The sequence below is a fragment of the Mesorhizobium sp. WSM4828 genome, from assembly GCF_055811175.1.
Genome location: NZ_JBVVQK010000003.1, coordinates 182,451 through 238,631, shown reverse-complemented (window position 1 = coordinate 238,631; position 56,181 = coordinate 182,451). Strand labels below are relative to the sequence as shown.

Annotated in this window: 49 protein-coding genes and 2 pseudogenes (1 of these 51 cut by a window edge); 25 read left to right on the top strand and 26 right to left on the bottom strand. The window is 63.5% G+C overall.

All coding sequences use genetic code 11. The features are described 5' to 3' along the window. Positions 1 to 144 carry the start of an AGROH133_08824 family phage infection protein gene (locus AC0L2X_RS05860; RefSeq protein ID WP_473599395.1) on the bottom strand. It extends 252 nt beyond the left edge of the window, so 144 of the gene's 396 nt are visible here — the first part of the coding sequence; it begins with the start codon at positions 142 to 144; its stop codon lies off the left edge, out of view. A 214-nt stretch (positions 145 to 358) separates the two neighbouring features. On the opposite strand from AC0L2X_RS05860, the gene AC0L2X_RS05855 reads away from it, so the two are divergent. Together AC0L2X_RS05855 and AC0L2X_RS05850 are read left to right on the top strand one after the other, a co-directional pair. Next, positions 359 to 604 carry a type II toxin-antitoxin system Phd/YefM family antitoxin gene (locus tag AC0L2X_RS05855; RefSeq protein ID WP_254018681.1) on the top strand — a complete coding sequence of 82 codons (246 nt, stop codon included), beginning with the start codon at positions 359 to 361 and terminating at the stop codon, positions 602 to 604. After that, entirely contained in the window at positions 601 to 1,056 is a 456-nt protein-coding gene (locus AC0L2X_RS05850; protein ID WP_473599394.1) for a PIN domain-containing protein, read from the top strand. The genes AC0L2X_RS05855 and AC0L2X_RS05850 overlap by 4 nt, the downstream gene beginning before the upstream one ends. 9 nt (positions 1,057 to 1,065) lie before the next feature. On the opposite strand, the gene AC0L2X_RS05845 is transcribed toward AC0L2X_RS05850, so the two are convergent. Next, on the bottom strand, positions 1,066 to 3,249 hold the full coding sequence (locus AC0L2X_RS05845) for a primosomal protein N' (RefSeq protein WP_473599393.1): 2,184 nt from the start codon (positions 3,247 to 3,249) through the stop codon (positions 1,066 to 1,068). Positions 3,250 to 3,339: 90 nt separating this feature from the next. Here AC0L2X_RS05845 and fsa point away from each other — a divergent pair, with 90 nt between their 5' ends. After that, entirely contained in the window at positions 3,340 to 3,993 is a 654-nt protein-coding gene (gene fsa / locus AC0L2X_RS05840; protein WP_352465621.1) for a fructose-6-phosphate aldolase, read from the top strand. 70 nt (positions 3,994 to 4,063) lie between these two features. Here the strand turns inward: fsa and AC0L2X_RS05835 are convergent, their stop codons facing one another. Next, a complete protein-coding gene (locus AC0L2X_RS05835) occupies positions 4,064 to 4,645 on the bottom strand; it encodes an LPS assembly lipoprotein LptE (protein WP_473599392.1) in 582 nt (193 codons plus the stop codon). Next, entirely contained in the window at positions 4,632 to 7,256 is a 2,625-nt protein-coding gene (leuS, locus tag AC0L2X_RS05830) for a leucine--tRNA ligase (protein ID WP_473599391.1), read from the bottom strand. The genes AC0L2X_RS05835 and leuS overlap by 14 nt, the downstream gene beginning before the upstream one ends. A 146-nt stretch (positions 7,257 to 7,402) precedes the next feature. On the opposite strand from leuS, the gene AC0L2X_RS05825 reads away from it, so the two are divergent. Continuing rightward, positions 7,403 to 8,065 carry a YggS family pyridoxal phosphate-dependent enzyme gene (locus AC0L2X_RS05825; protein WP_473599390.1) on the top strand — a complete coding sequence of 221 codons (663 nt, stop codon included), beginning with the start codon at positions 7,403 to 7,405 and terminating at the stop codon, positions 8,063 to 8,065. A gap of 110 nt (positions 8,066 to 8,175) precedes the next feature. After that, entirely contained in the window at positions 8,176 to 9,225 is a 1,050-nt protein-coding gene (locus tag AC0L2X_RS05820; RefSeq protein ID WP_473599389.1) for an aldo/keto reductase, read from the top strand. A 59-nt stretch (positions 9,226 to 9,284) separates the two neighbouring features. Here the strand turns inward: AC0L2X_RS05820 and AC0L2X_RS05815 are convergent, their stop codons facing one another. After that, positions 9,285 to 10,193: a LysR family transcriptional regulator gene (locus AC0L2X_RS05815; RefSeq protein WP_352489172.1), complete on the bottom strand. Its 909-nt coding sequence runs from the start codon at positions 10,191 to 10,193 to the stop codon at positions 9,285 to 9,287. A gap of 136 nt (positions 10,194 to 10,329) precedes the next feature. On the opposite strand from AC0L2X_RS05815, the gene AC0L2X_RS05810 reads away from it, so the two are divergent. Beyond that, positions 10,330 to 11,511 carry an MFS transporter gene (locus AC0L2X_RS05810; RefSeq protein ID WP_352564737.1) on the top strand — a complete coding sequence of 394 codons (1,182 nt, stop codon included), beginning with the start codon at positions 10,330 to 10,332 and terminating at the stop codon, positions 11,509 to 11,511. Between the two features lie 73 nt (positions 11,512 to 11,584). After that, the gene (locus AC0L2X_RS05805) at positions 11,585 to 12,619 is read left to right on the top strand and encodes an aldo/keto reductase (protein ID WP_473599388.1); all 1,035 of its coding nucleotides are present in this window, start codon (positions 11,585 to 11,587) and stop codon (positions 12,617 to 12,619) included. A gap of 46 nt (positions 12,620 to 12,665) precedes the next feature. On the opposite strand, the gene AC0L2X_RS05800 is transcribed toward AC0L2X_RS05805, so the two are convergent. Then, positions 12,666 to 12,938: an usg protein gene (locus AC0L2X_RS05800; RefSeq protein ID WP_023719720.1), complete on the bottom strand. Its 273-nt coding sequence runs from the start codon at positions 12,936 to 12,938 to the stop codon at positions 12,666 to 12,668. Between the two features lie 306 nt (positions 12,939 to 13,244). Between AC0L2X_RS05800 and acs the strand changes: the two genes are divergently transcribed. Continuing rightward, entirely contained in the window at positions 13,245 to 15,200 is a 1,956-nt protein-coding gene (acs, locus tag AC0L2X_RS05795) for an acetate--CoA ligase (RefSeq protein ID WP_352489170.1), read from the top strand. Beyond that, entirely contained in the window at positions 15,200 to 15,943 is a 744-nt protein-coding gene (locus AC0L2X_RS05790; protein ID WP_352489169.1) for an MOSC domain-containing protein, read from the top strand. Before acs ends, AC0L2X_RS05790 begins: the two co-directional genes overlap by 1 nt. Here the strand turns inward: AC0L2X_RS05790 and AC0L2X_RS05785 are convergent, their stop codons facing one another. From AC0L2X_RS05785 to AC0L2X_RS05775, 3 genes are all read right to left on the bottom strand, one after another. Continuing rightward, positions 15,944 to 17,212 (bottom strand): cyclopropane-fatty-acyl-phospholipid synthase family protein, encoded by a 1,269-nt coding sequence (locus AC0L2X_RS05785; protein ID WP_352489168.1) that lies wholly within the window; start codon positions 17,210 to 17,212, stop codon positions 15,944 to 15,946. 388 nt (positions 17,213 to 17,600) lie between these two features. Beyond that, positions 17,601 to 18,962, bottom strand: coding sequence for a pilus assembly protein (locus AC0L2X_RS05780; protein ID WP_352489167.1), 1,362 nt, complete (start codon positions 18,960 to 18,962; stop codon positions 17,601 to 17,603). A 328-nt stretch (positions 18,963 to 19,290) separates the two neighbouring features. Further along, positions 19,291 to 20,160 carry a transglutaminase-like domain-containing protein gene (locus AC0L2X_RS05775; protein ID WP_473599387.1) on the bottom strand — a complete coding sequence of 290 codons (870 nt, stop codon included), beginning with the start codon at positions 20,158 to 20,160 and terminating at the stop codon, positions 19,291 to 19,293. Positions 20,161 to 20,339: 179 nt separating this feature from the next. On the opposite strand from AC0L2X_RS05775, the gene AC0L2X_RS05770 reads away from it, so the two are divergent. Further along, on the top strand, positions 20,340 to 21,011 hold the full coding sequence (locus AC0L2X_RS05770) for an HAD-IA family hydrolase (RefSeq protein ID WP_352564689.1): 672 nt from the start codon (positions 20,340 to 20,342) through the stop codon (positions 21,009 to 21,011). A 19-nt stretch (positions 21,012 to 21,030) separates the two neighbouring features. On the opposite strand, the gene AC0L2X_RS05765 is transcribed toward AC0L2X_RS05770, so the two are convergent. After that, positions 21,031 to 21,243, bottom strand: a complete 213-nt coding sequence (locus tag AC0L2X_RS05765) for a DUF1674 domain-containing protein (RefSeq protein WP_352489164.1) — start codon at positions 21,241 to 21,243, stop codon at positions 21,031 to 21,033. Between the two features lie 117 nt (positions 21,244 to 21,360). Between AC0L2X_RS05765 and htpX the strand changes: the two genes are divergently transcribed. From htpX to purH, 4 genes are all read left to right on the top strand, one after another. After that, a complete protein-coding gene (gene htpX, locus AC0L2X_RS05760) occupies positions 21,361 to 22,377 on the top strand; it encodes a zinc metalloprotease HtpX (RefSeq protein ID WP_352489163.1) in 1,017 nt (338 codons plus the stop codon). Then, positions 22,368 to 23,756, top strand: coding sequence for an RsmB/NOP family class I SAM-dependent RNA methyltransferase (locus AC0L2X_RS05755; protein ID WP_352489162.1), 1,389 nt, complete (start codon positions 22,368 to 22,370; stop codon positions 23,754 to 23,756). Before htpX ends, AC0L2X_RS05755 begins: the two co-directional genes overlap by 10 nt. 146 nt (positions 23,757 to 23,902) lie before the next feature. After that, a complete protein-coding gene (locus tag AC0L2X_RS05750; RefSeq protein WP_352489161.1) occupies positions 23,903 to 25,651 on the top strand; it encodes a heparinase II/III family protein in 1,749 nt (582 codons plus the stop codon). An 84-nt stretch (positions 25,652 to 25,735) separates the two neighbouring features. After that, positions 25,736 to 27,352 carry a bifunctional phosphoribosylaminoimidazolecarboxamide formyltransferase/IMP cyclohydrolase gene (purH, locus tag AC0L2X_RS05745; protein WP_473599386.1) on the top strand — a complete coding sequence of 539 codons (1,617 nt, stop codon included), beginning with the start codon at positions 25,736 to 25,738 and terminating at the stop codon, positions 27,350 to 27,352. A 39-nt stretch (positions 27,353 to 27,391) separates the two neighbouring features. On the opposite strand, the gene AC0L2X_RS05740 is transcribed toward purH, so the two are convergent. Next, on the bottom strand, positions 27,392 to 28,768 hold the full coding sequence (locus AC0L2X_RS05740; RefSeq protein ID WP_352489159.1) for an MFS transporter: 1,377 nt from the start codon (positions 28,766 to 28,768) through the stop codon (positions 27,392 to 27,394). Positions 28,769 to 28,957: 189 nt separating this feature from the next. Further along, positions 28,958 to 33,778 carry an NAD-glutamate dehydrogenase gene (locus tag AC0L2X_RS05735; protein ID WP_473599385.1) on the bottom strand — a complete coding sequence of 1,607 codons (4,821 nt, stop codon included), beginning with the start codon at positions 33,776 to 33,778 and terminating at the stop codon, positions 28,958 to 28,960. 132 nt (positions 33,779 to 33,910) lie between these two features. On the opposite strand from AC0L2X_RS05735, the pseudogene AC0L2X_RS05730 reads away from it, so the two are divergent. After that, positions 33,911 to 34,469 (top strand): annotated as a pseudogene (locus AC0L2X_RS05730) (peroxidase-related enzyme). A gap of 137 nt (positions 34,470 to 34,606) precedes the next feature. Further along, positions 34,607 to 34,930 (top strand): YciI family protein, encoded by a 324-nt coding sequence (locus AC0L2X_RS05725; protein ID WP_352489156.1) that lies wholly within the window; start codon positions 34,607 to 34,609, stop codon positions 34,928 to 34,930. A gap of 9 nt (positions 34,931 to 34,939) precedes the next feature. On the opposite strand, the gene AC0L2X_RS05720 is transcribed toward AC0L2X_RS05725, so the two are convergent. Next, positions 34,940 to 35,554, bottom strand: a complete 615-nt coding sequence (locus tag AC0L2X_RS05720; RefSeq protein ID WP_473558361.1) for a LysE family translocator — start codon at positions 35,552 to 35,554, stop codon at positions 34,940 to 34,942. 393 nt (positions 35,555 to 35,947) lie between these two features. Here AC0L2X_RS05720 and AC0L2X_RS05715 point away from each other — a divergent pair, with 393 nt between their 5' ends. Beyond that, positions 35,948 to 36,574 carry a DUF1062 domain-containing protein gene (locus AC0L2X_RS05715; RefSeq protein ID WP_473599384.1) on the top strand — a complete coding sequence of 209 codons (627 nt, stop codon included), beginning with the start codon at positions 35,948 to 35,950 and terminating at the stop codon, positions 36,572 to 36,574. Between the two features lie 57 nt (positions 36,575 to 36,631). Here the strand turns inward: AC0L2X_RS05715 and typA are convergent, their stop codons facing one another. Beyond that, a complete protein-coding gene (gene typA, locus AC0L2X_RS05710) occupies positions 36,632 to 38,461 on the bottom strand; it encodes a translational GTPase TypA (protein ID WP_473558356.1) in 1,830 nt (609 codons plus the stop codon). Positions 38,462 to 38,659: 198 nt separating this feature from the next. On the opposite strand from typA, the gene AC0L2X_RS05705 reads away from it, so the two are divergent. Next, positions 38,660 to 38,941, top strand: a complete 282-nt coding sequence (locus AC0L2X_RS05705) for a hypothetical protein (RefSeq protein WP_352489153.1) — start codon at positions 38,660 to 38,662, stop codon at positions 38,939 to 38,941. Between the two features lie 45 nt (positions 38,942 to 38,986). On the opposite strand, the gene AC0L2X_RS05700 is transcribed toward AC0L2X_RS05705, so the two are convergent. Further along, on the bottom strand, positions 38,987 to 40,561 hold the full coding sequence (locus AC0L2X_RS05700) for an alkaline phosphatase D family protein (protein WP_473599383.1): 1,575 nt from the start codon (positions 40,559 to 40,561) through the stop codon (positions 38,987 to 38,989). 281 nt (positions 40,562 to 40,842) lie between these two features. Next, a complete protein-coding gene (locus tag AC0L2X_RS05695) occupies positions 40,843 to 42,126 on the bottom strand; it encodes an MFS transporter (RefSeq protein WP_473558351.1) in 1,284 nt (427 codons plus the stop codon). Positions 42,127 to 42,208: 82 nt separating this feature from the next. Between AC0L2X_RS05695 and AC0L2X_RS05690 the strand changes: the two genes are divergently transcribed. Both AC0L2X_RS05690 and AC0L2X_RS05685 read left to right on the top strand, forming a co-directional pair. Further along, positions 42,209 to 42,814 carry a TetR/AcrR family transcriptional regulator gene (locus AC0L2X_RS05690; RefSeq protein WP_473558349.1) on the top strand — a complete coding sequence of 202 codons (606 nt, stop codon included), beginning with the start codon at positions 42,209 to 42,211 and terminating at the stop codon, positions 42,812 to 42,814. A 96-nt stretch (positions 42,815 to 42,910) separates the two neighbouring features. Then, the gene (locus tag AC0L2X_RS05685; RefSeq protein WP_473558346.1) at positions 42,911 to 43,501 is read left to right on the top strand and encodes a hypothetical protein; all 591 of its coding nucleotides are present in this window, start codon (positions 42,911 to 42,913) and stop codon (positions 43,499 to 43,501) included. Between the two features lie 17 nt (positions 43,502 to 43,518). Here AC0L2X_RS05685 and ppa read toward each other — a convergent pair whose 3' ends face one another. From ppa to AC0L2X_RS05655, 6 genes are all read right to left on the bottom strand, one after another. Continuing rightward, positions 43,519 to 44,049, bottom strand: a complete 531-nt coding sequence (gene ppa / locus AC0L2X_RS05680) for an inorganic diphosphatase (protein ID WP_023721304.1) — start codon at positions 44,047 to 44,049, stop codon at positions 43,519 to 43,521. A 116-nt stretch (positions 44,050 to 44,165) separates the two neighbouring features. After that, positions 44,166 to 44,672, bottom strand: a complete 507-nt coding sequence (locus AC0L2X_RS05675) for a GNAT family N-acetyltransferase (RefSeq protein WP_023678138.1) — start codon at positions 44,670 to 44,672, stop codon at positions 44,166 to 44,168. Between the two features lie 117 nt (positions 44,673 to 44,789). After that, positions 44,790 to 45,428, bottom strand: coding sequence for a TPM domain-containing protein (locus AC0L2X_RS05670; RefSeq protein WP_473558343.1), 639 nt, complete (start codon positions 45,426 to 45,428; stop codon positions 44,790 to 44,792). 10 nt (positions 45,429 to 45,438) lie between these two features. Further along, positions 45,439 to 46,281 (bottom strand): TPM domain-containing protein, encoded by an 843-nt coding sequence (locus tag AC0L2X_RS05665; RefSeq protein ID WP_473558468.1) that lies wholly within the window; start codon positions 46,279 to 46,281, stop codon positions 45,439 to 45,441. Positions 46,282 to 46,333: 52 nt separating this feature from the next. Beyond that, positions 46,334 to 47,143 carry a TPM domain-containing protein gene (locus AC0L2X_RS05660; protein ID WP_473558341.1) on the bottom strand — a complete coding sequence of 270 codons (810 nt, stop codon included), beginning with the start codon at positions 47,141 to 47,143 and terminating at the stop codon, positions 46,334 to 46,336. 85 nt (positions 47,144 to 47,228) lie between these two features. Continuing rightward, the gene (locus AC0L2X_RS05655; protein WP_352492209.1) at positions 47,229 to 47,873 is read right to left on the bottom strand and encodes a LemA family protein; all 645 of its coding nucleotides are present in this window, start codon (positions 47,871 to 47,873) and stop codon (positions 47,229 to 47,231) included. Between the two features lie 163 nt (positions 47,874 to 48,036). Here AC0L2X_RS05655 and AC0L2X_RS05650 point away from each other — a divergent pair, with 163 nt between their 5' ends. The 3 genes from AC0L2X_RS05650 (at position 48,037) to AC0L2X_RS05640 (ending at position 50,027) form a co-directional block, all read left to right on the top strand. Continuing rightward, complete coding sequence (locus AC0L2X_RS05650; RefSeq protein WP_473558337.1) at positions 48,037 to 48,288, top strand: hypothetical protein; 252 nt, start codon at positions 48,037 to 48,039, stop codon at positions 48,286 to 48,288. A 9-nt stretch (positions 48,289 to 48,297) separates the two neighbouring features. Then, on the top strand, positions 48,298 to 49,182 hold the full coding sequence (gene pdxY, locus AC0L2X_RS05645; protein ID WP_473558336.1) for a pyridoxal kinase PdxY: 885 nt from the start codon (positions 48,298 to 48,300) through the stop codon (positions 49,180 to 49,182). 77 nt (positions 49,183 to 49,259) lie between these two features. After that, positions 49,260 to 50,027, top strand: coding sequence for a DUF429 domain-containing protein (locus tag AC0L2X_RS05640; protein WP_473558465.1), 768 nt, complete (start codon positions 49,260 to 49,262; stop codon positions 50,025 to 50,027). Positions 50,028 to 50,038: 11 nt separating this feature from the next. Here the strand turns inward: AC0L2X_RS05640 and AC0L2X_RS05635 are convergent. Then, positions 50,039 to 51,241: pseudogene (locus AC0L2X_RS05635) on the bottom strand (aromatic ring-hydroxylating oxygenase subunit alpha). A gap of 419 nt (positions 51,242 to 51,660) precedes the next feature. Between AC0L2X_RS05635 and AC0L2X_RS05630 the strand changes: the two are divergent. After that, a complete protein-coding gene (locus AC0L2X_RS05630) occupies positions 51,661 to 52,065 on the top strand; it encodes a hypothetical protein (RefSeq protein WP_473558331.1) in 405 nt (134 codons plus the stop codon). 88 nt (positions 52,066 to 52,153) lie between these two features. Here the strand turns inward: AC0L2X_RS05630 and AC0L2X_RS05625 are convergent, their stop codons facing one another. Next, positions 52,154 to 54,241, bottom strand: a complete 2,088-nt coding sequence (locus AC0L2X_RS05625; protein ID WP_473599382.1) for a GAF domain-containing sensor histidine kinase — start codon at positions 54,239 to 54,241, stop codon at positions 52,154 to 52,156. 39 nt (positions 54,242 to 54,280) lie between these two features. Further along, positions 54,281 to 55,060, bottom strand: a complete 780-nt coding sequence (locus AC0L2X_RS05620; RefSeq protein WP_473599381.1) for a response regulator — start codon at positions 55,058 to 55,060, stop codon at positions 54,281 to 54,283. A gap of 46 nt (positions 55,061 to 55,106) precedes the next feature. On the opposite strand from AC0L2X_RS05620, the gene AC0L2X_RS05615 reads away from it, so the two are divergent. Continuing rightward, entirely contained in the window at positions 55,107 to 55,793 is a 687-nt protein-coding gene (locus tag AC0L2X_RS05615; RefSeq protein WP_352670440.1) for a response regulator transcription factor, read from the top strand. 76 nt (positions 55,794 to 55,869) lie between these two features. On the opposite strand, the gene AC0L2X_RS05610 is transcribed toward AC0L2X_RS05615, so the two are convergent. After that, positions 55,870 to 56,037, bottom strand: coding sequence for a hypothetical protein (locus tag AC0L2X_RS05610; protein WP_473599380.1), 168 nt, complete (start codon positions 56,035 to 56,037; stop codon positions 55,870 to 55,872). Positions 56,038 to 56,181 lie beyond the last annotated feature (144 nt).

Below are 56,181 nucleotides of genomic sequence, written 5' to 3'. Positions count from 1 at the left end.
GTCCGGTCTGACCTGCAGCCGCAGAATGCGAAAGGCCAGCTGTGGAGCCAGGAACAGCAACAGGCCGAGCAATAGGGTCGCGACCGCGCTCGACCATGCCAGCCACTCGCCCTGGCTCATCGGCCACGGAAACGCAAATTCCATCTTGTCCCCTCGTAAATGGATATTCAAAATTTCGGGCATTCTAGCGAAGCAACTGACATACGCCAGATGGGCCGTCGGCAATTTGCAGGGCGCGTCAGCCCAACGCGGGCGCGACCGTTGTCTCGACCGGGCTAACAAGACGTTACACAACGGGCTGTTTTTTTCTGCACAATTCCTATATTGTGACTACATGAGACCACAAGGGGTTCCGCGCATGAAGACGATGCAACTACGAGAGGCAAAGGCCAGCCTTTCCGCGCTCGTGGAGGCTGCTGAGAACGGTGAGCCCACGGTTATCACCAAGCACGGCAAGCCCGCAGTCATGGTGGTGCCAATCGGTGAGGGACGGAAACTTTATCCGCAGAACAGCCAAAAAGACTTCGTGGATTTCCTGCTTCAGTATCCAGGTGGCATCGAGCTTGAGCGAAACGAATCGCCGTCGCGGGAAGTGGAGTTTTGACCGGCTATCTGCTTGATACGTCTTTTCTCTCGGCGTTTGCACCTGGTCGGCCTCTGCTTCCGTCGCACGTGCAGAACTGGGTTGCCGAACAAGGAGAACGCGGCTCTTGGCAGCTCTCGTCGATCGTCATCTTGGAGGTGGAACGAGGAATCGCGAAACTGAAGCGGGCGGACGGGCATATGAAGGCAGAGCGCATCAACGAGTGGTTCGAAAGGTTGCTTCTAGAGTTCAACCAGCGCATCCTTCCTATCGATTTAGCAATCGCGCGAGAAGCCGGAAAACTGGAAGACGCCACTATCGCCAAAGGCGCCAATCCGGGTCTGGCGGACGTTCTGATCGCAGCTACTGCCCGTTTGCACGGCCTGTCGGTTTTGACGGCCAACACCCGGCATTTTGCGATTCTTGACGTGCCTTACTTGAACCCATTCACCGAACGCGTCTCGAAAGGGTAATTCGACACCTCACAAAAAGCTCTGCGGGTCGATGTCGACCTGGACCCGCACCGAGCCCCTTATCTTCGGCCCCTCGGCCAGCATGGTGCGGATGAACCCTTGCATGTCGGCGCGCCGTTCGCCCTGGATCAGCAGGCGAAAGCGATGGCGGCCGCCGATCAATGACAGTGGCGCCTCGGCCGGGCCGAGCACGAACAGGTCAGTGGCTTGCGGCGCGGCGCGACGCAGGCCACGGGCGTGCGCTTCGGCTTCGGCCCGTGTCGCCGCGCTGACGATGACGCCGGCGAGCCTGCCGAAGGGCGGCAGCCCCGCCCGCTCGCGCTCGGCGATCTCGCGCTCGTAGAAGGCCTCGGCATCGCCGGAGACGATCGCGCGCATCACCGGATGGTCCGGCTGGAAGGTCTGCAGCAGGCCGAGGCTCTTCTTGCCGGTGCGGCCGGCGCGGCCGGTCACCTGGCTGAGCAGTTGGAAGGTGCGCTCGGCGGCGCGCGGATCGCCATTGGCAAGGCCGAGATCGGCATCGACCACACCGACCAGGGTCATGTTGGGGAAATTATGGCCCTTGGCGACGAGCTGCGTGCCGATGACGATGTCGGCCTCGCCATTGGCGATAGCTTCAAGCTCGAGCCGCAGCCGGCGCACGCCACCCATCAGGTCCGACGACAGTACGATGGTGCGGGCGTCGGGGAAATGCTCGACGACCTCCTCGGCTATGCGCTCGACGCCCGGCCCGCAGGCGACCAGATGATCGAGCGTGCCGCATTCCGGGCAGGCTTCTGGCCGGCGTTCATTGTGCCCGCAATGATGGCAGACGAGCTGGCCGCGAAAGCGGTGCTCGACCAGCCAGGCCGAGCAGACCGGACAGCCGAAGCGGTGGCCACAGACCCGGCAGAGCGTCAGCGGCGCATAGCCGCGCCGGTTCAGGAACAGCAGCGACTGTTCCTTTCTTTCCAGCGTCTGCCGCATATGGCCGAGCAGCACCGGCGACAGGAAGCCGCCGCGTGCCGGCGGCGCGCGGCGCATGTCGACCGTCTTGAGATCGGGAAGTGCCGCCTCGGCAAAGCGCGCCGAAAGCACCGCCCTGCTGTAGCGGCCCTGGCTGGCATTGACCCGGCTTTCGACCGACGGTGTCGCCGAGGCGAGCACGACCGGAAAGCCGCCGATATGGCCGCGCACCACGGCCATGTCGCGCGCGTTGTAAAAGACGCGATCCTCCTGCTTGTAGGCGGGATCGTGCTCTTCGTCGACGACGATCAGTCCAAGCTCCCTGAACGGCAGAAACAGCGCGGAGCGCGCGCCGGCGACGACCCGCACGCCGCCTTCCGCCACCTGCCGCCAGACCTTTTCGCGCATCCTTGGCGGCAGATCCGAGTGCCACTCTGCCGGCTTGGCGCCGAACCGCTCCTGAAAGCGTTCGAGGAAAGCATGGGTCAGCGCGATCTCCGGCAGCAGGATCAGCACCTGCTTGCCGCGGTCGAGCGCGGCCGCGACCGCCTCGAAATAAACCTCCGTCTTGCCGGATCCGGTTACACCGTCGAGCAGGGTGACGCCGAATGTACCGGTCGTGACATTGGCGCGCAGCGTCTCGGCGGCATCGCTCTGGTCGGGCATCAGTGTCGGCACGGCGTAGCCGGGATCGGGTGCTGCGACCACCGGCCGCGGCGGGATCATCACCGTCTCGAATACGCCCTGCGCCCGCAGCCCGTCCACGACCGTCGACGACACGCCTGCCGCATGCGCCAGGCCGGACCGCGTCCAGGCCAGTCCGCCTTCGGCCGTTTCCAGCACGCGCGTCCTCGCCTCCGTCATCCGGTCGGGCTTGGCGAAGGTGCGCTGCAGCCCTTCGATCCACGGTTCCGGGTCGAACGCCTCCGGCGCCCTGAGCAGCATGCGCGCCACCATGCCGGGCGGCGACAGCGTGTACTGCGCCACCCAATCGACAAAACGCCGCATCGCGCGGTCGATCGGCGGGCAGTCGAAAACCTGCTCGATCGGCCGCAATTTCTTCGCGTCGACCTTTTCGACGACGCCGTCCCAGACGATGCCGGCGACCTGGCGGGGTCCAAGCGGAACGCGCACGATCGAGCCCGGCACCACGCGCATGCCAGCCGGCACGGCATAGGTGTAGGGGCGCTCGGCGGGCATCGGCACCAGCACCGGTGCGGCCGCGACAAAGGGCGAATCTTCGATCATGAGGCGTGACCTTGCCCCGACTTTGGTCTAGATCAAAGTCCGACCCCAAATGTGCATGACGCGCACATGAAAAATCTTCAGGAGACCGCCATGAAATTTTTTGTCGACACCGCCGATGTCAAGGAAATCCGCGAGCTGAACGATTTGGGGCTGCTCGACGGCGTAACCACCAATCCGTCGCTGATCCTGAAATCCGGCGGCAAGATCGCCGACGTCACAAGAGAGATCTGCGAGATCGTCAAGGGCCCAGTCTCGGCCGAAGTCGTCGCCACCGAATACAAGGACATGATGGCGGAAGCCAAGATCCTGGCCAGGATCGCCGACAATGTCTGCATTAAGGTGCCGCTGACGCTCGACGGCCTGAGAGCCTGCAAGGATATCCGGTCGGACGGCCGCATGGTCAACGTCACGCTGTGCTTCTCGGCCACCCAGGCGCTGCTCGCCGCCAAGGCCGGCGCCTCCTTCATCTCGCCCTTCGTCGGCCGCATAGACGACAGCGGCTGGGACGGCATGGAACTGATTGCCGATATCCGCACCATCTACGACAATTATGACTTCCAGACCGAAATCCTGACCGCTTCGGTGCGCACCGTGAACCATGTCAAGCAGGCGGCACTGATCGGCGCCGACGTCATCACCGCGCCGCCGGCGACGCTCAAGGCGCTGGTCAAGCACCCGCTGACCGACAAGGGCCTGGAGCTGTTCCTCGCCGACTGGGCAAAGACCGGGCAGACGATCGGCTGAAGCGACTATCCTGCGAACAAAAAAGGCCGAGCAATCGGCCTTTTTTGCAGATTGCGCACTCTGGAAAGACCTAGCTTGCTGCCGGCTTGCCGTGTTTGATCAGATCCTGGGCGATCGACAGCCGCAGCACATCCGCCAGTTCGCGCGCCGCACGGTTCTCGGCGTCGATCTGCGCCCGGTATGACGCGAATTCCTGGCGCGGCCTGTCGTATGACGACGGAATCGAGCGCTTGCCCCTCGCTATGACCGTGCCCGTCTTGGCATCGCTGAGCACATAGTTGGCGGTCAGTGTCACAGTGCCGGCGGTCGGCTCGTCCTCGTCGGTCGTGACCTGCTCGATTGCCGCCGATTCGACGAGTTCGGAGACGCCGAGATCAAGCGAATAGACCGGCGAAGCCGGCTCGCCGGCGCCCTGGCCGAGCGCGAAGATCAAATTGTTGCGGACCTGCTGGGCGTAGCGGGTCTTGACCGGCTTGACCGAGATCGATGCCAGCTCGGCAGCAGCGCCGACCTGCGAGCCGGCGACCAGCGGCGCGCTCGAATAGAGCGGCCGTACCGTGCAGGCGGAAACCAGCGCCACCGACGCGAGCAGCCCGCAAAGCATGACCCGGCGCAGCGTCAGCTCTGTCTTTCGCGGCTCAGGCAACGACATTGACGATCCTCTGCGGCACGATGATCACCTTGCGCGGCGCCTTACCTTCGAGCGCTCTCTGCACGAAGTCGAGAGCCAGAACCGCTTTTTCGACCGCACCTTGGTCCGCGTCGCGGGCAATTGTCAAATCGCCGCGCTTCTTGCCGTTGACCTGCACCGGCAGCACGATCTCGGCGTCGACGACAAGCGAGGGATCGTAGTCCGGCCAGGGCCGTTCGGCGACAAGGTCGGTGCCGCCGAGCGTCTGCCAGCACTCTTCGGCCAGATGCGGCATGACCGGCGCGATGAGGTGCACCAGGATCTCGACGGCCTCACGGCAGGCCGCTTGCAGCGCCGGACCGGCCTTGCCCTCTGCCGCCTCGTTGAGCGGCACGGTCAAGGCATTGGCGAGCTCGTAGATGCGGGCGATGGCGCGGTTGAAGGCGAGCTTTTCGATATCCTCGCCGACCGACTTCAGGATCTTGTGCGCTGCCCTGGACACTGTCCCGGCCTCGCCGTCCTTCGCCGCCTCTGGCCGGACCCCGGCGAGCGATTCGGCAGCCGTCGACACCAGGCGCCAGATGCGCTGGATGAAGCGATGCGCGCCGGCCGCACCCTCGTCGGTCCATTCGACATCGCGCTCGGGCGGCGAGTCCGACAGCATGAACCAGCGCGCCGTATCGGCGCCGTAGCCGTCGGTGATCTCTTCCGGGCTCACCGTATTCTTCTTCGACTTCGACATTTTTTCGAGCGGACCGATCACCGCCTCTTCGCCGGTGGCGATTTCGAAGGCGCGGCGCTTGCCGTCGGCGTCTTCCAGCCTGACCTCGCTGGGCGCAAGCCAGCGGCCGTTCGAGGCGCCGCCAACCCGATACGTCTCGTGCACCACCATGCCTTGCGTGAACAGGCCCCTGAACGGCTCGGCGAGATCGACATGGCCGGTCTCGCGCATGGCGCGGGTGAAAAAGCGCGAATAGAGCAAATGCAGGATCGCATGCTCGATGCCGCCAATATACTGGTCGACCGGCAGCCATTCAGTCGCGGCCTTGGGATCGGTCGGATCGTTTGCCCAGGGCGCCGTAAAGCGCGCGAAATACCACGAAGAATCGACGAACGTGTCCATCGTGTCGGTTTCGCGCCGCGCATCCTTGCCGCAGCGAGGGCATTTGACATGCCGCCATGTCGGATGGCGGTCGAGCGGATTGCCCGGCCGGTCGAACTCGATATCGTCCGGCAGCTTGACCGGCAGGTCGGCTTTCGGCACCGGCACCACGCCGCAATCCTCGCAATGGATCATCGGGATCGGGCAGCCCCAATAGCGCTGGCGCGAAATGCCCCAGTCGCGCAGGCGGAAGTTCACCTTGCGCTCGGCCATCGGCCGGTTGCCGATGGTCTTTTGTTCCAGCAGCTTCGCCACCTCGTCGAATGCCTGATCCGGCTTCATGCCGTCGAGGAAGCGCGAATTGATCATCGCGCCATCATCGACGTAAGCCTCGTCGATGACCTGGAAGCTTCCTTGATTCTCGCCTTCCGGCATCACCACCGGAATGACCGGAAGGCCGTATCTGTTGGCGAAGTCGAGGTCGCGCTGGTCATGTGCCGGGCAGCCGAAGATGGCGCCTGTGCCATAGTCCATCAGCACGAAATTGGCGACGTAGACAGGCAGCGTCCACCTCTCGTCGAACGGATGGACGACGCGAATGCCGGTATCGAAACCCTTCTTCTCGGCCGTCTCCAAGGCCGCCGCCGAAGTGCCCATATGGCGGACCTCGTCGATGAACTTTGCCAGCGCCGGATTGTCTTCGCCGGCCTTTTTGGCCAGCGGATGGTCGGCCGCAATCGCCATGAAGGAGGCGCCGAAGATGGTGTCGGGCCTGGTCGTGTAGACTTCGAGCTCATGCTCGCCGGCGACTGGCTTGGCCAGCGGCCAGCGGATCAGCAGGCCTTCCGAACGGCCGATCCAGTTCGCCTGCATCAGCTTCACTTTTTCCGGCCAGTCGTCGAGTTGATCGAGCGAATCCAGCAGATCCTGCGCGTAGTCGGTGATCTTGAAGAACCACTGCGTCAGCTCGCGCTGTTCCACCAGCGCGCCCGAGCGCCAGCCGCGTCCGTCGATGACCTGCTCGTTGGCAAGCACCGTCATGTCCTCCGGATCCCAGTTGACCTTGGAGGATTTGCGCGTCACCAGCCCCTTCTCGACGAAATCGAGGAACAGCATCTGCTGGCGGTGATAGTAGTCGACATCGCAGGTGGCGAACTCGCGCGCCCAATCGAGCGAGAGGCCCATGACCTTGAGCTGCTCGCGCATGGCGGCAATGTTCTGATAGGTCCAGTCCTTGGGATGGACCTTGTTCTGCATCGCCGCGTTTTCGGCTGGCATGCCAAAGGCATCCCAGCCCATCGGGTGCAGCACGTTGAAACCCTTGGCCCGCTTGTAGCGCGCCACCACGTCGCCCATCGTATAGTTGCGGGTATGGCCGATATGGATGCGGCCCGAAGGATAGGGGAACATCTCCAGCACGTAGTATTTCGGGCGCGGGTCGTCGTTGTCGGCTTCGAACAGCTTCTTGGCGTCCCAGGCCTTCTGCCATTTGGGCTCTGACGCGCGCGGATTGTATCGTTCGGTTGCCATCGGGTGTTTTTCACTTAAAAGCATGCACGAGCCGCCGGACAATGCCCGGGCGGCTCAGGAAATGTCGTCGCGGTGTTCACCATGGATTGCCGGACCCGTCAACTGCGGCGATCCGGCGAAAAGCCAAACACAGGCAGGATATAGGCATGGCGAGCGCCGTCGAACAGCTTTTCACGGTCAAGGCAAGGATCGCTGCCGCCGAGCGCGAGGCAGGACGCGAGGCCGGAGCGGTGACGCTGGTCGCGGTCTCGAAAACCTTCGACGCCGCCGATATCCGCCCAGTTGTCGAGGCCGGCCAGCGCGTCTTCGGCGAAAACCGCGTCCAGGAAGCACAAGCCAAATGGCCGGTGCTGAAGGAGGCGTTTCCCGACATCGAGCTGCATCTGATCGGTCCGCTGCAATCGAACAAGGCAAGGGAGGCGGTGGCGCTGTTCGACGTCATCGAAACCGTCGACCGTGAAAAGATTGCCGCAGAGCTGGCCAAGGAGATCGCCAGGCAAGGCCGGTCACCAAGGCTGTATGTCCAGGTCAACACGGGCTCGGAGCCGCAAAAGGCTGGCATCGAGCCGCGCGAGGCGGTCGCCTTCGTCGCCCGCTGCCGCGATGTCCATGGCCTCGCCGTCGAGGGGCTGATGTGCATTCCGCCGGCCGACGAGAACCCCGGTCCGCATTTCGCGCTGCTGGAAAAGCTTGGGCTTGAGGCCGGCGTCGACAAGCTCTCCATGGGCATGTCCAGCGACTACGAAACCGCGATCGCCTTCGGCGCGACCAGTGTCAGGGTTGGATCGGCGATTTTCGGCGCAAGATGAGGCGCAGCCGGCCTTAGGCCACAGACTGACATTGACTAAGCCAGCGTATAGAAACGGAACGTTTCGTTCCTATATGAGGTCGAGTTATTCTCAACCCGTCTGGAGTCACCATGCGTTACAATCAACTTGGAAATACGGGGATGTTCGTCTCCGAACTTTGCCTCGGCACGATGACGTTCGGCGCGGCCGGCGAGAATGCCCAATGGGGCCTGATCGCCAGCCTCGACCAGAAGGGCGTCGACGAGATCGTCGCCCGCTCGCTCGCCGCCGGCGTCAATTTCTTCGACACGGCGGATGTCTATTCCTTCGGCGCCTCGGAACGGCTTCTCGGCCAGTCGCTCAGGAACCTTGGCGTCAACCGGCAGGACGTGATCATCGCCACCAAGGTTCATGGCACCATGGGCGCGGGCCCGAACCAGCGCGGTTCCTCGCGCGGCCACATCATGGATTCGGTCGAGAGCAGCCTCGAGCGGCTACAGCTCGATCACATCGATCTCTACCAGCTGCACGGCACTGACACGGTGACGCCGATCGACGAAACGCTGCGGGCGCTCGACGACCTGGTTGCCGCCGGCAAGGTCCGCTATGTCGGCGTCTCTAACTGGCAGGCCTGGCGCATTGCCAAGGCGTTGGGTATTGCCGAGCGCAAGGGCTTTGCCCGCTTCGAGACCGTGCAGTCGTATTATTCGATCGCCGGCCGCGATCTGGAGCGCGAGATCGTGCCGCTGCTCAACGAGGAGAAGCTCGGGCTGATGGTCTGGTCGCCGATGGCGGGCGGCTTGCTCTCCGGCAAATACGGACCGGGTGCCCCCGGCAATGGCGAGGGCCGCCGCGCCAGCTTCAATTTCCCGCCGGTCAATGAGGACCGTGCCTGGGCAGCGGTCGCCGTCATGCGCGAGATCGCCGCCAAGCACGGCGTCAGCGTCGCCACGGTGGCGCTTGGCTATGTCCTGGCCAAGCCATTCGTGATGAGCGTCATCATCGGCGCCAGCCGCATGGAGCAGCTGGAACAGAACCTTGCAGCCACCGAGTTGCAGCTCGATGCCGATGACCTTGTTCGCCTCGACGAAGTCAGTGCCCTGCCCGCCGAATACCCCGGCTGGATGCTGGAACGTCAGGCAGCCGGCCGGCGGCCGGCGCCCTTTGTGCCGAAAACGTAACCCAATCTCACCTTCGATTCGATGCTTCGGGAGCCGGCAGGCTCCCGATTTTTTTCGGCTCAGGTCAGCCGGACGGTCTCGACCAAAAAGTCCAAAAACGCCCGCACCCGCGCCGGCAGATGCTTGCCTTGGCCGACATAGACGGCGTGGGTGAGTTCCTCGTCGCCGGGGTTGAACTCTTCCAGCAGCGGCAGCAGCCGGCCGGCCGCAATGTCGGCCTCCACATGCCAGCGTGCCAGCCGGGCGATGCCCGCCCCAGAGAGCGCCATCAGCCGCATCGCTTCGCCGTCGCTGACCAGCGTATTTCCGATGATCGACAGGGTAGTCGGCTTGCCGGCCGCGTCGATAAAAGGCCAGCCCTCGAGGTGACGTATGAAACGGAAGCCCATGCGGTTGTGACGATCGAGATCGGCGGGCGTCTTGGGCGTACCACGCGCCTCGAGATACGATGGCGCTGCAACGACGACCACCCGGCTCTGCCCGAGCTTGCGCGCCACCAGCCGTGATTCGCCGAGCGGCCCGGCGCGGATGGCGACGTCAGCGCGCTCCTCCATCAGGTCGATGACATCGTCGGTCAACACCAGATCGACCGAGATTTCGGGGTAGCGCTCTAGGAAACGCGGCAAAAGCGGGATCAGCCGATGTTGCCCGAAAGGCACGTAGCTGTTGATCCGCAGCCGGCCACGCGGCGCGGCACCCGCCGCTGCCTCGCGCTCGGCCGCTGCCATGTCGGCCAGGATGCGCACGCCGCTGTCGAAGAACGCCGCGCCCTCTGGCGTCAGTTGCAGCTTGCGCGTCGAACGGCTGACCAGCCGCGCGCCAAGCCGCGCCTCCAGCCGCGCGATCAGCTTGCTCACCGCCGACGGCGTCATCCGCAACGCACGGGCAGCGGCTGAAAAACTGCCCGCCTCGACGACACGGACGAACACTTCGATCTCGCCGGAGCGATTGATGTCGGGCCTGGCCATTGGTGAATCTATTTCACAGACGATGTGCCCGATGCAAGGCTGGTTCACAGCACACCGCGGCACGATCTTCGGCATCGGCGCGTGGGAGGACACGGCGCCGTCGTCAAAACTGGTCGTCATCGAAGTGGGAACCGCCATGCCCCTTGCTCTTTACGCTCTTGCCGCCGGTGCCTTCGGCATCGGCGTCACCGAATTCGTCATCATGGGCCTGCTGCTCGACGTCAGCACCGATCTCGGCGTCTCGATCTCGGCTGCCGGCCAGCTGATTTCCGGCTATGCGCTCGGCGTTGTCATCGGCGCGCCGCTGCTGACGATCGCAACCGGCCGTTGGCCACGCAAAACCGTGCTTCTGGCGCTGATGGCGATCTTCACGCTGGGCAACCTCGCTTGCGCGCTTGCCCCAGACTACTGGACGCTGATGGCTGCGCGCGTGCTCACCGCCTTCGCCCACGGCACCTTCTTCGGCGTCGGCTCGGTCGTGGCGACCGGGCTGGTGGCGCCCAACAAGAAAGCTTCGGCGATCGCCCTGATGTTCACCGGCCTGACCATCGCCAACATCCTCGGCGTGCCCTTCGGCACATGGCTCGGCCAGGCCTTCGGCTGGCGTGCGACCTTCTGGGCGGTGACCCTGGTCGGCATCGCCGCCTTCGCCATCATTCTCCTGCTGGTGCCGCGCAGCCGAACAGAGCCCGAGAAGAGCAATTTGCGCGCCGATCTCACCGTGCTCGGCCGCACGCCCGTCCTGCTTGGCTTTGCCACCACCGTACTTGGCTATGCCGGCGTCTTCGCCGTCTTCACCTACATCGCCCCGTTGCTGACCGAGATCACCGGTTTTGAGGAAGCAGCGGTGTCGCCTATCCTGCTGGTCTTCGGCGGCGGCCTCATCGCCGGCAACCTCGCCGGCGGCAAGTTCGCCGACCGCTGGCTGGTACCTTCCGTTCTCGGTAGTCTCGTCGTGCTGGCGCTGGTGCTCGGCACCATGACCTTCGCCCTGCACAGCCAGGTCATGGCCGTCATCTATGTCGGTCTGCTCGGCGCTGCCGCCTTCGCCACCGTCGCGCCGCTGCAGATGTGGGTACTGGAAAAGGCACAAGGCGCCGGCCAGAGCCTCGCCTCATCCTTCAACATCGCCGCCTTCAACCTCGGCAATGCGGCCGGCGCCTGGCTCGGCGGCTTGGTCATCGCCCATGGTCCCGGCCTCGGTGCCGTCACCTGGGTCGCGGCCCTGTTGCCGCTTTCAGCGCTTGCCGTGGCGGCGTTTGCGCTGCGCCTCGACCGAGACCCCGTCCTCGCCACACCGGAAATCGCGCGGTCTTAGAACGGCAAACCTCAATCAATCCAAACCTCAACCAATCTTCGAAACAGCCATCCTTCCACAAGGAGCAAAACCCATGGATTATCGAAATCTTGGCGCATCGGGCCTGAAGGTCCCGGCGCTCTCGTTCGGGGCTGGAACCTTCGGCGGTTCAGGCCCGCTGTTCGGCGCCTGGGGCAACAGCGATGCGACGGAAGCACGGCGGCTGGTCGACATTTGCCTTGAGGCCGGCGTAAACCTGTTCGACACTGCCGATGTCTATTCGAATGGCGCTTCCGAACAAGTGCTCGGCGCTGCCATCGAGGGCCGCCGCGACGCCGTGCTGATCTCGACCAAGACCTCGCTGCCGATGGGCGACGGTCCCAACGATGCCGGCTCGTCGCGTTCACGCCTGATCAAGGCAGTCGAAGACGCGCTGAGGCGTCTTGGCACCGACTACATCGACCTGCTGCAACTGCACGCTTTCGACGCCGCAACACCGATCGAGGAGGTGCTGTCGACGCTGGACAGTCTCCTGCGCGCCGGCAAGCTGCGTTATGTCGGCGTCTCCAATTTTTCCGGCTGGCAAGTGATGAAGTCGCTCGGCCTGGCGGACAGATACGGCTATCCCCGATACGTCGCCCATCAGGTCTATTACTCGCTGGTCGGGCGCGATTATGAATGGGAGTTGATGCCGCTCGGCCTCGACCAGGGTGTCGGTGCGCTGGTGTGGAGCCCGCTCGGCTGGGGCCGCCTGACCGGCAAGATCCGCCGTGGCCAGAAGCTGCCTGAGAAAAGCCGACTGCACGATACCGCAAGCTTCGGACCGCCCGTCGAGGATGAGCATCTCTATCGGGTGATCGACGCGCTTGATGTTGTCGCCGAGGAAACCGGCAAGACCATACCGCAGATCGCAATCAATTGGCTGCTGCAGCGGCCGACCGTCGCCTCCGTCATCATCGGCGCGCGCAACGAGGAGCAGTTGCGCCAGAATCTCGGCGCCGTCGGCTGGTCGTTGACAGCCGAGCAGATGAAGAAGCTCGACACGGCAAGTGAGGTCACCGCACCCTACCCGTATTTTCCCTACCGCCGGCAGGAGGGATTTGCCCGGCTGAACCCGCCCGCAGTCTGACGCTCCAAAAGCTGGGGCGGCGGCTCCCAGCCTGCCGCCCGCCCGGCTAATGCAGCACGAACTCGCCGTCGACCTTGCGCCATTCGTTCGGCGCGATCAGCTTCTGGTGCGTGTAGCTGACCGAATGCAGCGGGCCTTCGAGCTTGGCCTGCCAGAACTCGATGAAGCGGATCAGCACCGGAAATTTCGGGGCGATGTCGTAATCCTGCCAGATGAAGCTCTGCAGCAGATGCGGATGATCGGGAAAGTGATAAAGAATCTTGGCCGTGGTCAAGCCATAGCCCTTGAGCATCAGGTCCATTTCGGAATGGTCGCGCATTGCGGTCCCCTGGTTGATTCTCCTTCCTCCCAGCCTGAAATTGTGCACCCCATTTGCTTAATCGTCTATTGATATTTCTATGATCGAACCAGATTCCTCCCGCAAAAACATGCGCTTAGCAGCCGCCTCACGAGAGTGCTGACACCGCCTGGGTAAGGCACCTGCGGCATCCCGCCGCGCGAATCCAACGTCTAATGTTGCCGTCGCGGCCGAACTGTTAATAATGCGCGCGAATTCGCGGCCGCATCGCTGCGATCCTGCCGGCGGTCAAGCCGGCGGTTTGGTTTTGGGGAGGAAGGCGAAGAAATGTCCGATGTTCATGTCCATCGCGTCCAGCCGGCGTGGAAGAAGAACGCGCTGATTGACAGTGACACCTACCTGAAATGGTACGCCGACAGCGTCAAGAACCCGGACAAGTTCTGGGGCAAGCACGGCAAGCGCATCGACTGGTTCAAGCCCTACAGCAAGGTCAAGAACACGTCCTTCGACGGCAAGGTTTCGATCAAATGGTTCGAGGATGGCCAGACCAACGTTTCCTGGAACTGCATCGACCGGCATCTGAACAAGCGCGGCGAACAGACCGCCATCATCTGGGAAGGTGACAATCCCTACGACGACAGGAAGATCACCTATAACGAGCTTTACGCGCATGTCTGCCGCCTCGCCAATGTGATGAAGAAGCACGGCGTCAAGAAGGGCGACCGCGTCACCATCTACATGCCGATGATCCCGGAGGCCGCTTATGCGATGCTCGCCTGCACGCGCATTGGCGCCATCCATTCGGTCGTCTTCGGCGGCTTTTCGCCGGACGCGCTGGCCGGACGCATCGACGACTGCAAGTCGACCTTCGTCATCACCGCCGACGAAGGCCTGCGCGGCGGCAAGTCGATCCCGTTGAAGGACAACACCGACAAGGCGATCGAGATCGCCGCCAAGGCCGGAACGAAAGTCGAAAAGGTCTTGGTAGTACGCCGCACCGGCGGCAAGACCGGCTGGGCCGCCGGGCGCGACGTCTGGTACCATGACGAGGTCGCCACGGTTAAGGCCGAATGCAAGCCCGAGAAGATGAACGCCGAGGACCCGCTCTTCATCCTCTACACATCCGGCTCGACCGGCAAGCCGAAGGGCGTGCTGCACACCACGGCCGGCTATCTCGTCTATGTCTCGATGACCCACCAATATGTCTTCGACTATCATGACGGCGATATCTACTGGTGCACCGCCGATGTCGGCTGGGTGACCGGCCACAGCTACATCGTCTACGGGCCGCTCGCCAACGGCGCCACCACGCTGATGTTCGAAGGCGTGCCGAACTACCCGTCGCAGTCGCGTTTCTGGGACGTGATCGACAAGCACAAGGTCAATATCTTTTACACCGCACCGACGGCGCTGCGCGCGCTGATGGGCGCCGGCGATGCCCATGTCACCAAAACGTCGCGCAAGTCGCTGCGCGTGCTCGGCACCGTCGGCGAACCGATCAATCCGGAAGCCTGGGAGTGGTATTTCAACGTCGTCGGCAACGGCAAGGTGCCGATCGTCGACACCTGGTGGCAGACCGAGACCGGCGGCATCATGATCACGCCGGTTCCGGGCGCCACCCATCTCAAGGCGGGTTCGGCGACGCGGCCCTTCTTTGGCGTCAAGCCGCAGCTGGTCGATGCCGACGGCAAGGTGCTGGAAGGCGAAGCCAGCGGCAATCTTTGTATTGCCGACTCATGGCCGGGCCAGATGCGCACCGTCTATGGCGATCACGACCGCTTCGTGCAGACCTATTTCTCGACCTACAGGGGCAGGTACTTCACCGGCGACGGCTGCCGCCGCGATGCTGACGGCTACTACTGGATCACCGGCCGCGTCGACGACGTCATCAACGTCTCCGGCCACCGCATGGGCACCGCCGAGGTCGAATCGGCGCTGGTTTCCCATGAGAAGGTCTCGGAGGCCGCCGTCGTCGGCTACCCGCACGATATCAAGGGCCAGGGCATTTACTGCTATGTCACGCTGATGGCCGGCGAGACGCCAAGCGAGGAACTGCGCCAGGAGCTCGTCGCCCATGTCCGCAAAGAGATCGGCGCCATCGCTTCGCCTGACAAGATCCAGTTCGCGCCCGGCCTGCCGAAGACCCGTTCCGGCAAGATCATGCGGCGCATCCTGCGCAAGATCGCCGAGGACGATTTTGCCACGCTCGGCGATACCTCGACGCTGGCCGATCCGGCGGTCGTTGACGACCTGATCGCCAACCGGCAAAACAAGAAGGGCTGATGCAACCCACATTAGGCGCCGTCACCGAGCTTTGGCGCTATCCCGCGAGCTCGCTCGCCGGCGAGTTTCAGGAGACGATCTCCGTCGACTGGTACACCGTCGAAGGCGACCGCCTGTTTGGCCTTGTCGATACCTCGACCGACGAAATCGCACGGCCCGACCGCGAAGCGAAATGGCACAAGGTGCCCCGCATCCGCACCCGGCTGTCGCAGGCCGGCAGACTGGAGGTCACCGTCCCCGACGGACGCTGGCTTTCGGCACCTGGCGCGCAAAGTGATCGCGCCATTTCCGCCTATCTCGGCTTTGCGGCTTCCATCCGGCCGTTCCGCCGGGAAAATGCGGCTCCGGATTACGCCGGCCCCCTGCTGACGGAACGCTACGTCAAAGCCCCTATTCATCTGCTGACCGCCGCCTCACTGGCGCGTTTGAAAGCGCTGCACCCAAAGGGCACCGCCGACGCGCGCCGCTTCCGCCCCAACATCGTCGTCGATATGCCGGAGGTCGAGGGATCGTTCCCCGAGACGGAATGGATCGGCCGCAAGCTGGCAATCGGCGACCTGCTGCTGACCATCTCCGAACCATGCCGCCGCTGCGGCTTCACCATAATCGCCCAGGACGGCTTCGACCACGATCCGGCAATCCTGCGCAGCCTGGTCCGCCACAACGCGCATAATATGGGCGTCTACTGCACCGTCGACCGGCCAGCCCGTGTTGAAATCGGCGCGCCGATGCGGTTCGTGTAATTACCGGTACAAATCCGCGCGTGTCGGCGGCAGGCCGCTCGGCCCACGCGCGCGCCTGGTGGCGACGGTCTGGAAAACCTGCGCCGATGCACGTTCGAAGGTAATCGAGCAGCCGGTGAGATAAAGCAGCCAGAGCCGCGCCTTGGCTTCGCCGACCTCGGCGATGGCTTCGTCGAAGCGTGCGTGGAGGCGCTCGGCCCACAGCCTGCAGGTGCGCGCATAGTGCTCGCGCAAGTTTTCGACGTCGTAGACGAGGAAGCCGTGCGCCTCGAGATTGCCGAGCGTCATGCCGATCGTATCGAGCTCGCCGCCCGGAAAAATGTATTTGATCAGCGCCTTGAATTCCGGCCCCTTGCGCAGCGTCTTCTTCATGTTGCCCTTGTCGCGCCGGGTGATGGCGTGGTGCAGATAGATGCCGCCCGGTTTGAGCAGGCGATGGATCCTCGAGAAATAGGCCGCATGGTTGGCAAGCCCCAGATGCTCGAACATGCCGATCGACGAGATCTTGTCGAAGGAGCCGGACAGCTCGGCATAGGACTTGATCTCGATGGTGATGCGGTCCTCCAGCCCCTCGGCGCGGATGCGTTCGCGGGCGAGCTCGGTCTGTGCCTCCGACAGAGAAACGCCGTGGCCGACGACGCCATAATTCTTCACCGCGTGGATGAGCATCGCTCCCCAGCCGCAGCCGATGTCGAGCAATCTGTCGCCGGGCTTCAGCCGAAGCTTCCGACAGATATGGTCGAGCTTGTCTCTCTGGGCCTGATCGATATCGTTGGCGAAATCCTTGAAGTAGCCGCAGCTATAGACCATGCGCTCGTCGAGGAAGAGCCGGTAGAATGCGTTGGAAATGTCGTAGTGATGCTGGATCGCCTCCTTGCTCGAACCGCTGACGTAAGGATTGCGGCCGGAAAGATCGGTTCGCGCGGTCATCTGTTTTCGCGAAAACAGCACCGCCGGCAGGTCGCGCAGGATCGCCAGCTTCGGCAATGTCTTGAGCTTTGTCCTGAGCTTGCCGTGCGTGGGCAAGGCGTAGAAATCGAACAGCGATCCGTCTTCGACGTCGACCGCCTTGGCAATCCACATCTCGATCAGCGTCGATAAAGAAGGGCGGCGTACGATCTGCCAGACGATGTCCTGGTCGTTGATAGTCAGCACCGGGCCGGTAGCCGGGCCGATCCGCTCGCCTGTCCACAGCCTCACCGCGAAACCCGGCTTCAGCGTTTCGATGACCGTCCGAACAATCCGGGCCGCTCTCTCGGCTGCCTCCATCCCCGTCCTCCCTTACCCGGCAAAATAGTGGCCCGGAACAATAGCGGCTCGATCTTGCCTGCCCGATCGGCCGGCCGCAAGCCGCCCGGGTGCACAAGCACGCTTGTTCAGGATTTTCGAGTGCCGCGCCTTGCCATTTTCCGGATGACACCCCATCATGAAGGAGTGTTCAACAAATCGAAAGGAGGTGATCCGATGTCGAGTGATTTCGTTTTCCAGAACGTGGCCTCAGCGGATCGCACTTTCGGGAAGCAGTCTTCCCGTTAAGGCGCGAGATGCGCGGCTGGCGACCAGCGTCGCCGCCAGGAGCCGCGCCATGGACGGAAACACGGAAGGCCGCCGGCTTCGCGAGAAGCGGCGGCCTTTTCCTTTTTGGGCTGTTTGTCCTCTATTTGGTTACGGTCAACATCTCGACGTTGCGCGCTATATCCTGGAAAGCCTGGTTGAGTTCCGTTCCATTGGCCGCCTGATAAAAGTGCTTGATCTTGGCGGTGTCCGGGCTCGCGCAATCCTGGAGCGTCGCCTTGGCATTCGTTTCGTTTAGGTCAAACCCAATGGTGAAGACCTCGATGCCCTTGTCGCGCATGGCTGCGCAAAGTTTCTTGGCTGCCGTGCGGGTCGGCTCCTTGCCGGCGTCATTGTAAACGTCGCTCACCGTGCTCGCATCGAAGTAGGACAGATTGAATTCGCCGTCTGTCATCAGGATCGCGATCTTGGCAACCTTTTTTGGATCCATCTTGGCCGGCCGCTGCGAAGTCCTCATGATGCCCCCCCAGTTCTCCGACAGCATGTACCAGGTCCACTGCACGCCGATATGGCCGGCGGTCCCGCCGGAGGCGACGAAATTCTTGATGACCGTCTTGAGCGCCGTCGCATCCGCCGTCAGCGGCATCAGCGTGGCGGCCGGGCAGGCGGCGGTGCCGGTTTGCCACGCGAAGGACGACAGCAGGTAGTCGCGGTTGACCATGCTGGCGTCGGGGCCGGCGTCCGAATATTGATAGATCCCCTTGCGCTCGGTAGCGCAATTATCGGGACGGATAAAGCCCGAGACATACTGCACGGCGTCATTGGCCGGCGCCTGTTTGCGTTGACTGGCGGTGGTTTCCACATAGACGCTGCTGGCGGCAAGTGTACCGGCGTTCACCGAATTGGCATAAGGCACGATGGCAACCCGCACACGCGGCTTGGAGGGATCCTGGCCGCCCAGGAAGCTGTCGACAGCATTCGCTGCAGCCGTCCGCAGATCGATGATTTTCTGGCCGGCCATCGACCCGGTCACATCGAGCATCATCGCGACTTCGACCTGCTTGTCCGAATAGAGCGCCGTCGTCGATGCGGGGACGCGTTGCATGCCACTCGTGCCGAAAAGCGGGAAGTAGTAGCTGACATTGACATGGACGTCCGCCTGGACCGTGTTGGCGGTCCGGTCGACGGTCAATTTGTCGAGGACGATCTGGTCGTCCTGCAGGATACCCGCCGTGCTGTTGGCATCGAGAAAGGCCTGCACCGATTTGCTGGCGTCGGCCTCGCTGATAACGCCGGTTGTCAGGTCGCGGGCGGTCGAGGTGACCGCTGCATCGACGACGCCCTGCAGGCTCGACTTTACATTGTAGAGTTGGGACATGTTGACGGCAAAGCCGACACTCAGTGCCAGCACTGAGCCGATTATCCCAAACAGCACCGCGAAATTTCCGCTGCGATCCCCGGCAAAGTCGCCGATCGCCTGAACAAGCCTCCCGAAACGCCGCATTCCTACCGCCTCCATTCGCTACAGCCTGCAGCTGTCCGAACGCGCATTGCAGGAATCCGGCCGGATAGCGCCGCCAGGCGAGGGAAGGTAGGCGGCTACCGCTCAGGCCATTGTTTCCAAACGGTTTCGAGCGGTGACAAGGTAAACAGGTGGTAAACGAAAGCCGCGTCGGCGCGGCTTTGTTCACAAAGCGCTTACCAAGATTCGGGCTCGCAATTCGAGACGGCTGGACAGCGTCCCAATCCGGTACAGACGAGATGTATCGAACAGGATCAGTGCTACCGCGGTGGCGGCAGGTGGAAATCCGGACTGCGAATGTGTCCGAAGATCAGGCCAGCATCCGTGCGCTGACGGTCTTGTCGACGCCACGATAAGGCGGCTTGAACAGATTGCCTTCCTGCTCGTGCGTCCAGACCTTGAACAGGCTGAGCCGATGCGGGCCGAAACTGTGCAGCAGCGGCACGTCGGTGGCGTCGCGGCCGCGCGCTATGACGACGCGGCCGATCCTCGGCACATTGTGGCGAGGATCGAACGTGTACCATCTGCCGTCGAGGAACACTTCCACCCACGCCGAGAAATCCATCGGCGCCGGATCGGCGGGCACGCCGATATCGCCGAGATAGCCGTTGACGTAGCGGGCGGGGATATTCATGCAGCGGCAGAGCGTGATCGCCAGATGGGCAAAGTCGCGGCAGACGCCGACGCGCTCCTCATGCGCTTGCGCCGCCGTGCGGGTCGAGCGCGCATAGCCGTAGCCGAAAGACAGCCGGTTATGGACATAGTCGACGATCGCCTGCACCCGTGCCCAGCCCGGCGAAAGCTGGCCGAAAAGTTGCCAGGCCAGGTCGCCGAGATGGTCGGTCTCGCAGTAACGGCTGCCGAGCAGATAGCCGAGCACATCATCCGGCAATTCGGCGACCGGGACTTCCCTCGCCAGCGTGTTGACCTCGTCCGGCTCGCCGCTGTCCTCGACCACCGCGTCATAGAGGATGCAAAAGCTTCCGGCTGGCGCCGTGAAGCGGCGGCAGCTATTGCCGAAAAGATCGTGGTAGACCCTGGTTGGAACCGACGGCGAGGTCAGCACGCGCGTCTGCCGCTTGATGTCGGCCTGGCGATCCCTGTGGATCTCGAGCAGCGAAACAATCGGCGTGGCTGCAGCGCATTCAATGGCAATTTCATAGCCGAGTCTAATCAGCATCGCCGTCCCCCTACGATCGTCATGGAAGATAGTGCTGGTCAACGCAGGAGAGTGCGCGGCGGTTCCTTGCGAACGTCGAAAACGACGCCTCGCGGCTTCCCATACGGACGCGGCAACGTTACGGTCGATCGACACGCGTCTTTCGAAATAATCCCTCCAAGATGACCCCGGGAAAACCGATGTTCGCAGGCAGAAAATTCGCCGCCTTCCTGTTCGATATGGACGGCACGATTCTCAATTCGATTGCCGCGGCGGAAAGGGTCTGGGCAGCTTGGGCGCATCGGCAAGGTCTTGACGTCGCCGCATTCCTGCCGACCATCCACGGCGTGCGGGCGATCGAGACCATCGGCCGGCTGGCGCTCCCGGGCGTCGATCCTGCGCGCGAAGCCGATTCGCTTTTGCAGGCCGAGGCGGCCGATGTCGAGGGCATTCGCCCGATTGCTGGCGCCGCGGCGTTCCTGGCGTTGCTGCCGCCCGGAAGCTGGGCGATCGCCACCTCGGCACCGCGCGAACTCGCCCTGCTGCGGCTGCAGGCCGCCGGCATTCCGGCTCCCGCCGTGATCGTTGCGGCGGAGGACGTCTCCCGCGGCAAGCCGGCACCCGACTGCTTCCGGCTGGCGGCCGAACGGCTTGGCGTCGATGTGCGCGACTGCCTCGTCTTCGAGGACGCGCCGGCAGGCATAGCGGCTGCCGAAGCCGCGGGCGCTGCAATCATGGTGATCAGCGCCACGCACCGGCATCCGTTGGAGACGCCGCATGCCGCTATCGCCGGCTATGACGCGATCGGCATCGCTGTCGATGCCAGCGGCTGGATTGCCATCGAAGCGGAGCGGACGGCGCAGCCTGCGTAGTTTGGCGCCCCTGCCTGGGCTAAAAGTCGCTGGTCAGGCCCTTTACCTCCCAGTCGCCGTAGCGGCCGGGCTCCTTGCCGCCGCGCCCGCCGATCTCTCTCGGATGTGCGGCTTCCTTCTCGCGATATTTCTCCCGCCGGGCCTCGGCCTCGGCCAAGGCACGCCGGGCTGCTGGCCTCAGCGCCTTTTGCGGCTCGCCGTTAGCATTCGTTGTGCTGGTTTCGTCGATCATGTGATCTTCCGCTAGATTGAAACAGGCCCCCGATTGAAACGGGAACCGCTGTTTCCCATCATATAGCGATGGGCCCACAAGGATCGACCCCTTTGTTGGGCCAGAACGGAGCAGATGATGAACACCCTTCGCACCGCCATGCTTTTGGCCGCAATGACGGCCCTGTTCATGGGTGTCGGCTATCTGGTCGGCGGGTCCGGCGGCATGATGATTGCCTTGCTGATCGCCGCAGGCACCAATTTGTTCAGCTATTGGAACGCCGACAAGATGGTGCTGTCGATGCATCGTGCGATCGAGGTCGACGAAAGCAACGCGCCTGAATATTACGCCATCGTGAAGGGTCTGGCGCAACGTGCCGGCCTGCCGATGCCGAGAACCTATCTCATTGACAATCCGCAGCCCAATGCCTTCGCCACCGGCCGCAATCCGCAAAATGCCGCTGTCGCCGCCAGCACCGGCCTGCTCGAGCGGCTCTCGCATGAAGAAGTCGCGGCGGTGATGGCGCACGAGCTCGCCCATGTGCAGCACCGCGATACGCTGACCATGACGATCGTCGCCACCTTTGCCGGCGCAATTTCGATGCTCGGCAATTTCGCCTTCTTTTTCGGCGGCAACCGCGACAACAACAATTCCTTTGGCATCGTCGGCGTGCTGGTGGCGATGATCGTCGCGCCCCTGGCCGCCATGATCGTGCAGATGGCGGTGAGCCGCACCCGCGAATACGAGGCAGACCGGCGCGGTGCCGAAATTTGCGGACACCCGCTGTGGCTCGCCTCGGCACTTGACAAGATCGCGCGGGGCGCCGAACGCATCCGCAACCCCGATGCCGAGCGCAATCCGGCAACCGCCCATCTCTTCATCATCAATCCTCTTTCCGGCGAGCGCATGGACAGTTTGTTTTCCACTCACCCGAGCACAGAAAACCGCATTGCCGCATTGCAGAGGATGGCGAGCGAGATGGCCGGCGCACCCGAAGCGGCCGCGACGCCAAGGCCGGCGCCGGAAGGGACGGGGCAGCAGCCGTCGGGTCCGTGGGACAGGGCCGCGCGGCCCGAGAGGCCGGCTGAGCCGGCCAAGCCGAGGCCCAATCCCTGGGGACGCAATCCGACCGGACCCAAAGGTCCGTGGTCGTGAGTTCAGCGAAGCGCCGGCACGGAATTTCAGGCGATCGTGAACACAATTCGGGCGGCGAGGCTGTTGCCGGCCTCGCCGCGCGTAAGGCGGCCGCCCGCCTGCTTGCTGCCGTCATAGACGCAAGGACGCCGCTCGACGGGCTGACCGACCACGAAAACGGCCATCCGCAATACAAGGCGCTGGACCTGCGCGACCGCGCCCTGGTGCGCGCCATTCTGGTCACCGCCCTGCGCTACCGCATGACCATATCAGGCCTTTTGGCCCGTCGCCTGGAAAAGCCGCTGCCGCCCAACGCCACGGCGCTTTCGCACGTCTTGCATGTGGCGGCGGCACAGATCCTGTTCCTCGATGTTCCCGACAGCGCCGCTGTCGACCTCGCCGTCACCCACGCCAAGTCCGATCCGCGCACGGCGCGCTTTTCCGGCCTCGTCAACGGCGTGCTGCGCACGCTGGCGCGGGCCAAGCAGGACGAGCTCGCGGCCGCACTTGCCGCCACCGACGAGGCGCCAAAATGGTTTTCCGACCGTTTGAAAATGGTCTACGGCCTCGACAAAGCCAGGCAGATACAGCTCGCCCATCGCCATGAGGCGCCGGTCGATTTCTCGGTCAAGTCGGACCCGGCGCTGTGGGCCGAACGGCTCGGCGGCTTTGTCTTGCCGGCCGGCACGGTGCGGGTGGAAAAGCTCAGCGCTTCCGTGACCGAACTGCCCGGTTTCGCGGAAGGCGCCTGGTGGGTTCAGGACGCGGCGGCCAGCCTGCCGGCCCGGCTGTTCGGCGACATCAATGGTTTGCGAATCGCCGACCTCTGTGCCGCGCCGGGCGGCAAGACCGCCCAGCTGATCCTCGCCGGCGCCTATGTCACCGCGCTCGACATGTCCAAAACGCGGCTGGCACGGTTGACGCAGAACCTTGAACGGCTCGGTCTGGCCGCCGAGATCGTCCAGGCCGATCTGCTCAAATACGAGCGGAAGGACCTCTTCGACGCCGTCCTCCTCGACGCACCTTGCTCTTCGACCGGCACGGTGCGGCGGCATCCCGACGTCCCCTGGACGAAGACGGCGGCCGACGTCGAAAAACTGGCCGACCTGCAACGCCGGCTGCTTGCCCGCGCCGTCACCCTGGTCAAGCCTGGCGGTCGCATCGTCTTTTCCAACTGTTCGCTCGATCCGCTGGAAGGCGAAGAGCTCTATCGCGACTTTCTCGCCGGCAATGCGGAGATTGTCGACGACCCGCTTCGGCCGGGTGAGATCGCCGGCATCGACCCGTTCCTGACGCCGCAAGGCACGTTGCGCACCACGCCTGCCGATCTGGAGTTAGGCTCGCCGGGCCGCTCCGGGCTGGACGGCTTCTTTGCCGCCCGCATGCGCAGAGCCGGCTAAGGGCCGATGTTGAAGCGCCGTCCGGCTTCTTGGGGCGAGGAGGCATGGAAAACAGGCTGAACGGCCCCACTGCCGCGGAATTCGCCTTCGCACAAGTTCTTGAATCATATAAACTTGTGCTTGGGTGAGGACGATCAGGAGGGGTTTTGGCAATCGCTGCCGGTAACACGACGCGTCTGTGGACGCTTGTCGCGAGGGAGTTCTGGCGCAAGACGCGCCGGCGCTTGCGCGCCGGGCCACTCTATCGCTGGCGCTACTCCGGCCGCACGCCGGAGCGCGTCCTGATTGCCCCGCCGGACCTGCGCCTCGCCGATCCTCAGATCGCGCTCGAGATCTATTACGGCCGCTATCCGCTTTCGGGGCATCTGGTCGAGACCGGTGGCAAATCGCCCTTCCAGATCGAGGTGCCCAATCCCGGCTGGCAAAAAACGCTGCATGGCTTTCGCTGGCTGCGCCATATGCGTGCCGCGGGTACCGAGCTCGCCGCCGCCAACGCGCGGGCGTTGGTTTCCGACTGGATTGCAATCCATGGCAGCTATATTTCCGGCGTCGCCTGGGAGCCGGGCACGACGGCCAAGCGCGTCATTGCCTGGCTGCAGCATTCCTCGATCGTGTTGCAGGGCGCCGAATTTCCGTTCTACCGCGCCTTCCTGAAATCGCTCGCCGTCCAGATCCGCTACCTACGCGCCATGGTGCGCGAGATGCCGGATGGCAAGGACAGGCTGCGCGCGCGCATTGCGCTGGCCTTTGCCGCTTTGTCGCTGCCGGCGCCGGCCTCGGCGCTGCGCGGTGCCACACGCAATCTCGCCGAGGAGCTCGACCGCCAGATCCTGCCTGACGGCGGCCATATCTCGCGCAATCCGATGACCGTGCTTGAAATCCTCGCCGACCTTCTGCCGTTGCGCCAGACCTACGCCAATCAGGCCGAGACGCCGCCGGCCGCCCTGATCGGCGCCATCGACCGGATGCTGCCGGCACTGCGCTTCTTTCGCCATCAGGATGGCAGCCTTGCCCGCTTCAACGGCATGGGCGCCACTATTCACGACCGTATCGCCAGCATCCTGCATCACGACGACACCGCCGGCGCACCGTTGCTGCACGCGCCGCATTCGGGTTACGAGCGCCTGTCGATGGGTGGTGCCACGGTGATCGCCGATAGCGGCCCGCCGCCGCCCGTCGACGTATCCAATGCCGCTCACGCCGGATGCCTCGCCTTCGAATTGTCGTCGGGCCGCCAGCACTATATCGTCAACGCCGGCATAGACACTTATGGCGCCGCCGAGTTCCGGCCGCTTGCCCGCGCCACCGCCGCCCACTCGACCGCCACCATCAACGACACCTCGTCAGCGCGCTTCAACCATTCCTTGCGCGTCAACGATCTGCTCGGCACGCCATTGATCGGCGGGCCGCAGCATGTGCCCTGCAAGCGCACCGACCAGAAGGGCAGCCAGGGCTTCATCGCTCGTCACGACGGCTATGTGGCGCGCTTCGGCTTCCTGCATGAGCGCGAGCTGAAATTATCGACCGAAGGCAATGTGCTTGCCGGCAGGGACCGCTTCCTGAGGCCGGGCGGCGCGTCTATCCGCAACAATGGCCGTGATTTCGTCACGGTGCGTTTCCATGTCCATCCCGATATAAACCTGCTCCAGGATGAGCATGACCGTCTGGTGCTGGCCGCCGACCATGCCGACACCTGGGTGTTTACCTCTACCGAAGTGGCGCCCGAGGTCGAGGAATCGATCTATTTCGCCGGACTCGGCGGCCCACGCCGCAGCCGCCAGATCGTGCTTGCCTTCAAGGCCTCGGAAATTTCCGAGGTCCACTGGCAATTGACGCGCACCATCATCGCCGGCCGTCCGGAAAAAGCTGAAGCCGGTGGCAACGGCAGACACTGATCAAGCCTTGCGGCTTGATTTCCGAGCCTCATATGCTACGGCCCGCGGACGCTCTCCAACCAGAACTGGAAAGGCCGCCAGCCCATGGCCGTCGCCGCCAAGAATATTCCCGCGCCCGACCTTGTTCCCATCCGTCGCGCGCTGCTCTCCGTCTTTGATAAGACCGGCCTGATCGATTTCGCCAGGGCGCTGGCTTCGGCCGGCGTCGAGCTGGTCTCGACCGGCGGCACCGCAAGGGCCCTTGCCGAGGCAGGCATGGCGGTGCGCGACGTGTCCGAGCTCACCGGCTTTCCCGAGATCATGGACGGCCGCGTCAAGACGCTGCACCCGTCGGTGCACGGCGCACTGCTTGGCGTGCGTGACGATCCCGAGCATGCCGCGGCGATGCGCGACCACGGCATCGAGCCGATCGATCTCGTCGTCTCCAATCTTTATCCGTTCGAGGAAGTACGTCGCTCCGGCGCCGACTACGCGGCGATCGTCGAGAACATCGACATCGGCGGCCCGGCGATGATCCGTGCCTCGGCCAAGAACCACGCCTATGTCGGCATCGTCACCGACCCCGATGACTATGCCTCGGTGCTCAACGCGCTGGAGATGAATTTCGGCTCGCTGTCGCTGGATTTCCGCAAAAAGCTGGCCGCCAAGGCTTTCGCTCGCACCGCCACCTACGATGCGGCGATCTCGGGATGGTTCGCCGAGGCGCTTGAGATCGAGCACCCGACATGGCGCGCCTTCGGCGGCAAGCTGCAATCGGTGATGCGCTATGGCGAAAACCCGCATCAGGGCGCCGGCTTCTATGTCAATGGTGACAGGCGGCCGGGCGTCGCCACGGCGCGCCAGCTTCAGGGCAAGCAGCTGTCCTACAACAACATCAACGATACCGACGCCGCCTTCGAGCTGGTCGGGGAGTTCGACCCGGCCCGCTCCGCCGCAATTGCCATCATCAAGCACGCCAATCCGTGCGGCGTCGCCGAAGGCGCTTCTCTGCACGCGGCCTATGCCAGGGCGCTGGCCTGCGACCCGGTCTCGGCCTACGGCGGCATCGTCGCCATGAACCGCATTCTCGATGCCCCAACCGCCGAAGAGATCGTCAAGACTTTTACCGAAGTGATCATCGCACCGGAGGCGTCCGAAGAAGCGGTCCGCATCATTGCCGCCAAGAAGAATCTACGCCTGCTGGTCACCGGCGGCCTGCCCGACCCGCGCGCGGCGGGCCTTGGCTTGAAATCGGTTGCTGGCGGCTTGCTGGTCCAGGGCCGCGACAATGCGGTGGTGGATGACCTCGACCTGAAAGTGGTGACCAGGCGCGCTCCGACGCCGGTCGAATTGGCCGATCTGAAATTCGCCTTTCGCGTGGCAAAGCACGTCAAGTCCAACGCCATCGTCTATGCCAGGGACGGCGCCACAGTCGGCATCGGCGCCGGCCAGATGAGCCGGGTCGATTCCTCGCGCATCGCCGCGCGCAAGGCGCTCGACGCGGCCGAGGCCGCCGGTCTGACGGAGCCTTTGACCAAGGGATCGGTCGTCGCCTCCGATGCCTTCTTCCCGTTCGCGGATGGGCTTTTGTCGGCAATCGAAGCCGGCGCCACCGCCGTCATCCAACCCGGCGGCTCGATGCGCGACGACGATGTCATCGCCGCCGCCGACGCTCACGGCATTGCCATGGTCTTCACCGGAGTGCGGCACTTCCGGCATTGAACTCCCTCCCTTCCCCTTGTGGGAGAGGGGAAGAGCAGCTCACTCCGCCGGCCGATCCGCCGGATAGGGCGTGCCTATCAGGATCGCCATGCCGGCGCCAAGGAACAGCACGATCGCCGCCATGCCGAGCCGCGCCGAGCCGCTGGCCAGGGTGATCGTGGCCACCATGAAGGGTGCGGCAAAACTCGTTGCCCGGCCGGCCAGCGCATAGATGCCGAAATAGCGCCCCGATTCGGCTGCTGTGACGCTGCGCGCCATATAGGAGCGCGACGACGCCTGCACCGGCCCGAAGGCAAGCCCGATCAGCAGGCCGTAGAAAATGTAGGCCTTTTCCGCCGCCGTGCCGAACAATCCGCCGCCGTCCAGTCCGGGCATAACCCAGGCACCGAACAGCGTGTAGCCCGGTCCGGTCGAGACGATGCCGATCGTGGCAATGCTCAGCATGACGAGCGAAATCATCACTATGGTCTTGGAACCCAGTGCTGTGTCCAGGCGTGCGGCAACCAGGCAGCCGACGATGGCAACGACGTTGAGGATGATGCCGAACAGGCCGATCTCGGTAATCGACCAATGGAACATCGCCGCCGCAAACGTTCCGCCCAGCGCCAGCAGCGCGTTGACGCCGTCCTGATAGATCATGCGGGCGACGAGAAAGCGAAAAATGCCGCTGCGCTTGCGCACTTCGGCCAGCGTCGACTTCAGTTCCGACAGGCCCTCGCGTACCGCCGGCCCGATTGGAATGCCTTTGATCGCATCAGGCGTGAAGAAGAACATCGGCAGAATGAACAGGAAATACCAGGCCGCCGACAACGGTCCGGTGGCGCGTGCGTCCTCGCCGAGCCTGGGGTCGAGGCCGAAGATCGGGTCGAGCCCGACGACGGTCTTGCCGGTTTCAGGCGAGCCGGCCATGACGGTAACGACAAAGATCAGTGCGATCATGCCGCCGAGATAGCCGAGCCCCCAGGCCATGTTCGAGATCCTGCCGATGTCGCTCTTCGGCACCAGGCGCGGCATCATCGAATCATTGAACACGGTCGAGAATTCCGCCGCGACCGACGCCAGCGAGAACAACGCCACGACCAGAAAAAGATTAGAGCCGGGCGCGGCGAACCACAGCAGGGTGAGGCAGGTGATCTTGACCGCGGCGAAGAAGGCTATCCACGGTTTGCGTGGTCCGGTCTGATCGGCGATCGACCCGAGCACCGGCGACAAAACGGCAATGACAACGCCGGCGGCGGCAATGCCGTAGCCCCAGGCCGCTTGCCCGGTCTCCGGATTGCTGGCCATGCGCGAGACGAAATAAGGACCGAAGATGAAGGTGGTGACGACCGTGAAAAACGGCTGTGCCGCCCAGTCGAACAGCATCCATCCCCAGATGCCGCGTCCCGATGCCCGCTGCACTGCCATCTCAGCCATGTCCCCTCCGCTGGAGCTTGCTCAATGCCGATCGAATCGGAATGACGCTCCGTCTTCTTGTTGAGCACGATCTTGTCCAAAAGCCGATCGTCACTTTTTGGGATCACGCTCCGGCGCTCCCCAAAGCAGCGCGCCATTTGCTCTATAGCTCAGTCCTTCCCGGCAATCCCGCGCGATGTGGAAGACGTCTCACAGCTGCGTCAGATCACTCATCAGGCCGGACGCCACTGACAGCCTCGACACGGTGATGTCGCCGCCCTCGGTCAGAGCCTGCAGCCGCTCGCGGATGCGTCCGACCCGTTCGCCACCGGCCTCCAGCCATGCTGTCACCGGATCCGCCGCCTCGGCATGACTGGTGAGTGCCGCCACGGCGATGCCGCGCCTGGCCGCGCCGATCGTGTCGGTGGCGCGGGAAAGCGCCAGTTGATCGTAATAATCCGAGGGCATGATCGCGCGCGCCGCATCTTCGACGCGCGGGATGCGGAAGACATCACTGACTGCAAAAAACGCCTTGGCGGCAGCGACGATGCCGGCATTTGCCGTCCGCGCCGTCAGCGCAATGTCGGGGATGAGTTCCGCCACATCGGTCAACGCCAGTTGCTCGGCGAGGCTCTCGGGCGCGCCGCCCTTCGACAGGCTGTGCCGCCGCTCCTCGATCCGCTCGCGCGAGAAGGCCGGCAGCAGCGAAGCGAGCTTCGGCTCCAGCGCCTTGCGCGCATCCTGCAACTCGGCGATCCGCTGCCCGAGCGGTGCGGTGCCGGCATCGTTCTTCAGGTACCAGCCGCTGGTCACATAGATCAGCCGGCTGACCGCCTGATAGAGGTCGAGCTGGATCTGTCCGTCGATCTGGTTGTCGAGCGCGTCGATCTGGCGATAGAGCGCCGGCAGTGCAAAGCCATCCCGCACCACGGCGAAGGTGCGCACGACATCGGCGGCATTGCGCCCGGTCGCCTCCTGCAGCCTGTTGACGAAGGACGGGCCGCCGCGATTGACCAGATCATTGGCGACGACACGGGCGATGATCTCGCGACGCAGGCGATGGCCGTGGATTTCCGCAGCATATTTCTTCGCCATGCGGTCGGGAAAGTAACCCATCAGGTCGCGGTCGAAATGCGGATCGTCCGGCACCTCGCTGGCGACGATATCGGAAAACAGCACGATCTTGGCATAGGCAAGCAACACGCCGAGCTCGGCCCGGGTCAGCGGCTCGCCGCGCGCCTCGCGCTCGGCAAGGGCCGCCGGCGACGGCAGCGTCTCGACGGCACGGTCGAGCAGCCCGCGCGCCTCGAGCGCCTCCATGAAGCGGCTCTGATGGGCAATGTCGGCAAGGCCGCGCTTACGGGCAAGGGACAGCGCCAGCGTCTGCTGGTAATTGTTGGACAGCACCAGGGCGCTGACCTCATCGGTCATCTCGGCCAGTAATTTGTTGCGCGCCGGCCGGGTCAACGATCCCTTGCGCATGGCGGAAGCCAGCGCGATCTTGATGTTGACCTCGACGTCGGAGCAGTTCACGCCGCCCGAATTGTCGATCGCATCTGAGTTGCAGCGGCCGCCATTCAATCCGAATTCGATGCGCGCCCGCTGCGTGACGCCGAGATTGGCGCCCTCGCCGATGACCTTGGCACGCAGCTCCAGCGCGGTGATCCGGATCGCGTCATTGGCACGGTCACCGACGTCCTGGTTGGTCTCGCCCGATGCCCTGACATAGGTGCCGATGCCACCGAACCACAAAAGGTCTGCGGGCGCCTTGAGGATGGCACTCATGATCTCGACCGGTGTGGCCGTTGTCTTGCCGAGGCCGATCGCTGCAGCCGCGGCGGCCGGCAAGGTGATCGACTTCTGGCTGCGCGAGACGATGATGCCGCCTTCGGACAGCTTCGTCTTGTCGTAATCCTGCCAGCTAGAACGGGCGAGAGCGAACATACGCCGGCGCTCGGCCATCGAAGCCGCCATGTCGGGATCGGGATCGATGAAGATGTCGCGATGATCGAAGGCGGCGATCAGCCGGGTCTGCTCCGACAGCAGCATGCCGTTGCCGAACACGTCGCCCGACATGTCGCCAACACCGACGACGGTGAACGGCGTGGTTTGGATGTCGCGGTTCATCTCGCGGAAATGCCGCTTGACCGCTTCCCAGGCGCCCTTGGCGGTGATGCCCATCTTCTTGTGGTCGTAGCCGGCCGAACCGCCGCTGGCGAAAGCGTCGTCGAGCCAGAAGCCGTGCCGTTCGCTGATGGCGTTGGCGGTGTCGGAGAAGGTCGCCGTGCCCTTGTCGGCGGCGACGACGAAATACGGATCATCCTGGTCGCGCCGCACCACGCCGGCTGGCGGGATGACGCCGTCCAGCCCGATATTGTCGGTGATCGACAACAGGCTGGAAACATAATTCTTGTAGGCGGCCGTGCCGGCCTCGAAAATGGCGTCGCGCCCGGCGCTCATAGGCAGCTTTTTCGGGTAGAAGCCGCCCTTGGCGCCAACCGGCACGATCACCGCATTCTTGACCTGCTGTGCCTTGACCAGGCCGAGCACCTCGGTGCGATAGTCCTGGGCACGGTCCGACCAGCGCAGGCCGCCGCGCGCGACCGGACCGAAGCGCAGATGCACGCCCTCGACCTCGGAGCCGTAGACGAAGATCTCCCGCCATGGCCGCGGCGCCGGCAGCCCGTCGACCGATTGCGAATCGAGCTTGATCGCCAGTGATTGGCCCTTCTCTTTCGTATCGGTAACGAAATGATTGGTGCGCAACGAGGCTTCGATGAGGTTCAGATAACGGCGGATGATGGTGTCGTCGTCGATGTTGGGAACGTCTTCCAGCGCATCCGTGATCTTGGCCTTCAGATGTTTGGCCTGGCCGACGCCTTCCGTTTCAGCCGTCGGGCCGAGGCGGGCGACGAACAGCGCATGCAGGCCGCGGGCGATCTCGGGATAACGGTTGAGTGCGGCGGCGATAAAATCCTGGCTCTGCGGGATACCGGCCTGCTGCAGATAGCGGCCATAGGCGCGCAGGACGGTGATCTCGCCCGACCACAGGCCGGCGGTCTGGGCAAGGCCGTTATAGCCGTCATTGTCGACATCGCCGCGCCAGACGGAAAGGAACGCATCCTCGAACAGCGCGCCGCCATTGCCGAGGTCGATCGGCCTGCCGTAGCTGTTCTCGAGTTCCATGTCGTGGATGAAGACCATGCCGGGCTGATCACCATTGATCATGCCGGATTGAATGACGCCGACCTCGAAAGTGCGCTCGCTGATGACGCGGAAACCGATGTTTTCCAGCACCGGCACGCGCCGCGACAGCGCCACCGGGCTGCCATGGTGATAGATCTTCAGCGCCGCCTGATGCGGCTTCTGTTCGGCGTGACGGTAATAGTCGATGGCGATCGGATTTGACGCGTCGAGCTTGGCGATGCGCCCGGCGTCGGCCAGCGCCACGGACGGCGGAAAACTGTCGCGATAACTTTCCGAAAAACGCGAGGCAATGGCCGTGAGTCTGGCATCGGCGCCGGTCTCTGTCGCGGTCTCGCGCAGTGCATCGTCCCAGGTCCGTACGATGTCGCGGATCGCCGCCTCGATCGTCGCTTGCTCGACCTTCGGCGTCTTGCCGCCGGAGCGGCCGATGATGAAATGGACGCGCGCCAGCCCGCCTTCCGGGAAGGCCGGATAATAGGCCGACAGCCGGCCTTCGAAGACGGTCTTCAGATAGGTGCCGATCTTCTCGCGCACGACGCTGTCGTAGCGGTCGCGCGGCACGAAGACGAGCACGGAGACGAAGCGGTCGAACTGGTCGACACGCACCAATGCCCTGACGCGCGGCCGCTCGATCAAGCCCAGTATGGCTTCGGCATGCTTGCGCAGGATCGGCACCGGAACCTGGAAAAGCTCGTCGCGCGGATAGCTCTCCAGCACGTTGATCAAAGCTTTGCCGGAATGATCTTCAGGGTTGAAACCGGATTTGGCGATGATGGTTTCGGCTTTCGACCTGAGATAGGGGATCTTCATCACCGAGCGCGTATAGGCGGTCGAGGTGAACAGGCCGACGATGCGCAGCTCGCCCGAAAGCACGCCCTTGGCGGTGTACGTCTTGACGCCGATGTAATCGAGATAGATGCGGCGGTGCACCGATGACTTGGCGTTGGCCTTGGTGACGATCAGCGGTTCCGGCCCATGCAGGAAGGCGCGGATCTCCGGCGTCGTGCTCACCGCCTCGGTGCCGCGCCTGAGCACCAGCACGTCGGGATCGGAAAGGATGCCGAGGCCAGGCTTTTCGGCGCGCTCGAGCATGCCGCTCGTCTCGCCGCCGGTGTAGTTGAATTCGCGCATGCCGAGAAAGGTGAAATTGTCGTCGCGCAGCCATTCGAGGAAGGCGATCGCCTCGGTGACATGGGCCTTGTCGAGCGGCACTGGCGAGTAGCGGAATTCCGAGATCGCCCGGTCGAGGCGGGCGAGCATCGGCTTCCAGTCGGTGACGGCGGCGCGCACCTGGCCGAGCAGCTTGGTCAGGCGTGCGGCCAGGCCTTCGGCCTGCTCGGCCGAAAGGCGGCCGATATGGACGTGGATGACGCTCAGCCGGTCATGGCTGTGGTCGCCCTTGGCATAACCGCCATCGCCGAGGATTTCCTCGACACCGTTCTTGCCGTGCCTGACCACGATGACCGGATGGGTAACCAGCAGCGGCTCGCCGGCGCTTTCGGTAATCTCGCCGAGGACGGAATCGAACAGGAACGGCATGTTGTCGTTGACGACGGTGATCACCGTCATCGGCCGGCCCTGGCGGACGACACCGGAATCGACGTCTATGGCAACGACGCAGTCGTCCTTCTTGTGCCTGGCGACGGCGCGGCCGGCGAGTTCGGCAGCGCGTTCGAGATCGATGACGTCGTAGGCGGCGACATCTTCGGCCGGAGCTCGGGCCAGCAAGTAGTCGGCAAGCCTGCCGGGCTTTTCGCCGCCCGCGGCTTCACCCCTCGTCAAGCCGGCTTTTTTCAACCGGCTCGCTGACTTTACGCTGGCCATGAATCCCTCCCGTCACATGTTTTTTGCGGCTATGCTAACAGATGACCGGTATTTGGCGACAAAGGTTTGACGGCTTGCGACGAAATGTCGGAATTCACCGGCAGCCTGGCGAAAAACGAGGAGAAATCCGCCATGACGGACAAAATCACCGCGCTTGACCTGGCACCGGCGGAGCTGAGCGACGCGACCAAGGCTTATTTCGCCAAATGCCGGGAGAAGCTCGGCCTCGTTCCCAACGTGCTGCTCGCCTATGCCTTCGATGAGAAGAAGCTGCGCGCTTTCACCGACATGTATAATGATTTGATGCTGGGTGAATCCGGCCTGTCGAAACTCGAGCGCGAGATGATCGCGGTGGCCGTCTCGTCGGTCAACCATTGCTATTATTGCCTGGTCGCGCATGGCGCGGCGGTGCGCCAGCGGCGACCCGGCCTTCGGCGAGATGATGGTGATGAATTTTCGCGCCGCCGAGCTGTCGGACAGGCAACGCGCCATGCTCGAATTCGCGGTGAGGCTGACCGAACAGCCGGCAAAGATCGTCGAAGCGGACCGGGCGGCGCTGCGGCAAGTCGGCTTTTCCGACCGCGACATCTGGGACGTCGCCTCGACCGCGGCGTTCTTCAACATGTCGAACCGGCTGGCATCGGCAATCGACATGCGGCCGAACGATGAATACCACGCGATGGCGCGATAGGGCACCGCTGTTGCGAGCCAACCGCACATTATATTAGCTACTTCGCATTCTCGTTGCTTGTTTGCCGGTTTGGTCCGATGATCGGCATGCGGCATGACCGCATGCCGGTTCGATGCCGCCGATCAGAGGAGGAGAACATGGCGAAATTTCTCTACGTCTATCACGGCTCGGGCAAGATGCCGACCGAGGAGGCCGAACGGAAGGCAGCAATGGATGCCTGGAACGGCTGGTACGGCAAGCTTGGCTCAGCCGTGGTCGACGGTGGCAATCCAGTCGGCATGTCGAAGACCGTGCTGCCTGGCGGCAAGGTCGAGAACAATGGCGGCAGCAATCCGACCGCCGGTTACACCATCATCGAAGCAAAAGACATCGACGATGCCGTCGGCAAAGCCAAGGATTGTCCTATCTTGACGGACCCGGGTTTCAGCGTCGAGATTGCGCCGATAATCGAAATGGGTTGACGCGCCGGCTCAGGACCGTGCCGCGATCGCCGCCGCAGCGCCGGCCATAGTGCCGGCGCTGACGCGGTTGGCGATCTTCATCGCCCGCTTGCTCCTCAAGAGCTTGCGCGCCTGCGATGCGGCGAGCACCCATGTCAAATCGATGGCGACCAGGACCACGGCCATGGTCGCCGTCAGCTCGACCCAGCCGACCATGCTGACCGAACCGAGGTCGATGATGGTCGGCAGCAGCGCCAGATAGAACATCATGATCTTGGGGTTGCCGAGCGTCACCGCCATGCCCGCAAAGAACAGCTTGGCGGGCGAATCTTCGCGCGGCAGCGAACCTTCCTTTGCCTCGACCGGTGCCGTCCACATCTTCCAGGCAAGCCAGCCGAGATAGGCGACGCCGACCCACTTCACGACGACAAAGGCGAAGTGAAAGGTCTGCGCCACCACGGCGAGGCCGAACACCGCCAGTGACAGCCAGATCGCTTCGCCGATCCACATGGCAAGCAGGAACGGAAACACGTCGCGAAAGCCCTTTGCGATGACCCGCGCCACAAGAGCGGCGATCGATGGGCCGGGCGAGCCGGCGGCAACAAGCAGGGCGCCGGCAAAAATCAGCAGCGACGTGAAATGCATGACGCGGTCTCGTTTGAAATGTTTGGGTGTTCAACATAACCCAACTGTTCCGGCGACGGTAGCGTCTACCGAATGAAGGCTTGTCGGCCAGGCACCTCACGGCTAGAGATGTCGTCCCGAAATCCTTTCCGAGCTTCACTTTGCCTACGTAACCGCCGGTCTCGTCAACTCCCCCAACACAGAGCAGGGCGTCGCAGTCGCGGTGCCTGTTTTCACATCACGTGTTCCTCAGGGTGGCGGTTCGAGACCGGTTTGGCACTGCTGAACCGCTGTTGCGCATAGCCACCCGCGACACCTGATTTCCAACTGCCGCAGTCTCTCGCCACGCCGTGCCCGCAAGGGTTCTCGATATCGCCGATCTGACGAACTTCCCGACGGGAAGGGCTTTTCGGCATGCCTTCGACACTGCGTATCCGCTGGGCGATCGCGCCCAAAACCGCACCTCGACCTCACCTCAACTGCAATCGCTGCGGCGGCCTGAAAGCCTATCGCTGCAGCGGCAAATTCCGCGTCAATGCCAATGGCAAACGCATTGACGCCTGGTTGATCTACCGCTGCATCGACTGCGACAACTCCTGGAATTTCGGCATTCTGGAGCGCTGCAGCCACCGCGATATCGAACAGGCAATGTTGCAGGCGCTCGAAAGCAACGATCCGGTCCTGGCGCGGCGCCATGCTTTCGATGTTGTCGCACTGCGAAGCAGGATCGGACGCGTCGAGGAGTTTCCTGAAGCCATCGTTCATAAGCAGGTGCTCGGGGACAGGCCGGAAAACACCACCGTTCTCGAACTTCAGCTCTGGCTCGAAATGCCGACAGCGCTGCGGCTCGACCGGTTGCTCGCCAGCGAACTCGGTGTCTCGCGATCGCGGCTTCAGGCCTGGGAAGAGAAGCGATTGCTTGCCGTTGGTCCGGACGGGTCCAAAGCCTTGCGCCGGCCGGCACGAGCGGGAACGTCGATCCGTATCGACCTGTCTGGTGAACCAGACCGGGACGACATTGTCGCGGCTGCCGGCGGATAAGATAAAGGGAGGAAGCACGCACGTGCTCCCTCCCTGATAATGGCGGAGAAACGTGGCTTATGCCGCGCCGACCACTTTCGCTGATTTCTCAAAACGCTTGCGCTCGTTCGGGTCGAGATAGAGCTTGCGCAGGCGGATGGTTTTCGGCGTCACTTCGACCAGCTCGTCGTCCTGGATCCAGGCCAGTGCGCGCTCCAGCGTCATGCGGATCGGCGGCGTCAGCTTCACCGCCTCGTCCTTGCCGGCGGCACGGATGTTGGTCAGCTTCTTGCCCTTGAGCACGTTGACTTCGAGGTCGTTGTCCCTGGAATGGATGCCGATGATCATGCCCTGATAGACCTTGACACCGGGGTCGATGACCATCGGGCCGCGGTCTTCCAGGTTCCACATGGCGTAAGCCACCGATTCACCCTGTTCGTTGGAGATCAGCACGCCGTTGGTACGGCCCGGCAATTCGCCCTTGTAGGGTTCATAGGCATGGAACAGCCGGTTCATCACGGCGGTGCCGCGTGTGTCGGTCAGCAACTCCGACTGGTAGCCGATCAGGCCGCGCGTCGGTGCGTGGAAGACGATGCGCTGGCGATTGCCGCCCGAAGGGCGCAGCTCGACCATCTCGGCCTTGCGCTCCGACATCTTCTGCACGACGACGCCGGCATGCTCCTCGTCGACGTCGATGACGACTTCCTCGACCGGCTCCAGCAATTCGCCGTTCTCGCCCTTCTGCATGACGACGCGCGGCCGCGACACGGCGATCTCAAAACCTTCGCGGCGCATCGTCTCGATCAGCACGGCCAGCTGCAACTCGCCGCGGCCGGAGACGAAGAACGAATCCTTGTCCGGCGATTCCTCGATCTTCAGCGCGACATTGCCTTCGGCCTCGCGCAGCAGGCGGTCGCGGATGACGCGGCTGGTCACCTTGTCGCCCTCGGTGCCGGCCAGCGGGGAATCGTTGACGAGGAACGACATCGTCACGGTCGGCGGATCGATCGGCTGCGCGTGCAGCGGTTCGGTCACCGACAGGTCGCAGAACGTGTCGGCGACGGTGCCCTTCGACAGGCCGGCAATAGCGACGATGTCGCCCGCCTGCGCCTCGTCGATGGGCTGGCGCTCGAGCCCGCGGAAAGCGAGGATTTTCGAGATTCGGCCGGTTTCGACCTGGGTGCCGTCATGGTGCAGGACCTTGACCGCCTGGTTGGATTTCAGCGTGCCGGATTCGATACGGCCGGTGATGATGCGGCCGAGGAACGGATTGGCTTCCAGGATGGTGCCGATCATGCGGAACGGCCCAGGATGAACGGTCGGCGCCGGCACGTGCTTGATGACGAGGTCGAACAGCGGCGCCAGAGCCTGGTCCTTCGGACCTTCGGGGTTTTCCGAGACCCAGCCGTCGCGGCCTGAACCGTAAAGGATAGGGAAGTCGAGCTGCTCGTCGGTGGCGTCAAGTGCTGCAAAGAGGTCGAACACCTCGTTGACCACTTCGACATAGCGGGCATCCGGCCGGTCGATCTTGTTGATGACGACGATCGGCTTCAATCCGACCTTGAGTGCCTTGCCGACCACGAATTTGGTCTGCGGCATCGGCCCCTCGGCGGCGTCGACCAGCACGATGGCCGAATCCACCATCGACAGGATGCGCTCGACCTCGCCGCCGAAGTCGGCATGGCCGGGTGTGTCGACGATGTTGATGCGGGTGTCCTTCCAGTCGACCGAGGTCGCCTTGGCCAGGATGGTGATGCCGCGTTCCTTTTCGAGATCGTTCGAATCCATGGCGCGTTCGGCAACACGCTGGTTGTCGCGGAACGAGCCGGACTGTTTCAGAAGCTGGTCGACGAGGGTGGTTTTTCCATGGTCGACGTGCGCGATGATCGCGATATTGCGGATTTTCATGTTTTGGTCTCGGGAGCGTTGCAGGCAGCAGGCCAAAAGGCGCTGCCTCTTTCGGTTGGGCGGCTCATACAGGGTTTTTCGCAATTGCGAAAGAGGAGGCGAGCCACCAAATAAAGTCACCAAATCTTAAATGTCTTGGTGTGAAGTGGAATTATTAACCAAGGCGGAACCTTTCATGGTCCGGACAGTTCGAATTTCATGATCGAGATAGGCAACAGACTCCGGCCGATTTTGGCATGTAGCGCACTCGCCGTCCTCCTCGCGGCAGGCGCGGCGCAGTCGGCGGCGTCGTTCAAGGAGACGCGGACTGCTTTGCCGTCCGACAAGCGGTCGGCGGAGCAGCTTTTTGCCGATGCTCCCGACGGCGTCGATCCGGTGGTGACTGGGCCGGTCAGCACCGCCTTCAAGCAGCGGCAGCAAAATGCCGGATGCGACAGCGCCGTCTGGCCCAACATTCCCGTCGTCTGCTATCCCGATTGATATACGTCCTACCCTCGGGCTGGCCCGAGGGTAGGACGCAATCACTCACGCCGACCGCACCGGATCGAGCGTGACCTTGTAGAGTTCGCTGTCGTCGCGATCCATCAGCCGCACCGTCAACTGCTCGGTGGCGCCGTCGATGTCGACGAGCCCGAAGAACTGCAGGCCGGCCGACGGCGGCAGGTTTTGACCCTGTTCGGCAGTCGGTGCCTTTATGAACTTCAGCTCCGGGCCGAATGTCATGTCGAAACCATTAGGCCCGAAGGTGCCGGAATGGATCGGACCCGAAACGAATTCCCAAAACGGGTTGAAGTCCTGGAACTGCGCCTTGTCCGGATTGTAGTAATGCGCGGCTGTGTAATGCACGTCTGCGGTGAGCCAGACAGTGTTGCTGATACCAGCGTTCTTTATATAGCGAAGAAGGTCGGCAATTTCCAGCTCACGCCCCTTGGCCGGGCCATTGTCGCCATTGCTGACCGCCTCGGCCCCTACCTTCTTGGTGCCGTCGTTCCAGACGACGAGGCCGAGCGGCATGTCGGCGGCGATGATTTTCCAGGTTGCGTTGGAATTCGCCAGTTCACGCTTCAGCCACTTGATCTGCTGTTCACCGAGGATGCGCGATTGCGGCGTCATCGTCTCCTGCATATCCGGACCGTTGGGGCCGCGGTAGGAACGCATGTCGAGGAAGAACACGTCGAGCAGCGGACCATAGACGATCTTGCGGTAGACGCGGCCGGGCTCCGACGGCTCGTAACGGATCGTCGTCATTTCATGGAAGGCGCGCGCCGCACGTGCCGCCAGCACATGGATCGATTTTTCGGTGTAGCGGTCGTCGGCGCTCAGGTCCTTCGAATCCGACCAGTTGTTCAGCACCTCATGGTCGTCCCACTGATAGAAGGTCGGGCAGATGGCGTTGAGCCCCAGCACGTTCCTGTCCATCAAATTGTACTTCCACTGGCCGCGGTACTCGTCCAGCGTCTCGGCAACCTTGCGCTTCTCGTCGATCAGCACTGTGTTTTTCCATTTGCCGCCACTGGGCAGGTCGACCTCGTCCTTCATCGCGCCATCGGCATAGACCGTGTCGCCCGAATGCAGGAAGAAGTTGGGCGTGTGCTTGGCGATCGTGGCGTAGGTCTTCATGCCGGTCTCGTCGATGCCCCAGCCTTGGCCGGCGGTGTCGCCCGACCAGGCGAAACGAATGTCGCGCTTCGAGGCAGGTGCCGTGCGGAAGCGGCCGACGATCGGCTCGGACACGACATTGATATCGGCAAGATCGGCCGCGACCATGCGGTAGAAAATGTCCTGGTCGGAAGCGAGCTCGGTAAGCAGCCGCTTCACTGTATAATCGCTGGCCGGCGAGGTATCGAGCGGCGCTAAGCGGACGGCATTGGCGAAGCTTTCCGTCGACGACACTTCGAACATGACGCGCGACGGCCGGTCCGTGCGCGTCCAGACCATGCCGCTGGTCGCGTCGACGTCGCCGGACTGGATGCCATGGGTGAAAGCCGGGCGCTGATTGGCGCGCGAGTAATAGGGAAGGGCGAGGCCCGACGCGCCGACCAGGCCAACGGCGCTGGCCGACGTGACGAAAGCGCGCCGCGTCATCGAAATCTTGTTCATGGCTGTCTCCTGGATGGCGTTGAACGTCGCCGCCAAGCTCCAGCTTCAATGTTTCAGGCACATTTCGAAACGATGAAGGTTTGATAACAGTGAACAGGCTGGCGAATCTCCCTCCTTGAGGGGGAGATGTCGCCGAAAGGCGACAGAGGGGTCGTCTCGCGAGAAGCGCCGACCTCCTGCGTCTGCTATACGGGGGCCTGGCCCGGTCGGACCGACCCCCTCTGGCTGCTTCGCGGCCATCTCCCCCTCAAGAGGGGAGATTAGCGCTCAGCCGTTGCAGCTCAAGCCGCCTGCGGTTCCGGATCAAACGCCGGGCGGGCGGTATTGATCAGCAGCGATATGCAGGCGGCGGCTATTGCCGTCATGCCGGCGATCAGGAAGGCAAGCTCGTAGTTGCCTTGCAGCTCGCGCATGGTGCCGCCGAAAAAGGCCGCCGTCGCCGCACCGACCTGATGGCCGGCGACGATCCAGCCGAAGACGATCGGCCCGCTGCGGTCGCCGAACGCCTCGTTGGAAAGCCTGAGCGTCGGCGGCACCGTGGCGATCCAGTCCAATCCGTAAAACACGGCGAAGATGATCAGGCTGGTCGCCGAGAAGCCGGAATAGGGCAAATAGATCAGCGACAGGCCGCGGATGCCGTAATAGACGCCGAGCAGCTTGCGCGGGTCGAAACGGTCGGTGAGCCAGCCCGACAGCGTCGTGCCGATCAGGTCGAAAATGCCCATCATCGACAGCAGGCCGGCGGCCTGCACTTCGCCGATGCCCATGTCGCCGCAAAAGGCGATCAGATGCGTGCCGACCAGCCCGTTGGTGGTGAAGCCGCAAACAAAGAAGGTAGCAAACAGGTACCAGAACACACGCGTACCGGCGGCTCGGCGCAACGTGCTCAGCGTATGCGCGAGGAAATTGCCTTGCGAGGCCGGCGGCACCGGCGGCACGTCGTCGGCCTCGGCACCGTAACGCACCATGCCAATCGCAGCCGGGCGCTCCGGCACCAGCATATAAACCAGCGGCACCAAGGCAGCGGTGGCCACTGCTATGGCAAGGGCGACCGGCTTCCAGCCGCCCGACTGGGCGAGCGAGGCGAGCAGCGGCAGGAAGACCAGCAGCCCGGTGGCGCTGGAGGCCGACATCAGTCCCATCACCAAGCCGCGATTGGTCTTGAACCAGCGGTTGACGATGGTCGCGCCGAGCACGGTGGCGACAGCGCCCGAACTGATGCCGGAAAACACGCCCCAGGTGAGGAGCAGATGCCACGGCTTGGTCATCAACAGGCTGAGCGCGGTCGATCCCGACATCAAAAGCAGCGCAGCAAGCAAGGTGCGGCGCAGCCCGATCCGCTCCATCAGCGCCGCGGCAAACGGCCCGGTCAGGCCATAGAGGAAGATGCCGGTGGCCGCCGCCAGCGACACCACATCGCGCCGCCAGCCGAAACTGTTCTCCAGCGGCAGCATCATGACTGCCGGCGCCGAACGCAGACCCGCTGCGATCAGCAGGCAAAGGAAGATGACGGCGACCACGACGAAAGCGTAGCGCTGGCCAAACGGGCGGGATTGAGCTATCATGTTACTGACCGGTACGTTGCAGGAGCGCGAAACATACGTACCGACCGGTAACATTGTCAACCAGCTAATCGGCAGACCAGGCATGAAAAGCATTGAACCAACGATCAAGGCCAATGACGCACCGCCGCCTCGCGCCGCCGAACGGATTCTCCAGGTCGCGCGCGACCTGTTCTACCGGCAAGGCATCAGGGCGATCGGCGTCGATGAGATCGTACGGCGTGCCGGCGTCACCAAGCCCAGCCTCTACCGCAGCTTTCCGTCCAAGGACGAGTTGGCCGCATCCTACCTCCGGCACTATGACCTCGAATTCTGGGAGCGTTTCGACGAGGCGGTGGACGCCCATCCCGGCGACCCACGCGCCCAGATCGTCGCTTTTCTGACGCGTGTCGGCAAGCGCACGCAAAGGCCCGATTATCGCGGCTGCGGCATGACCAATGCCGCGGTCGAATATCCCGAACCTGGCCATCCGGCCCGCGTCGTGAGCGAGGCCAACAAGCAGGAACTGCGCCGCCGCCTGCGCGCCATGGCGGCAGCGATGGGCGCCGGCGACGCCGACACGCTGGGCGACGGGCTGCTGCTGCTGATCGAGGGCGCCTATATTAGCGGCCAGCTGTTCGGTGCCGGCGGACCGGCGCAGTCGGTGGCCCGCAACGCCGACCTTCTGATAGAGGCAAGCTTGAAGAAATAGTGTTCCGTTTACCAGACCACTGTGAGCAGCCTGGCTTCGTCTAGGCTGCTGTTAAATTTGACGGTACGCTGCGGCAGCCGAACCGAGTTGTCCGCCATGCGCGCGCTTTCGATCCTGCTTGTCCTCGCCGGTTCCTGCCAGGCGGCCCGGGCCAGCGAGATATCCAGCGTCTATACCGATCTCGATTGGGAAAAGGACTGCGTCACCTATGCCCAGGCGGAAGAAGGCGACGGCGACTGGGCCGATCTCGCCTGTTCGGGCTACCGCGGTTACCCGGTGCTGGTTTCCTACGACGACGCGCGGGAATCGCTGTTCTACGGCTTTCCACCTGGCGATATGACCACGGTCTGGGAAAGCTTTTCCGCCCTCAATTCGGCTGGACCCAAAGTCGAGTGGCGGATCGAGACCAACGGCAAAACTGCCATTCCCTTCGCCGTCATTCATCGTCGCTCGATCAGCGATACCGAGGGCGAGAACAAGTCGACGGAAGTGCTGATCGTCGCCAAGGTTGCCCAGCCTGACGCCCACGAAGGCTGCACGATCGGCCTTGTGCTCGCCACGGGCAATCCCGCCGCCAACGATCAAGCGCGCAAGCTTGCCGACGAAAAGGCACGCACCTTCGCCTGCGGCAAGGACAAGCGTGAGGTGCTTGGCAACACGCCCGCTTTCGGCCGCGTCGACAACTGATTACTTGCGCCCGACAATTACTTGCGCTTGGCCCGCTCGATTGCCTCGACGATCATCTTCTTGGCATAGGCGGCATCGTACCAGCCTTCGATCTTGACCCATTTGCCGGGTTCGAGATCCTTGTAGTGCTCGAAAAAGTGCTGCACTTGCTGGCGGGTAATGTCAGGCAATTGCGTGTATTCGTGGACGTCCTCGTAGCGCAAGGTCAGCTTGGGTGAAGGCACCGCGATCACCTTTTCGTCCTGGCCGGCATTGTCCTCCATCACCAGCACGCCGATCGGCCGCACATTGATGACGCAGCCCGGCACCAGCGCGCGTGTGTTGCAGACCAGCACGTCGATCGGGTCGCCGTCGCCCGACAGCGTGTGCGGCACGAAACCGTAATTGCCGGGATAGCGCATCGAAGTGTGCAGGAAGCGGTCGACGAACAGCGTGCCGGCTTCCTTGTCCATCTCGTACTTGATCGGCTCGCCGCCGATCGGCACCTCGATAATGACGTTGACGTCCTCGGGCGGGTTCTTTCCGCTGGCAATCGCTTCGATACGCATCGCTTTATCCCTCTCTCGATTGAAGATCGATAGCGGGCGGCGGCGAATGGTGCAATGCGGCGAATGGTACTGGGGAGATCGTCCGACCGGGAACCGGCCGGATCATGCGCTGGCCGTCATTCCCAGACGAAAGCGACCTTCTTCAGCGCCTTCTGCTCGAAGATCTCGACGCCCTCGGCAACATCGCGGCCACCGGCGCCGGCATAGAAGGCAAGTGCGTTCTGATTGTCTTCCAGCGCCCAGACCACCATGCCTTTCAGGCCATGGTCGGCCAGCCGTGCCCGTGCGGCCGAGAACAGCCGGCTGCCGAGCCCGATGCCTTGATATTCCGGCCGCAGGTAAAGTTCGTAGATCTCGCCCTGCTGCCTGAGTTCGCGGGCGCGGTTCTTGCCGATCGTCGCATAGCCGGCAATTTTGCCGCCGATTTCGACGACCAGGACGGTGGCGGCGCGGCGAATGGCATTCGCCCACCAGTCGGCGCCGCGGCGGTTGATCATCGAGGTCAGCGTGCGGTGCGGGATGATGCCCGAATAGGCGCCGCGCCAGGCCTCGAGATGCACGTCGGCGATGGCGGCTGCATCGCGCGGTTCGGCTTTCCTGATGTCGATGCTCAGCGTATTCATGATTGGTTAACCATAAACCCGCCGCGCCCGATTGCAAGAGTCCGGTCAGCCGCCGCGATGCTTTCACACAGCCGAACGGTGCGTCCTTGAGACGCTGCAAAACTGCTTTCAGCGAGATCAAATCTCGACCAGATGGTCGTCCAGTTCGTTGCTGTCGCCGGTCGAGACCGGAAAATGCTCGGCCAGTACGGCGCCGACCGCTTCGATCGCCTTGATGAAGCCGTCGGCAAGCCGATCGTCGCCGGCATGCGCCGTAAGGTCGCGGACGACACCGTCCCAGACATGCTGGCCGACACGAGAATCGATACCGCTGTCGGCAACCACCTCGGCGTAGCGCTCGGCGATCGAGACGAACACCAGCACGCCAGTGCGCGCTGTGGTGCGGTGGACGTTGCGGGCGAGGAACTGCTTCATCGCATTGGCGTGGGCGGCCTGGTAGCGCAGCCGCCTCGGCACCAAATGGATGCGCAATGCGGGCAATGCCCACAACAGGATGAGCACACTGGCAAGCGCCAGAAGCTCGGCGATGACGAAATGCGGCAAGCGGATCGACAGCCACCAGGCTTCCAGCCCGTAACCGACGCCAAGACTGACGACGAGCATGCCGAGCATCGCCATGAAAGCGGCCGGGAAGAAATAGCCGTCGCTGGCATGCGCCACGACGCAGTAGATCTCGCCGTCGGTCTTTGATTCGGCAGCGCGGATCGCATCGGCGATGCGCTCATGATCCTCGGGGCTGATCGGTCGTGTTGCCATGATTGATGTCTCACCAGCTTCCTGAAGAACCGCCGCCGCCGGACGAACCGCCGCCGCCTGAAAACCCGCCGCCGGAACTTCCGGACGACCAACCGCTGCCGGAACTTCCAGACGACCAGCCACTGCCGGACGAGGTCCCCGACGTCCAGCCACCGCCACCGGAGGGTGACGAAGCTGGCCCACGGCCGTAGCGGAACGTCATGCCCAGCCATTTGTACACGCCCGGCGAGAGTTTCGTGCCGAAGATCGGCGGCAGGAACGCCATTGCCAAGCCGCCGAAGAACATCGTCGCCCAGAGGACGATGAACAGCATGAAGATCGGATCGACAGGATTGTCATTCGCCGGATTGCGCTTGCCGCGCGCCTCCAGTTCTTCGGGATTGCCTTCCAGCACCATGATCATGTCGTCGACGGCCTTGCTGATGCCGCCGGAGAAATCGCCGGCACGGAAGGCCGGCACCATGTCGTTTTCGATGATCAGCTTGGTGTGCAGGTCGGTCAGGGTGCCTTCAAGCCCATAGCCGACCTCGATGCGCATCTTGCGGTCGTTCGGCGCCACCAGAAGCAGGACGCCGTTGTTCTCCTTCGCCTGGCCGAGTTTCCAGGCGCGGAACAGCCGGTTGGCGTAAGGCTCGATCTCCTCGCCGTCGAGGCTGGGAATGGTCGCGACGACGATCTGGTCCGAACCCTTGGTCTCGAACTCGGCAAGCTTCTGCGTCAGCGCCGCCTCGGTCGTGGTATCGATGATGCCGGCACCGTCGACAACCCGTCCGGTCAGCGTCGGCAGTTCGGCGGAAAGGGCCGCGAAGCCGACCAGCAGCACCGCCATGGCCATAAGCGCGGTGCCGGTCATTTTGATGAAACGGCCGGATTCCACCGGGCTGATGGCGTGTCTTGTCATCTCGTCACCAACTTCCCGAAGAGCCGCCGCCGCCGGACGAACCGCCGCCGCCGGAAAACCCGCCACCGCTTGAACCCGACGACCATCCCCCGCCGGAACCTCCCGACCAGCCGCCGGACGACCGCCGGCTTGGCTCGAAGGTCATGCCCAGCCAGCGATAGCGGCCGGGACCGATCTTCTGGCCGAAGATCGGCGGCAGGATGGAGGCTGCGAGGCCGCCGAAAAAGATGATTGCCCAGATGGCTATGAAGATCGTGAAGAACAGATCGTCGCTGTTGAACGGCGGCTGCTGGTTGCGTTGGCCGCGCGCCTCCAGTTCTTCGGGATTGCCTTCCAGCACCATGATCATGTCGTCGACGGCCTTGACGATGCCGCCGGAGAAATCGCCGGCACGGAAGGCCGGCACCATGTCGTTTTCGATGATCAGCTTGGTGTGCAGGTCGGTCAGCGTGCCTTCCAGCCCATAGCCGACCTCGATGCGCATCTTGCGGTCGTTCGGCGCCACCAGCAAAAGCACGCCGTTGTTCTCCTTCGCCTGGCCGAGTTTCCAGGCGCGGAACAGCCGGTTGGCGTAAGGCTCGATCTCCTCACCGTCGAGGCTGGGAATCGTCGCGACGACGATCTGGTCCGAACCCTTGGTCTCGAAATCGGCAAGCTTCTGCGTCAGCGCCGCCTCGGTCGCGGCATCGATGATGCCGGCATTGTCGACAACCCGTCCTGTCAGCGCCGGCAGTTCGGCGGCAAGGGCGGTGAGCGGGAGGAGGAGAAAGGTTAGAACGAAGCCAAAAAAAATCAGGCCGGCGTTTCTTCCCATCCCCCTCTGTGGGGAGATGGCCGGCAGGACAGAGGGGGGCGCGAAGGAATACAAGGCCAACAGGCCCAGGCTCAACAGGCGCCGTTCACCCGCCTTGCGTGGTGTTGGTACCGAAATCGACCTTCGGCGGCTGCATCTTATCCTCCTCGATGGTGAAATTCGCAAACGGCTGGTTGCCGCGGAACCACAAGGTCGCCCAGATCACCGACGGGAAGGTCCTCAGCGTCAGATTGTACTCTCTCACTGCCTGGATATAGTCGCGGCGGGCGACCGTGATGCGGTTCTCGGTGCCTTCGAGTTGTGCTTGCAGCGCCAGAAAGTTCTGGTTGGCCTTGAGATCGGGATAGTTCTCCACCACTGCCAGCAGCCGCGACAGCGCGCTGGTCAGGCCGGCCTGGCTGTCCTGGAATTTCTTGAAGGCTTCCGGATTGTTCAGCGTTTCCGGCGTCACGGTCACCTGCGTCGCCTTGGCGCGCGCTTCGACCACGGCGTCGAGCGTATCCTTCTCGTGCGCGGCGTAGCCCTTGACCGTGTTGACCAGATTGGGGATGAGATCGGCGCGGCGCTGGTATTGATTCAACACCTCGCTCCATGCTGCCTTGGCGTTTTCCTCAGCCGTCGGGATGGTGTTGTAGCCGCAGCCGGCAAGCAGCGGCAGCATGACGGCCATGACCAGGAACGCAGCCAGATTACGGAAGATTGGCGGTGAAGAAAGGCGCTGGACAAGCATGATAAGGTCCCCTCGATGGCATTGGCACGCGAAGCATTAGCACAATCCTTGCGCAAGAAAATGACTTCGGCCGAGAAGTGTTACTGGTTTTCTACCATCCGCCGTCGGGCCCTGTGACAGACGAGGCGAACGGGTTAAGCTCGGCATAAAACGGGACATCACCATGGCGAAACGCCACGACAGCGACGCGGAATCGCGCCGCATCATCGAACGGGTGGCGCGCGAGACCGACGCGGGCGGCGCCTCGTTCCTCGCGCGAACCGCCAGAGGGGCGCGCGACCACGTCACCGCGGCCGATGCCGACCGGTCGGATCCGATCGAATATTGGGGCACCCGCATCGGTCGCGCAGCGGGCTTGCTTATTGCCATCGGCCTGTTGATCTGGCTCGTGCTTTTCGTCACCAGGGGCGGTTAGGAAAAATCAATGAGTGCCGAAAAAGCCGACGCGCCGCGCGCGGTCATCGTCGTCTCCAGCCATGTCGCACGTGGCTCGGTCGGCAACCGTGCCGCCGTCTTTGCGCTGGAGACGCTCGGCTTTCCGGTTTGGGCGGTGCCGACCGTCATCCTGCCCTGGCATCCGGGCCATGGCCGGGCCACCCGCATCGTGCCGCCGCTGGACCAGTTCAAGGCGCTGATGGCCGACCTCGAGCGCGCGCCGTGGCTGGGCGAGGTCGGCGCCGTGCTGTCCGGCTATCTCGGCGAGGCCGGCCAGGCCGAAGTCGTCGCTTCGCTGGTCGGCGCGGTCAAGGCGAAGACGCCGGACGCCCTCTATATCTGCGACCCGGTGATGGGCGATTCGGGCGGGCTCTACGTACCTGAGCCGACCGCTATCGCCATGCGCGACCGGCTGATGCCGATCGCCGATATCGCCACGCCCAACCGCTACGAGCTGGAATGGATGGCCGGAGCGCCGCTGCCCGACCTGAAATCGGCAATGGCTGCAGCCCTGCAAGCCGGCCCACCGGCAATGCTGGTCACTTCGGCACCAGCGATGATGGCCGGCGGCACCGGCAATTTGCTGCTCACCGGCAGAGAGGCACTGCTTGCCGAACACCGGCTCATCGACAAGCCGCCGAATGGGCTCGGCGACCTGACGGCGGCCGTCTACCTGGCGCGGATCCTGTCCGGCCAGCCGGCCGCCAAGGCGCTGCAATCGACCACGGCTGCGGTCTACGAGATCCTGGCGCGCACCGCCAAGCGCGGCGGCGACGAATTGCAGCTCGAGACCGATGCCCAGAGCCTGTCGCACCCGATGGCGATGGTGCAGCTTCGCCATCTCCTGCATCCGGAACGGGACCGCCGGGCGTGAGGCAGGCCGAAGACGCCGCGCCCCAGGATGATGCGCCCAAGGATCTTGCCCCCGACCATGTTGTGCCTTGGGATGTTGTGCCCGCGGATGTTACCCTTGTCGGCGTCGACGGTTGCAAGGCCGGCTGGATAGCCGTCCGCCGCGATCCCGGTGCGACACCGTCGACAGCCGTTTTCCCAAGCTTCGCGGCGTTGCTCGACCGACTGCCCGTCAATGCGACCGTTGCGGTCGATATGCCAATCGGCCTGCCCGATTTCTCCCAAAGAGGCGGTCGCGGCCCGGAGGCGCTGGTGCGGCCGCTGCTTGGGGCCCGGCAGTCCAGTGTCTTTGCCATCCCCTCCCGCGCCGCGCTCTACGCGGAGATCGAAGCCTTCACCACGGTCGACGCCTGGTACGCCGCACATCGCAAGGCAAGTGAGGTAGCCAAGACGACCTCAGATCCGCCGCGCGGCGTCTCGATCCAGGCCTTCGGCATCTTCGCCAAGATCCGCGAGATCGATTCGCTGCTGATCGCGCGCCCCGAACTGCGCAGCCGCGTGTTCGAATCGCATCCGGAAGTTGCCTTCTGCAAACTGAACGGCGACCGGGCGATGCGCCTGCCAAAGAAGATCAGGGGCAACATCAATCCGGCCGGCATGGCCGAACGCAAGGCGCTGCTTGCCCGGCATGGTTATAGCCAGGGTTTTCTCGACCAGACGCCGCCGCGCGGCGCGGCCGCCGACGATTTCCTCGATGCCGCGGCGATGATGCTGGTTGCCGGTCGCATCATCAGAGGCGAGGCAATGCCGTTTCCGGATCCGCCGCTCGCCGATCGTTTCGGCATTCCCGTCGCCATTTGGGCCTGAGGACCAGGGCGTCAGGAGCGTGATCTGAGCGCCTCGTTGAGCGCCCACATATCCTTCTCCTCGGGCGCGGTCTCCAATCCGAGCACGGGAATTTGCTTGCGCAAATGGTCGTGGTGGGTGCGCACGCCATATTCGAGATCGGAGAGGTAAAAACCTCCGAAGGCTTCGGACAGCATGGATTCGTTGGACCATATCGAAAGCTGCACATCTTCGGCCAGCGTGTCGCGGTCGATGCGGTAGGATAGGTAGCGAGCAGCCGCCTGTTCCCTAGTCTCGTCGCTATAGCGGTAGATGGCGCCGCGCATCAGCGTCTCACCCGTCGACAGCGGGAATTCCTGATAGAACTGCACCTATTCCGGCATGATCGACAGCGCGTTGTTCGGGAAGATGCCGTAGTAGATCCAGGCCTTGCGCAGGTGCTCCGGCAGGTGTTTCGCCTCGGGTGCGAGCTTGATATATTGCGCGACGCTCCAGCGCCGTCCCGCATGCGGATTGTAAGTGGCGAACGAGCGCGACACGCCGTTGACGAACGGCTCGTCGAAATAGGTCGCGCCGTAAAGATCCTGCAGCGCCGGATGCGCCATGGCGACGTGGTAGCCTTCATTGTCGACGTCGCGCACGGACTTCCAGTTGACCGGCGTCTTTTGGGTCCAGATGCCCCAGGACGGCACCATCTCGGCGACGCCGTAATGGGCAATCTCGGCTTCGATCGGCTTCAACAGCTCGGCCACCGATGGCTGAGGCCCACCCTTGCGGAAACGGATGAAGATGAAGCCCATCCAGATTTCGAGCTCGAGCGGCATCAGGCCGAATTCGGTCTTGTCGAGGTCAGGGAAGGAACGCGGACGGGCAGCGCCGCGCAGCGTGCCGTCGAGATTGTAGACCCAGCCATGGAAAGGGCAGACCAGCGCATTCTTGCAAGTGCCCTGGCTGTCGGCAACGACGCGACTGCCGCGGTGGCGGCACATATTGTTGAAAGCGCGCACAACGCCATCCTTGCCACGCACGACGAGCGCCCGCTCGCCGACCACGTCCATCGTCAGATAGTCGCCGGCGTTCGGCACGTCGCAGACATGGCCGGCGATCTGCCAATGGTTGCGGAAGACGTGCTCTTTCTCGAGCTCGAGCAAGGCGTCGGAATGATAGCTCCAGCCCGGCAGGCCCCGCCGATCCCAATCGTTGGGGATTGCCACGTCACGCAGATGCGGGTTCATAAAAGCTCTTTAGTTATTGAATGCTCGTTCAATAAAAGCATATTTTCCATTGAAATGCAATGGCTTGCGAAAATAGAGCGAACTCTTGACGGGAAATCGAGCGAGATTTGAGAGCCGCGTCCGAACGATCGAAGCCGGGAAAATCCCGGGAATTCCAGACGTTAATCCCCTTACGCTTGTTGAGCGCCCGACGCTCCGTGGGCCTGGAAAGGCGACGTGGATCTGGTGCCGTGGGTAGCGGAAAACGACCACGGAATGCCACCGGTGCTGCCAGCTACGCCAGATCGGTTTGCCCAGGAATGGCCGCGGGCTTGGTTTCATGCCGGTTACACAATCGTTAATCCATCATCGTTGGCCGGTTACAAGGTGCGATTAAGTTCGTTTCAACAGGGAAAAGAAGAAGACCGAAGGAAACGACGATGCGTACGAAAATCCAGATCACCGATACCGACCTTCGCCAGCAGGATCCCCAGCGTAATGACCGGCGCCCGAAGCTGGCGCTGCGCCAGCGCGCCAGTGATCATCCAATGGCGATGTTCATGCTGCTGGCGGCTGCCGCATTTGCCGGCATGGCGTTGACGCCGACCGTCGGTCCGGCCTTCGCCTCACTGAACCCGCCGGCCAACCTCATCGATGGCGCGACCACCACCACCAAGACGGCGCGCCTGCCGGTGCCGGAGATCGATTTTGCCTGCAAGGGGCAGGCCTGGGGCGCCGAGAGCCTGGATTGCCTGCGCGTCATCGCTGCCCAGTCGGGCAAGGCACGACCGGTCCGCATGATCGCCAATGCCGCCCCGCTGGCTGATACGCCGAACGTTTTTTGATTTTTGCGAGCGCCCTCCAGCACTCCAGTCAGGCTCCCGCCGCAATGTCGGCCGGGAGCCTTTTTTCTTCCGGGAGAGATCGTGGAGTCTACCCGCCCAGAGCGGCCTGCTCGGCAATGGCCGAGAGCACGCCGCGCACATCCAGCGTGCTGAACGGTTTTTCGAGGATCGGCGGCCGCTGCGGCGCCGGCAGCGCCTCGATCTCGCCTTTCGCGCCGATCAGATCGCCGGTGACAAGCACGAAGCGCCGCGCCAGACCCGGCATTTCGGCGAGTAGCTCGCGATAGGCGGCTATGCCGCTGGTGCCGGGCATGCGCAAATCGGAAAACACGATGTCCGGCGGCACATGGCCGCTCAGCGTCGCGGCGGCCGAGACCCAGGCCGGCACGATCCGCGACTTGATGCCCATCAACTCCAGAATATCGGACAGCGACGCCGCGACATCCGGCTCATCGTCTATGATCAGGGCGTGACGCAAGCCGCTCGACCGCGACGGAGCTTCGCCGGCGGCGGCCGCGCCGGCCGCGATAGCCGGCAGCTGCACGACAAAACGCACACCTCTCGGCGAAACCTCCTCGAACCAGATATTGCCATTGTGCCGCTCGATGATCGATTTCGAGATCGACAGGCCGATGCCGGTACCGACACCGACCGGCTTGGTGGTGAAATAGGATTCGAATATGCGTGAGCGTATCGCTTCCGGCACGCCTGGTCCGTTGTCCTCGACCGAGAATCCGGGATTGCCGCGGTCGCTGCGAAACGTACGGACCTTGATCCGGCGGTCGCCGGCAACGCCGGCCAAGGCGTGCTGGCTGTTGATAAGGAAGTTGGCGGCCACCTGCGTCACATGGTCGGCATCGGCCATGGCCAGCAGCGGACCGCTGGCGAAATTGGTGTCGATGATGATGCCGCTCGACCGTGCACCATAGGCGGTCACTTCGAGTGCGGCGCGGATCACCTGGTTGAGATCGGTTTCGGCCTGCGCGGCCGGGTGCAGGCGGACCATCGACAGGAAGCTCTTGACGATACGGCCGCAGCGCTCGGCAGCGGCGCGCACCTTTTCGGCGCGCACCTTGGTCTGCGGATCGGCGGCGAATTCGTGCAGCAGCGTCGACTGGGCGACAACCACGGCCAGCGGATTGTTGAGCTCGTGCGAAACGCCGGCAAGCAGCGAGCCCATTGCCGCCATCTTCTCGTTCTGGTGCAGTTTTTCGCGTTGGCGGTTGATTTCCTCCTCAGCCCGCAACTTGTCGCGCAGGTCGCGGATGGAGCCGAAGATCAGCTGGCGATCGGCGACCCGCATCTCGGTTGCCGTCAGCTCGATCGGAAAAACCTCACCGGCGGCATTCTGGGTGACCGTTTCAAGCCGTTGGCCGACCATCGGCGCGCCGCGGCCCGACATGTATTCGGCGCCCGACGCATAGCCCTTGCGGTAATATTCCGGCACGACCGTATCGAGCAGGTCCTTGCCGAGGATATCGCTTCGTCGATAGCCGAACATCTTCTCGGCCGCCGGATTGAATTCGATGATCGAGCCGGTCTCGTCGATGACGATGATGGCGTCGAGCGAGGCCTGCAGCATGGTGCGTCGAATGACGTCGCTGGCATGCGCGTCGGAGGGCGACCGTTCGATTGCATCGCCAATGGCGAGTGCCACCATGTGCAGCGCCGCCTCTTCCTGATCGGTCCATTCGCGTTCGTTGACGCAGTCGTTGACCGCCAGCGTGCCCCACAAATTACCGTGCGAAAAGACCGACACCGACAGGAACGACTTGATGTTCTGCTTTTCGAAATCGGTCCGCAGAAAGCCTTCGAGATCGCGTGTGTGCCCGGCGAAGATCTTGCCTTGACGCTCGTCCTCCGCCAGCCGTTCCAGCAATGGGTCGGAATCGACGACCGACTGCATGATGACGGTCGGTGACGCCAGTTCGCCGCCAAACCGGGGGGCGATCCAATAAGCGGCGACCGACTGGGCGAAGCCCTGGCCGGGCAGTTCGCGCAGGCGAAACAGGATGCCGCGGTGACAATCCATGGCTTCGCAAAGCGTTTGGAGAATACCCTCCATCTCGCGCTGCCAGTCGCCGGCTTCGCGCAGCCGGCGAACCACATGCACGGCCGCCATCGCCGCGCCCTGCCTGGCGCCCGGCACGTCTGCGCGTGTTGTTTCAGCCGTCATGGTCATTTCCTGGCCGTGGCTTGCTCAAGCCGCTGCGCCTTAGTTATTTTCACCGGCTGGCAGCGAGAAGATATAGCCTTCGCCGCGCACCGTGCGCAGGAATTTCGGATTGGCCGGATCCGCCTCGATCTTCTTTCTCAGCCGCATGATGCGGATGTCGACGGCGCGGGATGATTCCGGGTCCTCGACGAAACCGATCGCCTCGGAGATCGCCGCCCGCGTCAGCAGCCGGTTGGCGCGCGTCAGGAACACCTCCAGCACGTCGAACTCGCTCTTGGCCATGTCGATGACCGCGCCGTTGGCGCCGGTGACGAGCCTGCCGTCGAGATCGGCGTGAAAGGGTCCGAAGCTCACGGACCGGCGGCCGCCGGATGTTTCAGCCTTGGTCTTTTGTGGCTCGGTCGGCTCCGGAACGCGGCGCAGCACGCTGCGCACCCTGGCCAGCACTTCGCGCAATTCGTAAGGCTTGACGATGTAGTCGTCGGCGCCGAGCTCCAGTCCGACGATGCGGTCGAGCGCGGTACCGGCGGCCGTCGCATAGATGATTCCGATCGGCATTTTCGACCGCATCCAGCGGCCGAGCGACAGGCCGTCCTCGCCCGGCATGGCGATGTCGAGAATGGCCAGATGGAAAGACTGGGTTTCCAGGAGGTCGCGCGCCGCCGCCGCACTTTCGGCCGTGGCCACATCATAGCCGCTGGCGCCGAGATACTCGGCGACCGCGTCCCTCAGGTCGGGCTCGTCCTCGACAATGACAATTCGTGCCCGCACGATGCTTTCGCTCCCGCTTTCAGCGGAAAGTAGATTGGGTATAAACATGATGTCCAGCACTCTTCTTGGGTTGCCGTATGCGGAGTAGAAAAACATGGCTGCACGATCCGTTATCGCGCTTGTTTCCGTCGCTGAAGTAATTGCGACCGATCTCGCCGATCATCTCGAGCGGCGCGGGCATGACGTCCGCGCGGCGCGACAGCCGTGGGAAGCCGAATCGCTGCTTTCGGAAAAGGGTATCGATGTCGTGGTTGTCGGCGACAGCGTCAGCCAGGCGGAGGGGCGCGACCTGCTCAGGCGACATGGCGGCGAAGGTGGACCGGATTTCATCCTCATCTGCCGCCCGGCCGATCTGGTCGACAAGGTTCTGGCACTCGAACTCGGCGCCGCCGACGTCGTCGAAAGCCCGCTCAATGTCAGGGAGCTTGCCGCTCGCATCGGCGGCCTTCTGGCTCGGCGCGGCAGGAGCGCCGGGGAACTGATCGTGCTGGAGAACGCGACGGTCGATCTCCGATCGGCCATTGTCATGCACCGCTCGGGCACGGAAGAACAGCTGTCCCCCGGGCAGGTGGCGCTGCTCAGGCTGTTCCTGGCCAGCCCGCGCAAGGTGCTGACGCGGGACGATATCATTGCCGCCGCGCCCGCCGAAAATGCCGAAGCCTTCGATCGGTCGATCGATTCGCGCATCGTGCGGCTGCGCCGCAAGCTCGATACCGAAACCATCACCACCATACGGGGTGCGGGTTACCGGTTCGATCCGCCGACGCAATTCGCCGATTGAATGCAGGACGGCCACCCTTTTGTCTTGAGCATCGGGTTTTTCCAAAACCGGTTTCCACTTTGAGGTCCGATGCGCTTCAGCGCACCACTAGAAGCGATGGGCCGGACGGCATGTCACTGTTCGTGCTGACCTCGCCGGCATGGGCACGTTCCTTCAGCAGCACGGTGGCGAGGCCGGCAATGCCGAGCAGCCCCTGGACGTAGAGCAGCGCGGAAAGCATGGAAGCGGCGAATGTCGTTTTCATCCTGTTCGTTCCTCAAAAAATTGGAATTTGCGGGCACTTCAGGGGAACCCCCGAAGCGCCCCCCCCCCCCCCCGCGCCCCCCCCCCCCCCGCCGGGGGGGGGGGGCGGACGGGGGGCATTTTGAGGGGGGCCCCCCCAACCAAA

What these genes read in the sequence shown, in the direction of transcription:
- AC0L2X_RS05695 (WP_473558351.1), bottom strand. Translation starts at nt 42,126, where the DNA reads ATGATAGCTCAATCCCGCCCGTTTGGCCAGCGCTACGCTTTCGTCGTG.
- htpX (WP_352489163.1), top strand. Translation starts at nt 21,361, where the DNA reads ATGAACACCCTTCGCACCGCCATGCTTTTGGCCGCAATGACGGCCCTG.
- AC0L2X_RS05825 (WP_473599390.1), top strand. Translation starts at nt 7,403, where the DNA reads ATGGCGAGCGCCGTCGAACAGCTTTTCACGGTCAAGGCAAGGATCGCT.
- AC0L2X_RS05785 (WP_352489168.1), bottom strand. Translation starts at nt 17,212, where the DNA reads ATGGAGGCAGCCGAGAGAGCGGCCCGGATTGTTCGGACGGTCATCGAA.
- AC0L2X_RS05800 (WP_023719720.1), bottom strand. Translation starts at nt 12,938, where the DNA reads ATGCGCGACCATTCCGAAATGGACCTGATGCTCAAGGGCTATGGCTTG.
- AC0L2X_RS05815 (WP_352489172.1), bottom strand. Translation starts at nt 10,193, where the DNA reads ATGGCCAGGCCCGACATCAATCGCTCCGGCGAGATCGAAGTGTTCGTC.
- AC0L2X_RS05715 (WP_473599384.1), top strand. Translation starts at nt 35,948, where the DNA reads ATGCCTTCGACACTGCGTATCCGCTGGGCGATCGCGCCCAAAACCGCA.
- AC0L2X_RS05690 (WP_473558349.1), top strand. Translation starts at nt 42,209, where the DNA reads ATGAAAAGCATTGAACCAACGATCAAGGCCAATGACGCACCGCCGCCT.
- AC0L2X_RS05630 (WP_473558331.1), top strand. Translation starts at nt 51,661, where the DNA reads ATGCGTACGAAAATCCAGATCACCGATACCGACCTTCGCCAGCAGGAT.
- AC0L2X_RS05675 (WP_023678138.1), bottom strand. Translation starts at nt 44,672, where the DNA reads ATGAATACGCTGAGCATCGACATCAGGAAAGCCGAACCGCGCGATGCA.
- AC0L2X_RS05610 (WP_473599380.1), bottom strand. Translation starts at nt 56,037, where the DNA reads ATGAAAACGACATTCGCCGCTTCCATGCTTTCCGCGCTGCTCTACGTC.
- AC0L2X_RS05625 (WP_473599382.1), bottom strand. Translation starts at nt 54,241, where the DNA reads ATGACGGCTGAAACAACACGCGCAGACGTGCCGGGCGCCAGGCAGGGC.
- AC0L2X_RS05655 (WP_352492209.1), bottom strand. Translation starts at nt 47,873, where the DNA reads ATGCTTGTCCAGCGCCTTTCTTCACCGCCAATCTTCCGTAATCTGGCT.
- acs (WP_352489170.1), top strand. Translation starts at nt 13,245, where the DNA reads ATGTCCGATGTTCATGTCCATCGCGTCCAGCCGGCGTGGAAGAAGAAC.
- AC0L2X_RS05735 (WP_473599385.1), bottom strand. Translation starts at nt 33,778, where the DNA reads ATGGCCAGCGTAAAGTCAGCGAGCCGGTTGAAAAAAGCCGGCTTGACG.
- AC0L2X_RS05620 (WP_473599381.1), bottom strand. Translation starts at nt 55,060, where the DNA reads ATGTTTATACCCAATCTACTTTCCGCTGAAAGCGGGAGCGAAAGCATC.
- leuS (WP_473599391.1), bottom strand. Translation starts at nt 7,256, where the DNA reads ATGGCAACCGAACGATACAATCCGCGCGCGTCAGAGCCCAAATGGCAG.
- purH (WP_473599386.1), top strand. Translation starts at nt 25,736, where the DNA reads ATGGCCGTCGCCGCCAAGAATATTCCCGCGCCCGACCTTGTTCCCATC.
- AC0L2X_RS05790 (WP_352489169.1), top strand. Translation starts at nt 15,200, where the DNA reads ATGCAACCCACATTAGGCGCCGTCACCGAGCTTTGGCGCTATCCCGCG.
- AC0L2X_RS05650 (WP_473558337.1), top strand. Translation starts at nt 48,037, where the DNA reads ATGGCGAAACGCCACGACAGCGACGCGGAATCGCGCCGCATCATCGAA.
- AC0L2X_RS05740 (WP_352489159.1), bottom strand. Translation starts at nt 28,768, where the DNA reads ATGGCTGAGATGGCAGTGCAGCGGGCATCGGGACGCGGCATCTGGGGA.
- AC0L2X_RS05615 (WP_352670440.1), top strand. Translation starts at nt 55,107, where the DNA reads ATGGCTGCACGATCCGTTATCGCGCTTGTTTCCGTCGCTGAAGTAATT.
- AC0L2X_RS05765 (WP_352489164.1), bottom strand. Translation starts at nt 21,243, where the DNA reads ATGATCGACGAAACCAGCACAACGAATGCTAACGGCGAGCCGCAAAAG.
- typA (WP_473558356.1), bottom strand. Translation starts at nt 38,461, where the DNA reads ATGAAAATCCGCAATATCGCGATCATCGCGCACGTCGACCATGGAAAA.
- AC0L2X_RS05685 (WP_473558346.1), top strand. Translation starts at nt 42,911, where the DNA reads ATGCGCGCGCTTTCGATCCTGCTTGTCCTCGCCGGTTCCTGCCAGGCG.
- AC0L2X_RS05810 (WP_352564737.1), top strand. Translation starts at nt 10,330, where the DNA reads ATGCCCCTTGCTCTTTACGCTCTTGCCGCCGGTGCCTTCGGCATCGGC.
- AC0L2X_RS05855 (WP_254018681.1), top strand. Translation starts at nt 359, where the DNA reads ATGAAGACGATGCAACTACGAGAGGCAAAGGCCAGCCTTTCCGCGCTC.
- AC0L2X_RS05775 (WP_473599387.1), bottom strand. Translation starts at nt 20,160, where the DNA reads ATGCTGATTAGACTCGGCTATGAAATTGCCATTGAATGCGCTGCAGCC.
- AC0L2X_RS05725 (WP_352489156.1), top strand. Translation starts at nt 34,607, where the DNA reads ATGGCGAAATTTCTCTACGTCTATCACGGCTCGGGCAAGATGCCGACC.
- AC0L2X_RS05780 (WP_352489167.1), bottom strand. Translation starts at nt 18,962, where the DNA reads ATGCGGCGTTTCGGGAGGCTTGTTCAGGCGATCGGCGACTTTGCCGGG.
- AC0L2X_RS05665 (WP_473558468.1), bottom strand. Translation starts at nt 46,281, where the DNA reads ATGACCGGCACCGCGCTTATGGCCATGGCGGTGCTGCTGGTCGGCTTC.
- AC0L2X_RS05660 (WP_473558341.1), bottom strand. Translation starts at nt 47,143, where the DNA reads ATGGGAAGAAACGCCGGCCTGATTTTTTTTGGCTTCGTTCTAACCTTT.
- AC0L2X_RS05845 (WP_473599393.1), bottom strand. Translation starts at nt 3,249, where the DNA reads ATGATCGAAGATTCGCCCTTTGTCGCGGCCGCACCGGTGCTGGTGCCG.
- AC0L2X_RS05670 (WP_473558343.1), bottom strand. Translation starts at nt 45,428, where the DNA reads ATGGCAACACGACCGATCAGCCCCGAGGATCATGAGCGCATCGCCGAT.
- AC0L2X_RS05700 (WP_473599383.1), bottom strand. Translation starts at nt 40,561, where the DNA reads ATGAACAAGATTTCGATGACGCGGCGCGCTTTCGTCACGTCGGCCAGC.
- AC0L2X_RS05835 (WP_473599392.1), bottom strand. Translation starts at nt 4,645, where the DNA reads ATGTCGTTGCCTGAGCCGCGAAAGACAGAGCTGACGCTGCGCCGGGTC.
- ppa (WP_023721304.1), bottom strand. Translation starts at nt 44,049, where the DNA reads ATGCGTATCGAAGCGATTGCCAGCGGAAAGAACCCGCCCGAGGACGTC.
- AC0L2X_RS05805 (WP_473599388.1), top strand. Translation starts at nt 11,585, where the DNA reads ATGGATTATCGAAATCTTGGCGCATCGGGCCTGAAGGTCCCGGCGCTC.
- pdxY (WP_473558336.1), top strand. Translation starts at nt 48,298, where the DNA reads ATGAGTGCCGAAAAAGCCGACGCGCCGCGCGCGGTCATCGTCGTCTCC.
- AC0L2X_RS05720 (WP_473558361.1), bottom strand. Translation starts at nt 35,554, where the DNA reads ATGCATTTCACGTCGCTGCTGATTTTTGCCGGCGCCCTGCTTGTTGCC.
- AC0L2X_RS05770 (WP_352564689.1), top strand. Translation starts at nt 20,340, where the DNA reads ATGTTCGCAGGCAGAAAATTCGCCGCCTTCCTGTTCGATATGGACGGC.
- fsa (WP_352465621.1), top strand. Translation starts at nt 3,340, where the DNA reads ATGAAATTTTTTGTCGACACCGCCGATGTCAAGGAAATCCGCGAGCTG.
- AC0L2X_RS05705 (WP_352489153.1), top strand. Translation starts at nt 38,660, where the DNA reads ATGATCGAGATAGGCAACAGACTCCGGCCGATTTTGGCATGTAGCGCA.
- AC0L2X_RS05820 (WP_473599389.1), top strand. Translation starts at nt 8,176, where the DNA reads ATGCGTTACAATCAACTTGGAAATACGGGGATGTTCGTCTCCGAACTT.